This is a genomic window from Photorhabdus sp. S10-54, from assembly GCF_963878145.1.
Classification (GTDB): domain Bacteria; phylum Pseudomonadota; class Gammaproteobacteria; order Enterobacterales; family Enterobacteriaceae; genus Photorhabdus; species Photorhabdus kayaii.
This window is the reverse complement of the sequence record NZ_CAWNXG010000001.1, coordinates 1-57671: the sequence shown is the minus strand read 5'-3', so window position 1 is coordinate 57671 and position 57671 is coordinate 1. Positions and strand designations below refer to the sequence as shown.

General features: G+C 41.5%; 60 protein-coding genes, 3 pseudogenes and 1 other annotated feature (1 of these 64 running past the window's edge). Of the genes and pseudogenes, 22 read left to right on the top strand and 41 right to left on the bottom strand.

All coding sequences use genetic code 11. The features are described 5' to 3' along the window. A protein-coding gene (locus AACQ83_RS00305) for a formyltransferase family protein (protein WP_158537743.1) crosses the window boundary here: on the top strand, positions 1–1394 show its 3' portion. The gene continues 406 nt to the left of window position 1, outside the view; the window shows 1394 of its 1800 coding nt (coding positions 407–1800); its start codon lies off the left edge, out of view; its stop codon occupies positions 1392–1394. Positions 1395–1478: 84 nt separating this feature from the next. Here AACQ83_RS00305 and AACQ83_RS00300 read toward each other — a convergent pair whose 3' ends face one another. Genes AACQ83_RS00300 through AACQ83_RS00285 form a run of 4 tightly spaced genes read right to left on the bottom strand, consistent with a single transcriptional unit; the run spans position 1479 to position 6170 of the window. After that, positions 1479–2765 (bottom strand): efflux RND transporter periplasmic adaptor subunit, encoded by a 1287-nt coding sequence (locus tag AACQ83_RS00300; RefSeq protein ID WP_112875740.1) that lies wholly within the window; start codon positions 2763–2765, stop codon positions 1479–1481. Beyond that, a complete protein-coding gene (locus AACQ83_RS00295; RefSeq protein ID WP_112875739.1) occupies positions 2749–4227 on the bottom strand; it encodes a TolC family protein in 1479 nt (492 codons plus the stop codon). The genes AACQ83_RS00300 and AACQ83_RS00295 overlap by 17 nt, the downstream gene beginning before the upstream one ends. Further along, a complete protein-coding gene (locus AACQ83_RS00290) occupies positions 4220–5434 on the bottom strand; it encodes an ABC transporter permease (protein ID WP_112875738.1) in 1215 nt (404 codons plus the stop codon). The genes AACQ83_RS00295 and AACQ83_RS00290 overlap by 8 nt, the downstream gene beginning before the upstream one ends. Further along, entirely contained in the window at positions 5427–6170 is a 744-nt protein-coding gene (locus AACQ83_RS00285) for an ABC transporter ATP-binding protein (protein ID WP_240000663.1), read from the bottom strand. Before AACQ83_RS00285 ends, AACQ83_RS00290 begins: the two co-directional genes overlap by 8 nt. Before the next feature lie 315 nt (positions 6171–6485). Between AACQ83_RS00285 and AACQ83_RS00280 the strand changes: the two genes are divergently transcribed. Further along, complete coding sequence (locus AACQ83_RS00280; RefSeq protein ID WP_240000662.1) at positions 6486–6902, top strand: flagellar protein FlhE; 417 nt, start codon at positions 6486–6488, stop codon at positions 6900–6902. A 349-nt stretch (positions 6903–7251) separates the two neighbouring features. Here the strand turns inward: AACQ83_RS00280 and AACQ83_RS00275 are convergent, their stop codons facing one another. The 20 genes from AACQ83_RS00275 to AACQ83_RS00185 form a co-directional block, all read right to left on the bottom strand. Then, a complete protein-coding gene (locus AACQ83_RS00275) occupies positions 7252–7464 on the bottom strand; it encodes a hypothetical protein (RefSeq protein WP_240000661.1) in 213 nt (70 codons plus the stop codon). A 601-nt stretch (positions 7465–8065) separates the two neighbouring features. After that, positions 8066–8551, bottom strand: coding sequence for a C40 family peptidase (locus AACQ83_RS00270; RefSeq protein ID WP_112875736.1), 486 nt, complete (start codon positions 8549–8551; stop codon positions 8066–8068). Between the two features lie 105 nt (positions 8552–8656). Further along, positions 8657–9037, bottom strand: a complete 381-nt coding sequence (gene arnF, locus AACQ83_RS00265) for a 4-amino-4-deoxy-L-arabinose-phosphoundecaprenol flippase subunit ArnF (RefSeq protein ID WP_112875735.1) — start codon at positions 9035–9037, stop codon at positions 8657–8659. Continuing rightward, positions 9034–9375, bottom strand: coding sequence for a 4-amino-4-deoxy-L-arabinose-phosphoundecaprenol flippase subunit ArnE (arnE, locus tag AACQ83_RS00260; RefSeq protein ID WP_112875734.1), 342 nt, complete (start codon positions 9373–9375; stop codon positions 9034–9036). The genes arnF and arnE overlap by 4 nt, the downstream gene beginning before the upstream one ends. Further along, positions 9372–11033: a lipid IV(A) 4-amino-4-deoxy-L-arabinosyltransferase gene (gene arnT, locus AACQ83_RS00255; protein WP_112875733.1), complete on the bottom strand. Its 1662-nt coding sequence runs from the start codon at positions 11031–11033 to the stop codon at positions 9372–9374. The genes arnE and arnT overlap by 4 nt, the downstream gene beginning before the upstream one ends. Positions 11034–11040: 7 nt before the next feature. Continuing rightward, positions 11041–11934, bottom strand: coding sequence for a 4-deoxy-4-formamido-L-arabinose-phosphoundecaprenol deformylase (gene arnD / locus AACQ83_RS00250; RefSeq protein WP_112875732.1), 894 nt, complete (start codon positions 11932–11934; stop codon positions 11041–11043). Further along, positions 11934–13916 (bottom strand): bifunctional UDP-4-amino-4-deoxy-L-arabinose formyltransferase/UDP-glucuronic acid oxidase ArnA, encoded by a 1983-nt coding sequence (gene arnA / locus AACQ83_RS00245; protein WP_112875731.1) that lies wholly within the window; start codon positions 13914–13916, stop codon positions 11934–11936. The genes arnD and arnA overlap by 1 nt, the downstream gene beginning before the upstream one ends. Next, entirely contained in the window at positions 13917–14894 is a 978-nt protein-coding gene (arnC, locus tag AACQ83_RS00240) for an undecaprenyl-phosphate 4-deoxy-4-formamido-L-arabinose transferase (protein WP_112875730.1), read from the bottom strand. Then, on the bottom strand, positions 14895–16040 hold the full coding sequence (arnB, locus tag AACQ83_RS00235; RefSeq protein WP_112875729.1) for a UDP-4-amino-4-deoxy-L-arabinose aminotransferase: 1146 nt from the start codon (positions 16038–16040) through the stop codon (positions 14895–14897). 137 nt (positions 16041–16177) lie between these two features. Further along, positions 16178–16930 (bottom strand): vitamin B12 ABC transporter ATP-binding protein BtuD, encoded by a 753-nt coding sequence (gene btuD, locus AACQ83_RS00230; RefSeq protein WP_112875901.1) that lies wholly within the window; start codon positions 16928–16930, stop codon positions 16178–16180. Positions 16931–16964: 34 nt separating this feature from the next. Continuing rightward, positions 16965–17972: a vitamin B12 ABC transporter permease BtuC gene (gene btuC, locus AACQ83_RS00225; RefSeq protein WP_112875728.1), complete on the bottom strand. Its 1008-nt coding sequence runs from the start codon at positions 17970–17972 to the stop codon at positions 16965–16967. 65 nt (positions 17973–18037) lie between these two features. Then, positions 18038–18334, bottom strand: coding sequence for an integration host factor subunit alpha (ihfA, locus tag AACQ83_RS00220; RefSeq protein WP_011146885.1), 297 nt, complete (start codon positions 18332–18334; stop codon positions 18038–18040). Positions 18335–18338: 4 nt separating this feature from the next. Then, entirely contained in the window at positions 18339–20726 is a 2388-nt protein-coding gene (gene pheT, locus AACQ83_RS00215) for a phenylalanine--tRNA ligase subunit beta (RefSeq protein WP_112875727.1), read from the bottom strand. Positions 20727–20741: 15 nt separating this feature from the next. Continuing rightward, a complete protein-coding gene (gene pheS / locus AACQ83_RS00210; RefSeq protein WP_112875726.1) occupies positions 20742–21725 on the bottom strand; it encodes a phenylalanine--tRNA ligase subunit alpha in 984 nt (327 codons plus the stop codon). A gap of 212 nt (positions 21726–21937) precedes the next feature. Next, positions 21938–22062: a sequence feature (Phe leader region), on the bottom strand. A 104-nt stretch (positions 22063–22166) separates the two neighbouring features. After that, positions 22167–22523, bottom strand: a complete 357-nt coding sequence (rplT, locus tag AACQ83_RS00205; RefSeq protein ID WP_011146888.1) for a 50S ribosomal protein L20 — start codon at positions 22521–22523, stop codon at positions 22167–22169. A 41-nt stretch (positions 22524–22564) separates the two neighbouring features. Next, complete coding sequence (gene rpmI / locus AACQ83_RS00200) at positions 22565–22762, bottom strand: 50S ribosomal protein L35 (RefSeq protein WP_011146889.1); 198 nt, start codon at positions 22760–22762, stop codon at positions 22565–22567. A gap of 97 nt (positions 22763–22859) precedes the next feature. Then, positions 22860–23399 (bottom strand): translation initiation factor IF-3, encoded by a 540-nt coding sequence (infC, locus tag AACQ83_RS00195; RefSeq protein ID WP_112875725.1) that lies wholly within the window; start codon positions 23397–23399, stop codon positions 22860–22862. A 3-nt stretch (positions 23400–23402) separates the two neighbouring features. Beyond that, positions 23403–25331, bottom strand: coding sequence for a threonine--tRNA ligase (thrS, locus tag AACQ83_RS00190; protein WP_112875724.1), 1929 nt, complete (start codon positions 25329–25331; stop codon positions 23403–23405). A gap of 444 nt (positions 25332–25775) precedes the next feature. Beyond that, positions 25776–25889, bottom strand: a complete 114-nt coding sequence (locus AACQ83_RS24490) for an AMP-binding protein (RefSeq protein WP_112875723.1) — start codon at positions 25887–25889, stop codon at positions 25776–25778. 21 nt (positions 25890–25910) lie between these two features. Then, on the bottom strand, positions 25911–26543 hold the full coding sequence (locus AACQ83_RS00185) for a transglycosylase SLT domain-containing protein (RefSeq protein WP_112875900.1): 633 nt from the start codon (positions 26541–26543) through the stop codon (positions 25911–25913). A gap of 238 nt (positions 26544–26781) precedes the next feature. Between AACQ83_RS00185 and AACQ83_RS00180 the strand changes: the two genes are divergently transcribed. The 5 genes from AACQ83_RS00180 to AACQ83_RS00160 all read left to right on the top strand — a co-directional run bounded on the left by AACQ83_RS00180 (position 26782) and on the right by AACQ83_RS00160 (position 31342). Then, positions 26782–27702: a metal ABC transporter substrate-binding protein gene (locus AACQ83_RS00180; RefSeq protein WP_112875722.1), complete on the top strand. Its 921-nt coding sequence runs from the start codon at positions 26782–26784 to the stop codon at positions 27700–27702. Continuing rightward, positions 27699–28595 (top strand): manganese/iron ABC transporter ATP-binding protein, encoded by an 897-nt coding sequence (locus AACQ83_RS00175; RefSeq protein WP_112875721.1) that lies wholly within the window; start codon positions 27699–27701, stop codon positions 28593–28595. Before AACQ83_RS00180 ends, AACQ83_RS00175 begins: the two co-directional genes overlap by 4 nt. Beyond that, positions 28592–29470, top strand: coding sequence for a metal ABC transporter permease (locus AACQ83_RS00170; protein ID WP_112875720.1), 879 nt, complete (start codon positions 28592–28594; stop codon positions 29468–29470). Before AACQ83_RS00175 ends, AACQ83_RS00170 begins: the two co-directional genes overlap by 4 nt. After that, positions 29467–30354, top strand: a complete 888-nt coding sequence (locus AACQ83_RS00165) for a metal ABC transporter permease (RefSeq protein ID WP_112875719.1) — start codon at positions 29467–29469, stop codon at positions 30352–30354. The genes AACQ83_RS00170 and AACQ83_RS00165 overlap by 4 nt, the downstream gene beginning before the upstream one ends. 118 nt (positions 30355–30472) lie before the next feature. After that, positions 30473–31342: a fructosamine kinase family protein gene (locus AACQ83_RS00160; protein WP_112875718.1), complete on the top strand. Its 870-nt coding sequence runs from the start codon at positions 30473–30475 to the stop codon at positions 31340–31342. 55 nt (positions 31343–31397) lie between these two features. Here AACQ83_RS00160 and AACQ83_RS00155 read toward each other — a convergent pair whose 3' ends face one another. Next, positions 31398–31940, bottom strand: a complete 543-nt coding sequence (locus tag AACQ83_RS00155) for a YniB family protein (RefSeq protein ID WP_112875717.1) — start codon at positions 31938–31940, stop codon at positions 31398–31400. 186 nt (positions 31941–32126) lie between these two features. Between AACQ83_RS00155 and hxpB the strand changes: the two genes are divergently transcribed. The 3 genes from hxpB to AACQ83_RS00140 all read left to right on the top strand — a co-directional run bounded on the left by hxpB (position 32127) and on the right by AACQ83_RS00140 (position 35143). Beyond that, entirely contained in the window at positions 32127–32792 is a 666-nt protein-coding gene (hxpB, locus tag AACQ83_RS00150; protein ID WP_112875716.1) for a hexitol phosphatase HxpB, read from the top strand. Positions 32793–33015: 223 nt separating this feature from the next. Next, positions 33016–33564 carry a metal-dependent hydrolase gene (locus AACQ83_RS00145; protein WP_112875715.1) on the top strand — a complete coding sequence of 183 codons (549 nt, stop codon included), beginning with the start codon at positions 33016–33018 and terminating at the stop codon, positions 33562–33564. A 187-nt stretch (positions 33565–33751) separates the two neighbouring features. Further along, entirely contained in the window at positions 33752–35143 is a 1392-nt protein-coding gene (locus tag AACQ83_RS00140) for an L-cystine transporter (RefSeq protein WP_192880953.1), read from the top strand. 65 nt (positions 35144–35208) lie between these two features. On the opposite strand, the gene htpX is transcribed toward AACQ83_RS00140, so the two are convergent. The 4 genes from htpX to AACQ83_RS00120 all read right to left on the bottom strand — a co-directional run bounded on the left by htpX (position 35209) and on the right by AACQ83_RS00120 (position 39807). Beyond that, on the bottom strand, positions 35209–36096 hold the full coding sequence (gene htpX, locus AACQ83_RS00135; protein ID WP_112875713.1) for a protease HtpX: 888 nt from the start codon (positions 36094–36096) through the stop codon (positions 35209–35211). 342 nt (positions 36097–36438) lie between these two features. Beyond that, positions 36439–38490: a carboxy terminal-processing peptidase gene (gene prc / locus AACQ83_RS00130; RefSeq protein WP_112875712.1), complete on the bottom strand. Its 2052-nt coding sequence runs from the start codon at positions 38488–38490 to the stop codon at positions 36439–36441. A 19-nt stretch (positions 38491–38509) separates the two neighbouring features. Further along, on the bottom strand, positions 38510–39214 hold the full coding sequence (proQ, locus tag AACQ83_RS00125; RefSeq protein ID WP_112875711.1) for an RNA chaperone ProQ: 705 nt from the start codon (positions 39212–39214) through the stop codon (positions 38510–38512). 95 nt (positions 39215–39309) lie between these two features. Further along, the gene (locus AACQ83_RS00120; protein WP_112875710.1) at positions 39310–39807 is read right to left on the bottom strand and encodes a GAF domain-containing protein; all 498 of its coding nucleotides are present in this window, start codon (positions 39805–39807) and stop codon (positions 39310–39312) included. Between the two features lie 667 nt (positions 39808–40474). On the opposite strand from AACQ83_RS00120, the gene AACQ83_RS00115 reads away from it, so the two are divergent. Further along, positions 40475–40717, top strand: a complete 243-nt coding sequence (locus AACQ83_RS00115) for a DUF1480 family protein (protein WP_112875709.1) — start codon at positions 40475–40477, stop codon at positions 40715–40717. A 226-nt stretch (positions 40718–40943) separates the two neighbouring features. Here the strand turns inward: AACQ83_RS00115 and AACQ83_RS00110 are convergent, their stop codons facing one another. From AACQ83_RS00110 to ftnA, 4 genes are all read right to left on the bottom strand, one after another. Further along, a complete protein-coding gene (locus AACQ83_RS00110) occupies positions 40944–41285 on the bottom strand; it encodes a YebY family protein (protein ID WP_112875708.1) in 342 nt (113 codons plus the stop codon). A 276-nt stretch (positions 41286–41561) separates the two neighbouring features. Beyond that, positions 41562–42455, bottom strand: coding sequence for a copper homeostasis membrane protein CopD (gene copD, locus AACQ83_RS00105; RefSeq protein ID WP_112875707.1), 894 nt, complete (start codon positions 42453–42455; stop codon positions 41562–41564). A 2-nt stretch (positions 42456–42457) separates the two neighbouring features. Continuing rightward, positions 42458–42844 (bottom strand): CopC domain-containing protein YobA, encoded by a 387-nt coding sequence (gene yobA / locus AACQ83_RS00100; protein WP_112875706.1) that lies wholly within the window; start codon positions 42842–42844, stop codon positions 42458–42460. A gap of 319 nt (positions 42845–43163) precedes the next feature. After that, positions 43164–43667 carry a non-heme ferritin gene (gene ftnA, locus AACQ83_RS00095; RefSeq protein ID WP_112875705.1) on the bottom strand — a complete coding sequence of 168 codons (504 nt, stop codon included), beginning with the start codon at positions 43665–43667 and terminating at the stop codon, positions 43164–43166. 313 nt (positions 43668–43980) lie between these two features. On the opposite strand from ftnA, the gene AACQ83_RS00090 reads away from it, so the two are divergent. Next, positions 43981–44211, top strand: coding sequence for a DNA polymerase III subunit theta (locus tag AACQ83_RS00090; RefSeq protein WP_112875704.1), 231 nt, complete (start codon positions 43981–43983; stop codon positions 44209–44211). 174 nt (positions 44212–44385) lie between these two features. Here AACQ83_RS00090 and pip read toward each other — a convergent pair whose 3' ends face one another. From pip to AACQ83_RS00075, 3 genes are all read right to left on the bottom strand, one after another. Then, positions 44386–45339, bottom strand: coding sequence for a prolyl aminopeptidase (gene pip / locus AACQ83_RS00085; RefSeq protein ID WP_112875703.1), 954 nt, complete (start codon positions 45337–45339; stop codon positions 44386–44388). 73 nt (positions 45340–45412) lie between these two features. Beyond that, entirely contained in the window at positions 45413–45787 is a 375-nt protein-coding gene (gene yebF / locus AACQ83_RS00080; protein ID WP_112875702.1) for a protein YebF, read from the bottom strand. 101 nt (positions 45788–45888) lie between these two features. Next, complete coding sequence (locus AACQ83_RS00075) at positions 45889–46074, bottom strand: YoaH family protein (RefSeq protein ID WP_112875701.1); 186 nt, start codon at positions 46072–46074, stop codon at positions 45889–45891. Positions 46075–46338: 264 nt separating this feature from the next. Here AACQ83_RS00075 and pabB point away from each other — a divergent pair. From pabB to mntP, 8 genes and pseudogenes are all read left to right on the top strand, one after another. Beyond that, positions 46339–47711: pseudogene (pabB, locus tag AACQ83_RS00070) on the top strand (aminodeoxychorismate synthase component 1). Continuing rightward, positions 47708–48271, top strand: a complete 564-nt coding sequence (locus AACQ83_RS00065) for a CoA pyrophosphatase (RefSeq protein WP_112875700.1) — start codon at positions 47708–47710, stop codon at positions 48269–48271. The pseudogene pabB and the gene AACQ83_RS00065 overlap by 4 nt, the downstream one beginning before the upstream one ends. 171 nt (positions 48272–48442) lie before the next feature. After that, positions 48443–49807 (top strand): L-serine ammonia-lyase, encoded by a 1365-nt coding sequence (locus tag AACQ83_RS00060; protein ID WP_112875699.1) that lies wholly within the window; start codon positions 48443–48445, stop codon positions 49805–49807. A gap of 497 nt (positions 49808–50304) precedes the next feature. Next, positions 50305–51288 carry a PTS mannose transporter subunit IIAB gene (manX, locus tag AACQ83_RS00055; RefSeq protein ID WP_112875698.1) on the top strand — a complete coding sequence of 328 codons (984 nt, stop codon included), beginning with the start codon at positions 50305–50307 and terminating at the stop codon, positions 51286–51288. Positions 51289–51363: 75 nt separating this feature from the next. Then, positions 51364–52164, top strand: coding sequence for a PTS mannose/fructose/sorbose transporter subunit IIC (locus AACQ83_RS00050; protein ID WP_112875697.1), 801 nt, complete (start codon positions 51364–51366; stop codon positions 52162–52164). Between the two features lie 13 nt (positions 52165–52177). Then, complete coding sequence (locus AACQ83_RS00045) at positions 52178–53044, top strand: PTS mannose transporter subunit IID (RefSeq protein ID WP_192880952.1); 867 nt, start codon at positions 52178–52180, stop codon at positions 53042–53044. 66 nt (positions 53045–53110) lie between these two features. Then, positions 53111–53569 (top strand): DUF986 family protein, encoded by a 459-nt coding sequence (locus AACQ83_RS00040; RefSeq protein ID WP_112875695.1) that lies wholly within the window; start codon positions 53111–53113, stop codon positions 53567–53569. 424 nt (positions 53570–53993) lie between these two features. Then, positions 53994–54575: a manganese efflux pump MntP gene (gene mntP, locus AACQ83_RS00035; protein WP_146747879.1), complete on the top strand. Its 582-nt coding sequence runs from the start codon at positions 53994–53996 to the stop codon at positions 54573–54575. 57 nt (positions 54576–54632) lie between these two features. Here the strand turns inward: mntP and rlmA are convergent, their stop codons facing one another. Continuing rightward, positions 54633–55451 (bottom strand): 23S rRNA (guanine(745)-N(1))-methyltransferase, encoded by an 819-nt coding sequence (gene rlmA, locus AACQ83_RS00030; RefSeq protein ID WP_112875693.1) that lies wholly within the window; start codon positions 55449–55451, stop codon positions 54633–54635. A 279-nt stretch (positions 55452–55730) separates the two neighbouring features. Here rlmA and AACQ83_RS00025 point away from each other — a divergent pair, with 279 nt between their 5' ends. Together AACQ83_RS00025 and AACQ83_RS00020 are read left to right on the top strand one after the other, a co-directional pair. Then, positions 55731–55982, top strand: a complete 252-nt coding sequence (locus tag AACQ83_RS00025; protein ID WP_240000658.1) for a hypothetical protein — start codon at positions 55731–55733, stop codon at positions 55980–55982. A gap of 92 nt (positions 55983–56074) precedes the next feature. Then, positions 56075–56239: a hypothetical protein gene (locus AACQ83_RS00020; protein ID WP_158537742.1), complete on the top strand. Its 165-nt coding sequence runs from the start codon at positions 56075–56077 to the stop codon at positions 56237–56239. Between the two features lie 6 nt (positions 56240–56245). On the opposite strand, the pseudogene AACQ83_RS00015 reads toward AACQ83_RS00020, so the two are convergent. The 4 genes and pseudogenes from AACQ83_RS00015 to AACQ83_RS24485 form a co-directional block, all read right to left on the bottom strand. Beyond that, positions 56246–56395, bottom strand: a pseudogene (locus AACQ83_RS00015) (phage tail protein); the annotation flags it as partial. 166 nt (positions 56396–56561) lie between these two features. Continuing rightward, a complete protein-coding gene (locus AACQ83_RS00010; protein ID WP_112875692.1) occupies positions 56562–56852 on the bottom strand; it encodes a helix-turn-helix domain-containing protein in 291 nt (96 codons plus the stop codon). Positions 56853–56854: 2 nt separating this feature from the next. Next, positions 56855–57166 (bottom strand): type II toxin-antitoxin system RelE/ParE family toxin, encoded by a 312-nt coding sequence (locus AACQ83_RS00005; protein ID WP_112875898.1) that lies wholly within the window; start codon positions 57164–57166, stop codon positions 56855–56857. A 383-nt stretch (positions 57167–57549) separates the two neighbouring features. After that, positions 57550–57671: pseudogene (locus AACQ83_RS24485) on the bottom strand (IS982 family transposase); the annotation flags it as partial.

Sequence of the window (57671 nt, the reverse complement as noted above, 5' to 3'; positions counted from 1 at the left end):
CACGCTATGCCGGCACCCATGCCACTTCTTGGGCTATCCTTGCCGGTGAGTCTCGGTATGCTATTACCTGGCATTTAATCGGATCTATGGTCGATAGTGGCGATATTATTGTGCAGCGTCATGTTGATATTAAAAATACCGACACCGCACTTTCACTGAATCTTAAATGTTATCAGGCCGCAGCCGAAGGATTTACCGAACTATTAAACAACCTAGAGAACGGTGACATACCCCGCCGACAGCAAGATCCCGATAACCGCAGTTTTTTCTCAAGACGTCGCCGCCCAGACGCTGCGGGTTGTCTATTGTGGAATAAAAAAGCTCAGGAATTGTCATCTTTGGTCAGATCTTTAACTTTCGGAGTTTACTATCCTAATCCACTAACATTACCTAAAGTTCTGCTGAGAGATCGCCTGGTATCGATAGGTACATTACAGGTGATGTATACACGTTCCGATCATAAACCAGGTACATTGTTGGGTATTAGCGAGGACCATTGGCTAATGACCACAAGTAGTGAAGATATACGTATTTCGTTTGTTAATAGCCGTGGCAACCCAATAAATGCTCTCACCTTAGCCAATCAATGCAAACTTGAAATTGGTGATCAACTCCCCACAATTGAAAGATCAGATATTAAGACGTTAACAGATATACATGAACAACTTACCGAACAAGAGCTATTTTGGCAAAAAAGACTAGAGCGTTTTTCAACACCAATGCTGCCTTTTAAATTGCGGGCAACGATAGATAAAATACCGGATTGGCATGTGTCTGAATGGAAAACAGTACTCAATCATAGCTCTCTTATTTCAACTGAGCTCGTTCAACATATTATATGCGCTTGGTTTATCTATTTGGCTCACACATCAAATGATACTCAATTTCAAGTCGGATGGGCGCAAGCAGGAGATGTTGTTCATTCTTCAAAATGGACCTCCTTTTTCGCCATGATCGTCCCAATGGAGGTCCATATCAATTTACAACAACGTCTTACAGAGATTTTAAATTCAATATCGTCTGAACAACAATTGCTTGAACAACATAGGGTTTATCCCCGCGATATGGTCACCAGACAACCTGTATTGCGTGCAATCAATCTGTTACATACCAATCGCCCGTGGCCGATTGGTATTTCCATCATCTCCGGTTACAGTGAAGATCTAACGAACAAAGATGCTATGCAGGAGTACGCAATTGTCGGAGAAATAATGACATTACAGATTGATCAAAATAAAGGAAATTTCCGCTTCATATATAACAGCAAATTGGTTGCAGTAAATGATATTGAACATGTGGCATCTGATTTGGCGCTATTTTCGAATGTAATCGCAAACTCGAAAAATTTAAATATTGTGGCAAATGAACTTCCAATATATGAATTTTCACGGTGAGATATTGCCCCAAAATTAGAAAAAACTGCTGTAAACCCTCGCCCAATGCGAGGGTGTCGCAAAAGATCAATGAAGTTAAGTCAGTTACTTCCGCGCAGGAACTTCAACATAGCCTGCCTCCAACCCGATCACCTCCACACCTTGAGGAACGGCCTGCCCCGGTGTCACGACAATCTGCTGGGTTTGTGCGTTTAATTCACGGCGATAAGTGACGAAAGTTCGTCCATCTGGGCCGGTATGTAATGCCTCGGCTGGCAAGGCCAATCCACGTTCATTGCGATAGGTGACAATAGCCAGTTTCGCACTCATACTCAGCCGGATACGCTGCCGCTGTTCGGGAGTGAGAGGATCAATAGCCACTAATAGATCATAGGTTACACCCGCTCCCTGCATCTCCTTTGAACTTCCTTGTACACCAATTGTCTTAATTTGCCCTCGTAGAGATAGCCCAGCAAAACCATCACCGGTGATCTCAACCGGCATTCCTTCATACACCTGATAAAGGTCAGCCTCTTCAATACGCGCTACCGCCTGAATTTGCTCCAAATTGATTACCCCTAACAGAGGCGTTCCCTGAGTGACACGCGTCCCCTTTTGAATAAATACCCCTTTATCTGATTCCGGTATCTGGGGACGAATAACAATGCCATCAAAAGGAGAAATCAATTCACGTTGGGCTTGCTGGGCCTGAAGCGCCTGATAACGCGATTGGGCATTAGCTAATTCCATATCAGCAATCTGGCGATTCTCCCCTGTGCCTTTATCGAGGGCAACACTCAGTTCCACTTTAGCGGCGGCAAGATCGAGCTGTTGAACTCTGACCTGCTGTTCCAGTGTATCAACCTCCATACGGGGAACAATGCCACGCTCGAACAAAGCCCGGGTATCAATTAGCTTACGTTCGGTATCGCTCAAACTTAACTGGGCATTCGTTAAAGTTCTACGTACCCTAGCGACATCCGGACTGTTTTCCCACCCTATCAAATCTTGTACGGTTTTCTGGGCTTTCAACAGTTCTGTGAGCGCTTGCCGCAGTTGAATATCCAACTGCGTCGTATCAAGGCTCAACAGCGGTTGCCCACGCTTAACGCGCTGGCCTTCAGTAACCATCACTTCAGCAATAACACCATCAAATGGCGCTGCGATCGTCAAACTGGTTGCAGCCTGAATACGGCCAACTAATCCAAGACGATTTTCCAGTCGTTGAGGTTCAACATGTACCCACTGTTGTGGTGATGATGTATCAGTTGAAGAAGAAAGGAAAACATAAGCAATGGTAGCCCCAATGACTAATGCAACAGCAAGTGTCACGAGCCAACGAGTCTTATATTTGGAACGGGCAAGTTCTCTGATCTTAGTCGTTAAGTGCAATATCCCAACTCCCTAACGTAGTACCCAATGTTTCGTCCAACTCCGCTTGTGCATTTAAGTAGGTGATCAACGCATTGAGACGAACATTCTCTGCATTACGCAAATCGGTTTCAAAGCTCAAGACTTGAAAGTTACTGGAGCGGCCCACCGTCAATTTTTCACGTTCAATTTCTAACTTGCGCAGGGATAGATCCCTGGCACGCTGTGCGATCTCATATTGACGCCAACGCGTACCAATATCGCGTACCGCATTACCCACATTACGTTCCAGTGACTGTTTTGCCTCAGCAAGACGAATATCCTGGTTCTGAACATCAACCCGCGCCCGTACTTCCGCCTGACGCTGACTCAAATCACCAATGGGTATCTCTACCTGAACACCGGCGTAATTTTCCCAATTACGGGAACGGTTTGACCCTGTTCGATCACGTACTTGACTGGCACTACCCACTAAAGAGACATCCCATAAGCGTTCGTTACGGGCAACGGTCAGGTTAATTGCAGCCTGCTCCGCGGTAATCAATTGCGTGAGATACGATGGCTGTTGCTCTTGTGCCAAATGTTGGGCTTGGAGCAAGTTAATGTCTACGCGTTTAGCTTCCAATCTATCAGTCGCCTTCACCTGAGTTTGTAAGTCTAAGGCGAGCAATCGCAGCAATTCTAAACGACTGGTATCCAATTGATTAGCTGCTTCCTCCGCAGACAGTTCCTGCATTGCAACATCAGCCTCTGTCTGGACAATCTCAAAAGCAGCCATTCTGCCTGCGGAGATCATGGCTTTGTTAACTTCCAGCAATTGACGCGAACGTTCAAGAGCATCACGTGCGATTTGTAATTGTTCTTGAGCACGCAACAATTCACGATAAGCCATAATAACTTGCGTGATAGTCTGGGATACCGTCGCTTTTAGGTTCAAACGATTTGTCTGTTCCATTAATTGAGCAAGACGCACAGGTGCTGTAGCCACATCTTTACCGGCACCACGCAACAAAGGCTGAATAACTGAGAATGAAACACCATCATTACGGCTACGGCCTGCATTGTCTGCCCATGTCGTCCGATTCGTCCAAGACAGACTGAAACGAGTACCATATTCTCCAAGCAGCGTAGATGTGGGTGTAATCTCGCTTTGGCGATAGCGATCGCTTTGATTACGAGCGGCAATATAACGGCTATTAATCAGTAACTTGGGCGTAAAACGATCTTCAGCAACGCGTAAATCGAATTTCTGTGCAATTCGATCCAGATAAGCACTGCGAATCGAACGATTGTTTCGTAACCCTAAATAGATTGCATCGCTGAGTGTCAGACCAATAGTTTGCTGATTAAGCGAAATTGTATCCGTTGCAGGCATGGTTGCCTGTGATGGATTCAACGGCTCCGCTAACGCTGGTTTGACGGATGCATCTATTATCAGGGCAATGATAATGCCAATAGCACGTTGAAAAACTCGGCTAATCATCACGAAGTGCCTCTACAGGTTGTAATCTGGCAGCCGCTAATGCCGGATTGATACCGAAAAACAGACCAATCACTAATGAACTAGCGATACCCAGAGGCAAAGAGAATAGGGATAACGTAAATACCCAGCCCGAAAATTTTACAAATAGGTACCCTGCCGCAACCCCCAGCAATGAACCAACCATTGCACCGGCAATGGACAGAATGGCAGCCTCCAACATAAACAGCATACCAATATCAACAGGCCGAGCTCCCAAAGCCATACGAACACCAATTTCACGCCTGCGTTCCGAAACATTCATCAGCATGACATTCATCACGCCCACTCCTCCCACCAGCAACGAAATTCCCCCTAAGCCCGCGAGCAAATAGGAAAATGTTCTTGCCTGACGCGTCAATCCATCAAGCAATTGTTTCGGGATTTCAACTTCGACACGACGACCTTTTGATAATGAGACAAGGTAGTCACGTAACGACACCGCGTCACTGCTTAACGTTGTTGTGTCACGTACTCTGGCAATGACGCTCCCAATTTCTGGCGCAGGCCGCAACCGTCGCATTGCTTCAATGGGCAATATGATGGAATGATCAATAGAGCCGGGGAGTAAAGGGTTCGGCCCCTGAGCAGCGAGAATTCCTATCACTTCAAACAGATATTCCCCAATTTGCAATTGACTGCCTATTCGAATAGGTTGATTGGCTACTTTTAATTGTTTGGCAATATCCGCTCCAAGCACAGCATAGGTCGTTTGGCGATCATAGTCCGATAGAAAACGTCCTTGCTCGATTTGTAAATCCAACACCGCAGCCAGATCAGAGGATGTACCGGTAATATTCGTATCGATTCCTTTCCCGTGAAAGCGTACACGAGTCGAATGTAACGTGATGGGCGCAGCATGTGTGATAGTCGGTATTGTACGAGTCAGCGCCTGAGTATCCAGCGTAGATGGCGCGGGTTTGACATCAACGCCGGGAATGAAAGCAAAATGAGCAACCAAAATATTGCTTCCCATACTTTTAAAAGTGCTGATAGCTTCATTAACAGCGTTATGACCGATGTTTAAAAGTGCAATAACCGAAGCACATCCGACTGCAATACCAAGTAAAGCAAGCAAGGAGCGCCTTCCTAGCAGACGCAGGCTACCCAGTGATTCTCGCAGTGCTTGCGTGAAGGAAAAACCGTAGCGACCAGAATTTACATTAAGCATCGAGGCTATCCAACCACAGATCGGTTTCGGAAAGCCGCCCGTTGTTAACATATAGACAGCGCTGCATATTTTTGGCTATGGCTTCATCATGCGTAACCATGACAAGCGTAACGCCTTGCTCGCGGTTCAACGACAGAAGAAGTGCCATGATATCTCGTGCCGTCGCACTATCGAGATTGCCTGTCGGCTCATCTGCCAGAATCAGAGAAGGCTTACCAACCAAGGCTCTGGCAATGGCAACACGTTGCCGCTGTCCCCCGGAAAGATCAGCCGGACGATGGTAAATACGCCCAGCCAGACCAACCAACTCAAGCTGGTATTTCGCTTCCTGCCGAGCTAGAGAACGAGAATATCCACGATATAATAATGGTAGCGCCACATTATCCAACGCCTGCATTCTGGGAAGTAAATTAAAACTCTGAAACACGAAACCAATTTCCTGATTTCTTATTTTCGCCCGCTCATTAGGAGTAACATTTGTTATATTAACGTCCCTAAACTGAAAATATCCAGAAGAGGGTTGATCCAGTAAACCAAGAATATTGAGTAGAGTACTTTTACCCGAGCCGGAAGCGCCGACAATCGCACAACTTTGTCCGCACATGATGGTGAATGATATCTCATCAAGTACTGGGTAATATTTTTCCCCCATACGATAAGATCGACAAACATTTTCCATGTAAATCAGGGCTTCCTGACATGGAGAAGTTGTGATTGTCATGTCTAATTTATTCATCGTTTTTGACATCCATTAAACGTATCACTGACTCCACTTGATTGTTTAGCCGATTTTATATCATGGGAAAATCCTGTTGTAAAAGATTACGGTCTAAGTGACTGGCAAAAGCATCGAACAGCAAAATATATTAGATTAACTTAACATAAATTCAAATTCCCCATTGCTTTTTGGTGTTAATCCACCCAAATTACTCCTGCCTACTTTGGCATTGCGTACATGCTTTTATAAAAATTCAGGAAATACAGGGCGCGAGATCAAAATGTATATCTAAGTTCTCGCAATAGAAAATTATTAGATATTGGGGTAATGGCTATGAAATTAAAAAAAATCTTTGGCATTGGTAGTGCTCTATTGTTAGCCATGTTTTCACAAACAGTACCTGCGGCAAGTGGCAGCTATCACTCTTCAGTTGTTTTGCCCACACTATATTCTAAAAATTTCTTAGAAACTGTTAACGTTCCTATTGTCGGTTCTCCTCCTGCAACAGGAAAAATTACCAATGTATCTTGGACTTGGAATGTTGTTGGATGGCCTCAAAATTTATCGGTTCATCTTTGTCAGGGAAACACCAACAATTGCATAGACATATCACGCACACGAAGAATGTCGACAGACAAATTTAATCAGAGAAGCCCGGCACAACAGTTCCTTTTCGCCTTAAAGGTTGGAAACGGTAACGTTATGCCGATAGCAGGTCAAACCGGAGAAATTACTGTCAGTTGGCAATAACACTTCAATAACTCGCTAAAGATTGCCGCCAGCATTATGGGCGGCAATTCTGATTTGCTTTGAATATTGGTAGGATTTAAGAAAATTGCTGGATGATTTCCTGAATCTCTGTGGAGGTTCTTGTAACTAAATGGGTCTCTTTGCATTCTGTTGTATTAATAGTCACGATCTCATCTGCATTTTTAGTCCATATAAACAGGATGCCATTATGGCATATAAAATAGACGCTTATAATATGTATGCCTTTATGCCGAAAAGGCATACAAGAATACTCAGCACTGTATTATTCTTGCCAAATATCAAAATAGCGGCCTCAGCCGCCATCTTAATATCTCTCGGATGGTTAATCCTATGGTAGTTCAACCCCTTTATAACCAGATAAAATCAATTTCCACTCCTGTTGGGCAAACCATGTCTGGGTTTTGCCATCATAATGAATACTATCAGGCAGAAAAACACCAAATTCAGTCACCTTTCCGGTATAGTCGGGCGAATTCCGGGCATCAATCAACGTTCGGTATTGGGGATCATCAGCGATAACATTATTGATTGCATCAAGCACATAGCTAGCATTGATGGTATTTTATTTTTGAACATAAAACTTATTGAAAATATGAAAATATGAAAATATGAAAATATGAAAATATGAAAATAATACATTTAAAGATATAACCATAAGACAATAAATATTTTAATCCAACAATTCATACAAAAAAATATTACTAAAAGTTCTAATAGTGCCACAATAGAAATAACGAAACAATACTATACCCTATAGATTTCAAAATGCATCGCGACGGCAAGGGAGTGAATCCCCGGGAGCATAGCAAACTATGTGACCGGAGTGAGCGAGTGCAGCCAACAAAGAGGCAACTTGAAAGATAACGGGTATATAATAGATATCCTAACCAGCTCCTTGTATATTAAGGGACTGGTTGTTTATTTTTAACCTTTTTAAATAAATATACCTTAAATTAAAATCAAGTATTCCCTGATCAAGTTAAATACAATAATGATTTTATTTACTATCATAAAATCATTATTATTATCGATGGTTAAAATTCAATTAATAAAATTAAAATTACTGATATTAATTGCTGAGATTTAAATAAAACTGCTATCTTAATAAGAATAATTTTTACAATTCGCGGATAAAAGCGGACTTAAATTCTCCGAGCTTGCCAAAAAGCTTTTTTCCAGTAAACATTATTCATAGATGAACGAGTAACACCTTTATGGGTTGATGCATGAATAAACTGGTTATTGGCATCATAAATGCCAACATGTAACCCATGTTCGCCACTAGCTGTTTTGAAAAAGACCAAATCACCCGGCATTAAATCGCTTTTATCAATGCGAGTCCCTAATTTTATTTGCCCACCGGTAGTACGAGGTAATTGAATATCAAACCGATCACTGAAAGTACGGTAAACAAAACCAGAACAATCTACCCCCCGACGATCCATTCCACCATAATGATATGGTGTACCACGCCATTGATTAAGCTGCTCCTTAAGCTGAGCAATCACCATGATTGGATCAGAAAGCGCCGTCTTTAACACCGGAGCCGGAGTCCTGGGGGCATGACTGGAACAGCCAATAAGTAACAGACTGAACAATAAGAGTAACTCTTTTATTCTTATTATCATTAACCCCTCCTCATAAAATCAGCAAAACAAGGTGACTCTATCCGGAACTCAATAAAAAAACAAGTCTGTACTTTAAGTAAAACAGTTAAATAGTTTTTCCCTTCTTCATTCTGGACGGCTAATCAACCAGACACCATATAAAATAAAAATCACGCCCGCAGTTTTCAATAATGTGATGGTTTCATTAAACCAAGGCAATAAAGCCACCATTAAATAGACAAAGACATAACTTAAGCTTATTAACGGATAGGCTTTATTTAATGGTAAATATTTTAGCGTAAATAACCAACACAACATAGATAATAGATATCCAGCCAGACCAGCCATTACCGCCACCAGAGAATGGTGATGACTCCATAGCCACTCAATATCAAACCAATGCAAACCAAGATTCAACGCGGGCAAATTGACAACACCCCATTTCAGTAATAACTGGGCTATTGTCACCAGTAATACACTAACCAATCCCCAAATATAACCTTTCATTCATTCAAACTCATCAGCAAAATTCCCAACATGATAAACACAACCCCACTCCAATGTTTTATGCCCGCTTTTTCCTGATAGAAAAATTTCCCCGCCAAAGTGACCAGAATAAAATTTATACTCAACATTGGATAAGCAATTCCTAACGGCAATATCTGCAATAGACGAAGCCAAAATAACATGCCAACAGCCAATAGAATCACAGCCCCTATTAACCATTTCAGCGCAGATGCCCGCTGATAAACATCACTGCGCCAACACATCACAGCCTGTTTCTGACATAACTGACCAGCACATGTCAGTAAGCTAATCAGCAACAATAAAGTGAAACTTATCATGGTCGCTTCTCATAAACCAAAATAGCAAAGCGATAATTGCGACTAATTTGATCTGCCTTTGGCAAATCAGGTAATTTTTCATTTTTATATAAATGAAAGAGTACTGATACCCGCCCTTCTTTACGCGCTTTCGCTAACCATTGCGGAAAATCTTTATAGCTGATATATCGATATTGGCTATCTGGATAATTCAACCCATATTCCAGCTCTCCCCAACGTTCAAACATATAAATATCACTACGCTTCATCTCCCAAGCGACACTGGTCGCAAGACCAACACTTTCCGACAGGATATAGCGACTGTCTGCAAGTTCCTGATGGTGTAACTTAATAAAGTTCTGCGGTAATTTGGAATTAACGGTATTTTCAGGCAAAGCATTACCTATCACTAAACTGACAACAATGGAGCAAAATGCCGCCCATAACCAGTATTTCCCATTCAACGCAAAACACAGATAACCGATAATTCCCCAAATACCAAAAGCAACAATCGCTAAAACCCATTTAAGCCATTCTGATGGCTGATATAAAGAGTGTTTTGTCACTACTTCCATAGCAAACAGAACTATTACCGCCAGCAGACCAAGAAATACGTTAACCATTCCATTGATCTTAAGTAACTCCATCTTGCCATTTTTAACGCAATCGACACCAAATTTAGCCATCATCATTGCCAATGGCGCCATACAGGGCAGGATATAAGTTGGCAATTTTCCCTTCGCAATACTGAAAAATAACAATGGCACGACAAACCAGCAAAGTAGAAAAAACATTTCAGGATTGGATTTTCTTTCTTTCCAACTTTTCATCACCGCCCCAGGTAATAATCCCAACCACGGGATCACACCAAGAATAAGAATGGGTATGTAATACCAGAACGGTGCAATATGCTGTGCATCATCGGAAGAAAAACGCTTAATATGTTCAACCCAGAAGAAATAGTGCCAGTAATCAGGCTCACGTAGGGCAATTGCAATCACCCACGGTAAACTGATTGCTATCGCCGAAATAATGGCAAGTGGGCCAAAGCAGACTATTTGCAGGACCCGCTTCTGATAAATGACAATGGGCAACATCACAATGACCGGAACAGCCAATGCCAGAAACCCTTTAGTCATAAAACCCATACCACAGCACAAACCGAGCACCAAATATGCCATTATTCGCCGTCTGGTACAGTCTGTTTTTACCCCCCAGAAGCTACACATCATGGCAGCCGTTACCCACAAAGAAAACATCGGATCGAGTACGCTATAAGTGCCAATGGCAAATACCAGAAACATTGAGATGTAGATAAGGCTAGTAGCAAAAGCAATATGCCGGTTATGCCACATCATCATAGCAAGTCGATATAATAAAATTGCGCTGATAAAAATACAGAAAACCGATCCAAAACGGACAGCAAAATTATTATCACCAAAAATCCATTGGCTAATATTATTAATCCAATAACCCGCTACAGGCTTTTCAAAATAACGAATATCCAGCAAATACGGAACAATCCAGTCTCCTCGTTGCAGCATTTCACGACTGATTTCTGCATAACGGGTTTCATCAGGCTGCCATAATAGGCGGCCATTCAGGGGTAATAAATAGGTAAGGATAAAAAAAAGAGCCATCAAAAAGGCCCCAACCTTACACGCCCGGTTATTTAACATAGATAAGTTAAGCCTCTTGTTGGCATCCTAACCACCCTTCTCTACCGGGAAATTCAGAACGAACAATTCTCCCAACAGGAAGTCGCTGTATATTTTCAGGCAGCAGATGACTCAATGCACAAAATTGTATGTTTTCCTGATGAACCATTTCCAACAGCGTTGCAAATTCTGTGGACTTGGACATCCCTTCAACTTCCGTATGGATGGTATATACCGGAACTCCCTGGCTGTTTTTCATTTTATCAAAGATAAACTGGTTAAAATCTTCATCTTTAACCTGAATTCCTATCACTTCGTCATAAGTTGGCAACGTCACCGGAATTTGTACGGTACCAAGAGTACCATCAGGCAAGATGGGTCTGAATGGATGAGTTCCCCGACAATCGCTGTTGTAGTCAAAACCAAACTGTTGCTTTACCGCGAGTACGCGTTCATCAGCCCGCCAACCCGCAACAGCAGAACACGTTACCCGTTGGCCGATTGCCTGAACCAATGCATCCACTCCCAATTTAACCTGCTCTGTTAACTGAGCTTCAGACCAACGGCCAACTTTCGCCTGCCAACGCTGATGATCCCAGGCATGCAGACCCACTTCATGGCCTGCATTCAGCGTTTGTTTCATCAAGTAGCCTAAATCTTTAGCAATCTTCTTACCCGGCCATGCAGTCCCCGCCAGTAAAATATCAAGACCATACAGAGATGCTGCATTTGACCTCAACATTTTCCATAAGAATTTTGGCCGTAAAAGACGCCACAAATGGCGCCCCATATTATCCGGCCCAACACTAAAGAAAAAACTGGCCTGAATCTGATGTTTTGCCAAAATTTTGAGCAGTTTCGGTACTCCTTCAACGGTTCCTCGATAAGTATCCACATCAACTCTCAAGCCAATTTGTTTCATTAATTTTTCCCTAATTCTTCCACTTCACCACGCAAGAAGAAATCCAGTGTTTCATTTATCGTCTGTTTCATGTCAATGGTTGGTTTCCAACCTAGTAACCGCTCCGCATTTTTAATACTTGGCTTACGGTGTTCAACATCCTGATAACCTTTACCGTAGTAACTGCCACTTTCAATCTTTTTAAATCCAGCAAACGGAGGAAAATGATCTCTCAATTCATGGTTTTCAAAGCTATCAAGTAATATTTCTGCCAATTGGCGAATACTGGCTTCATTAGTTGGATTACCAATATTGATAATTTGACCGTCACATAGCCCATCTCGGTTTTCAATAATACGGAACAGCGCCTCAATACCATCATTAATATCAGTAAAACAGCGTTTCTGTTCGCCACCATCTACTAGTTTGATCGGTGAGCCTTCAACTAAGTTCAATATTAATTGTGTGATCGCTCTGGAACTGCCAATACGTGCGGAGTTCAAATTATCCAAACGTGGCCCCATCCAGTTAAATGGACGAAATAGTGTGAATTTGAACCCCTCTTTCTCACCATATGCCCAGATAACACGATCCAGCAATTGTTTTGATACAGAATAGATCCAACGTTGTTTATTGATTGGACCAACAATCAGACGAGAGTCATCTTCATCAAATTCTTTATCATCACACATTCCATAAACTTCTGATGTGGACGGGAATATAATTCGTTTATTGTATTTAACGCAATAACGGACAATCTTTAGATTCTCTTCAAAATCCAATTCAAATACACGCAACGGATTACGGGTATATTCAATTGGAGTCGCAATGGCTACCAATGGCAAAACGACATCACACTTTTTAATGTGATATTCAATCCATTCAGTATGGATATTGATATCACCTTCAATGAAGTGAAAACGCGGATTACCAATAAAACGCTCAATGGCGGAAGAACCGATATCCATACCATAAATATCATAGTTGCCATCACGTAATAGACGTTCTGTTAGATGATTACCGATGAAGCCATTCACACCGAGAATTAATACACATTTCCGGTGGTTAATTTGAGTGGTTGCCTTTGGGCCAACACGGATATCAGTCACCATGCTCATATCTACTGCCAAGCGATAGCCCTGAACATACAAACCCGATTCACTTTGCCCATTGATAATTTCTAACGTACCTTTTCCACAGGCAATAATTAACGGATCTACCGATAATACTGTTCCCGGCTGTTTGTCATGCGCCTCATTCAACGGGCAGGCACGCCAGATAGTAATCTTACGCTCACCTAAGAAAGTAAATGCCCCAGGATATGGCTCAGTTACTGCCCTGACAAGATTGTTAATTTCAGTGGCTGATTTGCGCCAGTCAATCTCACCATCCGCGGCAGTACGACGCCCAAAGTAAGTTGCCTGACTTTCATCTTGAGGTATGGCAGGATAAATTCCCGCTTTGATCTGCGGTAATACTTGATTAAGCAGTTTTTCCGCTGCTTCACGAATTTTACCGTGCAAAGTCAACGCGGTATCTGTCTCTGCAATAGCAACCTTATGCTGAGCAATAATATCCCCTGCATCAGGTTTCAACACCATTTTATGCAGGGTTACACCTGTTTCCACTTCACCATTCAAAATCGCCCAGTTAATCGGGGCACGGCCACGGTATTTTGGCAACAGTGAACCGTGCAGATTGAATGCACCTGTGCTCGCCAGCGATAAAATATCTTCACTCAACATATCTCGGTAATAAAAAGAGAAAATCACATCAGGTTTCAGTTCCCGGATACGTTCAATCCAAAGAGGATGGTTAACATTCTCTGGCGCAAAAACCGGCAGGGCCAAATCTGCACTTAAACGGGCAACAGAAGAGAAAAAATGGTTTTCATTAGGATCATCTGTATGGGTAAATACCGCCTGAATATCAAAACCCGCTTTAGTTAAAGCATTGATCCCGACACAGCCGATATCATGATAGGCAAATACAATTGCTTTCATTTAGTACTCTTCCTGGTTGTCGTTGGTCTTTTTATCTCCGACCACTTTTTGAATAAAATAACGTGGGCGTGCACGAACATCGTTATAGATACGGCCTATGTATTCACCTAATAAGCCCATCGCGACGAACTGCGCGCCAATAAATATGAAAAGGAGAGCAAACAGAGTAAATACCCCTTCTGCTGCCCATATGGCACCGAAAATCAGACGTAAAACCATCAATAATACAGCCAGCAAAAAACCAGAAACTGCAATCACACTTCCTACCACACTCAGTAAACGCAAAGGTGCTGTTGTCAGGCAGGTTAGCAAGTCATACATCAGATTAATCAGCTTCATGAAACTATATTTGGAATCACCAAATTCACGCTCTGCATGAGCGACATCAATCTCAATGGTTTTACGGGCAAAAGTGTTTGCCAGAATAGGAATAAAGGTGCTGCGCTCATGGCACTGCAACATGGCTTCAACAATATGGCGACGATAGGCACGGAGCATACAGCCATAATCACCCATAGAACGGCCTGTTGCCTTAGTAATCATCGCATTGATGATTTTTGAAGCTGTTTTACGGAACAGAGAATCCTGCCGATTAGCTCGGCGAGTACCCACAACGTCATAACCTTGTTCAGCTGTTTTAACAAGACGGGGGATCTCTTCTGGCGGATTCTGTAAATCAGCATCAAGCGTAATAACTAAATCGCCATTGACCTGATTAAACCCCGCCATAATTGCTGAATGCTGACCATAATTACGATTAAGTAAAATTGCGATAATATGATTTTCAGGTTGTTCCGCGGCCTGAATCAGAATTTCCGCAGATTTATCACTACTACCATCATCAACCAGAATAAGCTCATATTCCTGAGTCAATTGTTTACAGGTTGCTAAGGTTCTTTCCAATAAAAGAGGCAAACTTTCTTCTTCGTTATAAATTGGAATAACAACAGAAACTTTTTTAATTTGTTCAAATGACACTTATCTGTGCTCCGAAATAATTTCTTGTAAAGCATCAATGACACGCTCTACATCATCATCACTCATATCAGGAAAGAGTGGCAATGAACAGAGTGTTACTGAATTCCATTCTGATTCAGGTAATGACAACTGCGGATACCGATCCCGATAATATTTTTGTGTATGTGCAGCTCTGAAATGCAAACCTGTGCCAATATTCTTATTTTTCAAACGTTCCATTAATGTGTCGCGATCAATGCCACAAACATCCTTATTAACCCGCACCATAAATAGATGATGTGCATGAATATGCTCATAATCGGGCACACTTAACATCTGCAAAGGCGAATCTTTTAATGCCGCTGAATAACGAGCGACAATTTGCCGGCGGCGAATATTCATTGATTCCAATTTACTTAATTGCACGACAGCAATCGCAGCGTGAATATCAGATAAATTATATTTGTAACCCGGTTCTACAACTTCCGCCTGTGGTCTCCTGCCTTGAATCTGACGATCAAAAGCATCAATACCCAATCCATGAAACTTTAGACATCGAATTCGTTCAACAAGTTCATTGTTATCAGTAGCAATTAACCCCCCTTCTGCACAAGTGGCATTTTTTATGGCATGAAAAGAGAAAATCGCGGTGCCATGCTCACCAATCCATTCATTCTTATAACGGGTTCCTAATGCATGAGCAGCGTCTTCAATCAATGGAATACCCGCCTCCTGAGCAATTCCACGCAATATATCTAAATCACAAGGCGCACCGGCATAGTGAACCGGAATAATCGCTTTGGTTCTGGAAGTAATCGCCTTTTTCACTGTCTGCGCGTCAACCATTAAAGTATGACGATCAACATCAATCATGATTGGTTCAGCACCAAGCAAACAGATCATATTTATTGTGGAAACCCAAGTTTGAGACGGTGTAATCACTTCATCACCAGGGCCAATTCCCAGTGCCATTAGTGTCAGATGCATACCCGCCGTCGCCGAGGCCAAAGCAACCGCATGTTTGCAACCAAACATGCGGCAAAAGTCCTGTTCCAATTGATGATTTTGCGGGCCTGTTGTAATCCACCCCGAACGAAGAACTTTCTCTACTGCCTGAATTTCTTCATCACCCATCGCAGGACGAGAAAATGGAAGAAAACTATCCATAAAACACAGTCCAATTCATTCATAATATAACGATATATTAGATGACTATATTTGAACGAATCGTAAACACAGGTATGATTTAGCAAATTAAGTGGAAATTACAATAGATTCACGGCAGGTACGTACATAAGGCTGGACTATAATTCAGGCAAAAAAACCCGCCAATATTTATCTGTCTTTTCTGGCACACATTTGATATCAGCGGCAAAAACTCTGGAGAGCGTATTTTCTTTCATTACCTCATCCGGCTTTCCATTCGCAACCAGTGATCCATTAGCAAGCAACCAGATCCGATCAGCTTTATCATAGCTATGATTGAGATCATGACCACTCATGACTACGGTTCCTCCGAGTTCACAGAATTTCTTTATCAACAGATCAAGTGCCGCGACCTGAGTGATATCAAGATTATTCGTAGGCTCATCCAAGAGCAATAATTTGCCTTCCGAATTGATTGATGGCCAGACTTGTAAAAAAACTCCGGTTAATCGCACCCTTTGCCATTCACCACCAGATAGATTGCCTACAGGTGTCTCTAGAAACTTTCCCAACTTAAAAAAGGAACAGAGTTCTGACAACACACCGTCACAATTAACAAGATGGGCTGCTAAATGCAGTCGCAAATATTGAAAAACCGGCATTATTGGCACAGAAGAAATTTGCTGGCTAAGCCATGCTCTGTAGCGTGCTAATTGGCAGTGACTATATTGACTAAGGCACTTTTGTTGCAAATCAATTGCACCACTATAGGGTAAAATACCGGCCATACAGGCCAATAGTGTACTTTTTCCTGAACCATTCGGCCCAATGATATGTATCTGTTCACCTTGTTGTACCAACGCTGTCAGCGGCATTAATCGGTTTCGTACTGATACCTGATTGAGAGCCATCAACTGATTAGTCACTTGCACATTATTCACTTTTTTAACTCCAGTCTCTGACCCTCAATAATAACCAAATGAAGACTGGCGCACCCAATGTTGCAGTCACAACGCCAATCGGTACTTCTGCATTATTCAAGCTAAGACGAGATAGCAGATCAGCCAGCAATAATCCATAACCGCCGGATAGAACACAGGCAGGCAGTAGAGTTTTATAATCTGTTAGGCCGCATAAACGCAAAATATGTGGAATAACCAAACCAATAAAGCTAATTGTTCCAGCAAGTGCAACACTTAACCCTACCAACAACCCAACAGCAAAGACAAATAAATTACGCCAATAATAAAGTGAGATACCTAGCTGTTGGGCCTGTGTTTCTCCCAGTGAAAGAAAATTAAGTACTTTTCCTTGTCTGCTCAACCAAATAATCAAAGGAAACAAAGCGACTACCAACCATTGCTGCCGCCAGTCTATTCCACTGAAACTCCCCATCATCCAATACATTAGCTGACGCAAGTCCAGGCTAGTACTAAAATAAACCATCCAGGTCATTAACGCACCAGAGACAACACCAAAAGCAACCCCTACCAACAACAAACGGGCATTATTCAGATAACGATTTCTTGAAAAGGTCAGCAATATCATTGTGACGGTCAGCGCACCGAGCACAGCGCCAATACTTAATAACCAGAACGGCGCAATGCCATGAAACATCAACACCAAAAACACCACCACCACGCCAGCACCATTACTGACCCCCAATAGCCCAGGTTCCGCCAACGGATTTTCAAACAGTGCCTGCATTACTGCACCCGCCACAGTCAGGCTCGCACCTACAGCAACGACAGCTAATACACGAGGAAAACGTAACTGCCACACAAACAATTGACCTGTTTCAGAAAACCATTTATTAGGCCAGATCCAATTTTCCCCAGCACAAAGCGAGAGAAAAAAAACGAGTAAAAATAAACACGTGAGAATTGCCAGAAAACGATAATCATGTCTTTTCTGACGAGTCACTAATTCAGTGATGGAATGAGTGGATTGCATGGTAAATCAAGCTCATGAGGGAGGATCATTTAAGAAAAAGGCCGCTATTGATGCGGCCTTTTTGATTATTCTTTAGGTGTGGCTTTCTCAACCCTGCTTTTTAACTTCTGACCAGGACGGAATGTCACTACTCGGCGAGCTGTAATCGGAATGTCCTCACCAGTCTTAGGGTTACGTCCCGGACGTTGGTTTTTATCCCGTAAATCAAAGTTGCCAAATCCAGACAATTTTACCTGCTCACCATTCTCCAAAGAACGACGCACTTCTTCAAAGAATAATTCAACCAGATCTTTAGCATCACGCTTGCTAATTCCCAGTTTCTCAAACAGATTTTCTGACATTTCAGCTTTAGTAAGCGCCATAAGTTCAGTCCCTCAAGGATGCTTGGAATCGCTGTTTCAGCACTGCAACACATTTATTAATCGTCGCAGCAATCTCTTCTTCTTCCAGTGTACGCGCGGTATCCTGCAAGATAAAACTTATAGCAAGGCTCTTATGACCCTCTGCTACACCTTTACCACAATACACGTCAAACAAGTTTATGCCAACTATATGATTTACGCCAACTTTCTTGCATTCAGCCAAAACATCTTCTACAGCAACATTTTCAGGCACCACGATCGCAATATCACGACGGTTTGACGGGAAACGTGAAATCTCTTTCGCATCAGGAACCACGCGGCTTGCCAGCTTGTTCCAGAGTACTTCGAATACCACGGTGCAGCCATTTAAGTCAAGTTTGCGTTCCAATTCTGGGTGAACCACACCAATATATCCGATGTATTCATTTTCCAAATAAATCCCGGCGCTTTGACCTGGGTGCAACGCCGGATTTACATCTGCTCTAAAAGAAATCTTAGATAATTTTCCAGTTAACTCTAGAACGGCTTCCAAATCGCCTTTCATATCGAAGAAATCAACGGACTGTTTTTCCAGTGACCAATGCTCTTCAACGCGATTTCCTGTAATAACCCCCCCTAGCATCAGCTCCTGACGAATATCCTGATCAGCATTTTCATCAGGAACAAAACACAAGCCAGTTTCAAACAAGCGCACACGGTTTTGCTGGCGGTTCTGGTTATATACCACCGTTGTTAACAAACCAGTCAGCAGAGATAAACGCATTGCTGACATATCCGCTGAAATTGGGTTAGGCAGCATCAACGCTTGTTGCTGTGGATGTAACAGTGCCTGAGTTTTGGGATCAACAAAGCTATAAGTAATTGCTTCTTGATAACCTCTATCAACGAGCATCGTTTTAACACGTTGCAGGGAAAGATCCGCTTCACGATGTTTTTTCATGATAAGATCTGCGTGCATCGGTACATCTGGAATATTGTTGTAACCGTAGATACGGGCAACCTCTTCCACCAGATCTTCTTCAATCTCCACATCAAAACGCCAGCTTGGTGCAACCGCTTGCCAACAATTTTCCTGAATAGTGACTTTGCAACCTAAGTGGGTCAGGATGTCACCAACCTGTTCATCAGGTATATAGTGACCAATCAAACGATCCAGTTTTTCACGACGCAATGTGATTGTCGCAGATTGAGGCAATTGAGATTCATCAGTAACATCAATAATCGGGCCGGCTTCACCACCACAAATATCAATCAACAATTGAGTTGTTCTCTCTATTGCTTTGTGTTGTAACTGAGGATCAACTCCACGTTCATAACGGTGAGAAGCATCAGTGTGTAAACCATAACGACGAGCACGGCCAGCAATCGCTAAAGGAGCAAAAAATGCGCACTCAAGTAAAATATTTTGCGTTTCTTCATTCACACCTGAATGTTCACCGCCAAAAATACCAGCCATTGCAACAGCTTGTTTTTCATCAGAAATAACTAGGGTATCAGTAGAAAGATTGGCTTCTGTACCATCCAGCAGCACCAATTTTTCATCCTGCTTCGCCATGCGCACAGTGATTGAGCCATTCAAGCGCTCCAAATCAAACGCATGCAATGGTTGGCCTAATTCAAGCAATACATAGTTAGTCACATCGACAATCGGGTCGATGGAACGGATACCACCACGACGTAATTTTTCACGCATCCATTGTGGTGTTGCCGCTTTCACATTAATGTTTTTAATTACCCGTCCCAGGTAACGTGGACAAGCTTCTGTTGCTTCAACACGAATAGGGAAAATAGCATCTGTTGTCGGTTTTACTGCCTCAATTTGTGGCTCAGATAGTGGCATTTTATTAGCAACCGCCACATCACGCGCAACCCCTATAATACTTAGGCAGTCAGCGCGATTAGGCGTAACACTAATTTCAATGACCTTATCATCCAGCTTCAGATATTCACGCAGATCAACACCTAAAGGAGCATCAATTGGCAATTCAATAATACCGTCGTGATCCTCAGAAATACCCAGTTCAGAAAAAGAACATAGCATCCCTTCAGAAGGCTCACCTCGCAGTTTTGCCGCCTTGATTTTGAAATCACCCGGTAATACAGCACCCACGGTTGCTACTGCAACTTTCAACCCCAAGCGGCAATTTGGCGCACCACAAACAATGTCCAGCAGTCGTCCACCGCCTACATTCACTTTTGTTACCCGTAGCTTATCTGCATTTGGATGCTGAGCACATTGAACAACTTCACCGACAACCACACCATGAAATTGACCGGCAACGGCTTCAACTCCATCAACTTCCAGACCTATCATGGTAATTTGATCAGATAATGTTTCACTGCTAATGGCTGGATTTACCCATTCGCGTAACCAGAGTTCACTGAATTTCATGAGATATTCCCGCCCTTATTTAAACTGTTTGAGAAAACGCAGATCATTTTCGAAGAACGCGCGCAAATCAGTTACACCGTAACGTAACATTGTCAGACGCTCCACTCCCATGCCGAAAGCAAAACCAGAATAAATTTCAGGATCAAGGCCAACATTATGCAATACATTAGGATGAACCATACCGCAACCCAACACTTCCAGCCATTTGCCGTTTTTACCCATTATATCAACTTCCGCCGAAGGTTCTGTAAATGGAAAGTAAGAAGGTCGGAAACGAACCTGCAAATCTTCTTCAAAAAAGTTAGTCAGGAAATCGTGCAACGTTCCTTTCAGGTTGGTAAAACTGATATCACGATCAATAATCAAACCTTCCACCTGATGGAACATGGGCGTGTGTGTCTGATCGTAGTCATTACGATACACGCGCCCCGGTGCAATGACGCGAATTGGCGGCTGTTGACTGTGCATAGTTCTAACCTGAACACCTGAAGTCTGAGTACGCAACAAACGCTTGGCATCAAACCAGAAAGTATCATGATCAGCACGTGCAGGATGGTGAGCAGGAATATTCAGCGCATCGAAATTATGATAATCATCTTCAATCTCAGGGCCTGATTCTACAGAAAACCCTAATTCACCAAAGAAAGTCTCAATACGCTCTATTGTGCGGTTAACCGGATGTAGTCCACCATTTTCCATACGGCGACCCGGCAATGATACATCAATCTTTTCCGCTGCTAAACGGAAGTTCAGAAGGTCAGTCTCCAGTTTTTCTTTACGGATATTTAGAGCTTCCTGGACTTCTTGCTTAGCCTGATTAATAACCGCCCCTGCTGCTGGGCGCTCTTCGACCGGCAGATCACGCAGCGATGACATTTGGAGAGTTAAATGGCCTTTTTTGCCTAAATATTCAACACGCACCAAATCCAACGCAGCAACATCCTGGGCATCTTCTATGGCTGCTCTTGCGTTTGCAACCAGTTCAGCGAGATGTGGCATCGTTTTCCTCTTCCTTCGGCCTAACGGCCTGCTAGTAATGATCGTTAATGACCTTCATATATACCCGTTATCTTTCAAGTTGCCTCTTTGTTGGCTGCACTCGCTCACCCCGGTCACATAGTTACCTATGCTCCCGGGGATTCGCTCCCTTGCCGTCGCGAAGCACCTTGAAATCCATAGGGTATACCTATTTCTGTTTTTACTGTCATAAAAACAAAAAAGCCTCCACAACGGAGGCTCAGGCGCTACTTTTCGTTTCTTTTCTTACGCGCAAAGCCCCCTGAATTCAGGTGCTAAAGTAAAAAAAGATGCGAAAAAAAGCTAAAGACATAATGTTAGTTCTCTCAGAGTAAAACTCTTTTTTGGCAACGACTCTCTCTCGTAAGCTACATCTGACAACAAAGTAAAAGAGGGAGCATGCCCCCCTCTTACTACTCTAACTTATGCCAGAGCGCTCTTCGCTTTTTCAACTAAAGCAGCAAATGCCACTTTGTCAAACACAGCGATGTCAGCCAGGATCTTACGGTCGATTTCAATAGAGGCTTTTTTCAGACCATCGATGAAACGGCTGTAAGACAAACCATTCTGACGTGCAGCAGCGTTGATACGTGCAATCCACAGTTGACGGAACTGACGTTTACGCTGACGACGGTCACGGTAAGCGTACTGCCCTGCTTTAATTACTGCCTGAAAGGCAACACGGTAAACGCGCGAACGGGCACCGTAGTAACCTTTCGCTTGCTTTAAAATTTTCTTGTGACGTGCACGGGCGACAACACCACGTTTTACGCGAGCCATATACTTCTCCTATCGTCTCTGAGTTCTAATCTAAAAATTGCTTATGCGTACGGCAAGCAAGCAACAACCAGGCCCAGATCACCTTTGGAGACCATGCCCTTTGGACGTAAATGACGTTTACGCTTGGTTGATTTCTTAGTCAGAATGTGACGAAGGTTAGCGCGCTTACGCTTAAAACCGCCACTTGCAGTTTTTTTAAAACGTTTAGCGGCGCCGCGTACTGTTTTAATCTTTGGCATTTTAATTTCCACTTCGCATTGTGAATTACAATGAATTAATCAGGCGAACAAGCCCCAACCAGATGAACCGACTGGAGCTTATTACTTGATTGCCTAACTATTTCTTCTTAGGAGCGAGCACCATTATCATCTGACGGCCTTCAATCTTCGAAGGGAAGGATTCGACTACCGCCAATTCATCCAGATCGTCGCGAATGCGGTTAAGCATTTCGATACCAATCTGTTGGTGTGCCATTTCACGCCCACGGAAACGCAGGGTGATTTTGGCTTTATCGCCATCTTCCAGAAAACGAACCAGGTTGCGTAGTTTGACCTGATAGTCGCCTTCATCTGTACCAGGACGGAATTTAATTTCCTTAACCTGAATAACTTTTTGTTTTTTCTTCTGCTCTTTGATCGACTTACTCTTCTCATAGAGGAACTTGCCGTAATCCATAATACGGCAAACCGGCGGCTCGGCATTCGGGCTGATTTCAACTAAATCAACACCCGCTTCCTCAGCTTTTTCAAGAGCTTCCCTCAGACTGACAATGCCAATCTGTTCGCCATCTAAACCTGTTAAACGAACTTCAGAAGCGCGAATTTCTCCATTAATGCGATTAGGACGCGCTGTTTGAATTCTTTTTCCGCCTTTAATACCTTATTCCTCCAATTGATGAAGATTACGACTGCGTATTTCTATAAGCAGTTTTTCGATGAACTCGTTAACATCAATGCTACCCAAATCTTTACCACGGCGGGTACGAACGGAAACTTTCCCTGATTCGACCTCTTTTTCACCACAGACAAGCATGTAGGGAACACGACGTAGAGTGTGTTCACGGATTTTAAAGCCAATCTTCTCGTTTCTCAAGTCTGCTTTTGCACGAATGCCAGCATCTTGAAACTTTTTTACTAATTCCTGTACATAATCAGCCTGGCTATCGGTGATATTCATCACCACTACCTGCTGCGGGGCAATCCATGTTGGGAAGAAACCCGCATACTCCTCAGTTAGGATGCCGATAAACCGTTCCAGTGAACCCAGAACCGCACGGTGAATCATTACAGGAACTTTACGTTCATTATTTTCACCTACGTAGGATGCATTCAAACGACCTGGTAGTGAAAAATCGAGTTGCACAGTACCACATTGCCACGCACGATCCAAACAATCATGCAAAGTAAATTCAATTTTCGGTCCGTAGAAGGCACCTTCACCTGGCTGATATTCAAATTGCACGCCATTTTCTTGTAGTGCTGCCGCCAAAGCGTCTTCCGCTTGATTCCATTGTTCTTCAGTACCAATGCGCTTTTCCGGGCGGGTTGACAGCTTAACTATGATCTTTTCAAAACCAAAAGTGCTGTAAACGTCATACACCATCTTAATGCAATTGCTGACTTCCCGGTGAATTTGCTCTTCTGTACAGAAGATATGAGCATCATCCTGAGTAAAACCACGAACCCGCATCAAACCATGTAATGCCCCTGATGGTTCATTACGGTGACAACTACCGAACTCAGCCATACGTAACGGTAAATCACGGTAAGATTTTAAGCCTTGGTTAAAAATCTGAATATGCCCTGGGCAGTTCATCGGCTTAACGCAATATTCACGGTTCTCTGAAGAAGTGGTAAACATATGCTCACCGTAGTTTTCCCAGTGACCCGTTCTCTCCCACATGACACGGTCCATCATAAACGGACCTTTAACTTCCTGATATTGATATTCTTTCAGTTTGGTCCGGACAAAAGTTTCCAGCTCACGGAAAATAGTCCAACCATCATTATGCCAGAATGCCATACCTGGAGCTTCTTCCTGCATGTGGTAAAGATCTAATTGTTTACCAATTTTACGATGGTCACGTTTGGCCGCTTCTTCCAAACGTTGCAGATAAGTATTGAGCTGTTTCTTATCAGCCCACGCAGTACCGTATATCCGCTGCAACATTTTATTGTTGCTATCACCACGCCAATATGCCCCTGCGACTTTCTGCAATTTAAAATGATGGCAGAAACGCATATTTGGCACATGTGGGCCACGGCACATATCAATATATTCTTCATGATTATAGAGACCAGGACGATCATCTCGACTGATGTTTTCATCCAAAATTTGTACTTTATAATCCTCACCACGAGCAACGAAGGTATCACGAGCTTCTTGCCAGTTCACTTTTTTCTTGATGACGTCATAGTCTTTTTTGGCAAGTTCCAACATCCGCTTTTCAAGCAGTTCAATATCTTCCTGCGTCAGAGCACGACCAAGATCAACATCATAGTAAAAACCATTATCAATAATTGGACCGATAGCCATTTTAGTATCTGGCCATAATTGTTTAATTGCATGGCCTAACAGATGAGCGCATGAATGGCGGATAATTTCCAGCCCTGCATCATCTTTACTGGTGATGATGGCAAGATTGGCATCTGAATCGATTAATTCACAAGCATCCACTAGCTCACCATTTACGCGGCCAGCAATACATGCTTTCGCTAAACCCGGACCAATATCACAGGCAACATCCATTACAGAAACGGCATGGTCAAACTGGCGTTGGCTACCGTCAGGAAGAGTAACAACAGGCATTTAAAATCCTTATCTACAGTGGTGACCCACACGAAAGGTCACTTGAAGGAGTTTGATATTCAACTAAAATAACGATTTAAATTATTATCTCGTCAATCCATTAAAGTTTGGTACTAAAATTGGTACACAATGTAAAAAGTGACTACCTTCAATACCGAAACATCGCGAAAATATACCACCAACAACCAGTCAGGTCACGGCGATGTTTAGTATGGGTAAAATCATTTGCATTTATTAGTCGAATCCATCTAATCAAGACATATATAGAAAAACCCGGCATAAGTTATATATGCCAGATTATCATACGGATACAGGATCGTTTTAGTCTATTTAAGCCATTACTGAACCTCTTCGTTACAACCCTCTGCCAACACCATATTTAAAGCCTGAACCAAAACGACTTTATCCTCATTATTCTCTAACAGACTAAAATATGTTCGACCATCACCCCTTTGGTATGCTGGTCGAGCCGGAGGTATAAATCACATACGCCAGATGGCGTGGGGTTAATGCCGGTACTTGCGGGTTGCTATCCGCTCTGGCGAACTCGCGACGCAAATTGCCACGGGCGGCTTGTTGTTAACGATAAGCCTTTTTCACCTTCCACAAATAGCGTGGAGCCTGAGGTGCTGGATGATTATCCTGAACATACCGATAAAACTCATCCGGTGTCATGCTGTTTATTTTATTGACAGCTAATTGACGATCTGCATTAAAAGTACGCAAAAGAGCACCCGCACCATTTACGTAGGCAACAATAGTGGCGTAGTGGAGAGTCTCAGGGTTATCAATACCTGCCAGATGTTGCTCCTTCAAGATACTGATATAAGCAGTGCCAAGATCAATATTAGTTTTAGGATCTTTCAACTCACGAGTTGTTGGCTGACCAGAACGCCCTTTCTGTCGATACACATCCCGCCCTGCTGTCGATGCTTTAATTTGCATAAGACCAATTGCATTCGATTTACTGACTGCATTAGGACGAAAACCGGATTCAACTTGAATAATCGCTCTGATCAGAGTTTCATCAACGCCGTACCGATTGGATGCCTGTTGAATAAAGGTATCAAAAGGCGTCGGCGGGAAAGAAGAAATTCTAGCTGCGTTGGCAGTATTGCTAAGCATACGTTGCTGACCGGACTGTTTACCAACATTTGTTTGCTGAACATTTCTCTCAGCACAACCGACGACTAACAGCACGACCAGTGCCATAAAGCTCAGTCTTAATTTCACCCTATAATCCTCTGGATCAAATTTTGCTACAGCGCAGCATATACAATTTCGTTTACGATCTAAAAATATTTTTACTTAACTTTTCACTGTATTCGTGTTCATATCATATGGAATGACTATTGCGACAATCGCTGTTTCCAAATTTTATCATCTTGACTTTACTTAAATGATATTGATAATCGTTATCATATACTTATAACAAGTAAGGTTTGAATTTATGAAGAAAAAACTTTCTCTGCTTTTACTTTCTCCTCCTGTTCTGGGAATTATGTTGATTCTCTTATCTGTAATTCTATTTAGTCATCAGGTATCCGCCGCCAAACAATTTAAAGTTGTCACGACCTTTACTATTATCCAAGATATTGCACAAAACGTAGCAGGTGATGCGGCGATTGTTGAATCAATTACTAAACCTGGTGCCGAAATCCATGATTACCAACCCACCCCCAAAGATATTATAAAATCTCAACATGCTGATTTGATCCTTTGGAATGGGCTAAATCTAGAACGCTGGTTTGAACGCTTCTTTGAAAACCTTAAAGATGTACCTGCCGTTGTCATTACTGACGGCATTGAACCACTACCTATCCGTGAAGGGCCTTACAACGGGAACCCTAATCCTCACGCTTGGATGTCACCCACAAATGCTTTAATCTATATTGAGAATATTCGCCAAGCATTTGTGAAATACGATCCTGAAAATACAGAAATTTATAATAAGAATGCCAAAGCCTATGCTGAAAAAATCGCCCAACTGGATTCTCCACTGAGAGAACGTCTTTCTCGTATTCCACAGGATCAACGTTGGTTAGTCACCAGTGAAGGGGCTTTTAGTTATTTAGCTAAAGATTACCAATTCAAGGAAGTTTATCTATGGCCAATTAATGCGGAAGAACAAGGTTCACCACAACAAGTTCGTCATGTCATTGATACTGTAAGAGCAAACAAAATCCCAGTTGTATTTAGCGAAAGTACAATTTCAGATAAACCCGCAAAACAAGTCAGTAAAGAAACAGACGCCCGTTATGGTGGCGTTCTTTATGTAGATTCACTCTCCGGCAGTACTGGCCCGGTACCAACTTACATTGATTTACTGAACAAAACTGTAGATACAATCGCAAAAGGATTTAATCAATGAATAGCAATATACTGTTTGAACGTCCTCATTTAGTCGTTGATGACGCCACTGTGACTTATAACAACGGTCACACAGCTATTTATGATGCAAGTTTTTCTATCACCGGTGGAACTATTTGTGCGTTGGTGGGCATTAACGGTAGTGGTAAATCCACATTGTTTAAGACTATCATGGGACTGGTAAGCCCATCTCAGGGAAAAGTAACTCTGAGTGATATGCCAGTCAAAAATGCGTTGAAGAAAAATATTATTGCATATGTCCCTCAAACAGAAGAAGTCGACTGGAACTTTCCAGTATTGGTTTCTGATGTCGTTATGATGGGCCGCTATGGGAAAATGGGATTCCTGAGAATCCCAAGTAAAATAGATCACCAAGCTGTTGATAAAGCACTTGAACGTGTCGGCTTAACGGCCCTACGCAACCGACAGATTGGCGAACTCTCAGGCGGACAAAAAAAACGGGTTTTTCTTGCAAGGGCTCTGGCTCAGGAAGGTAAAGTTCTATTACTAGATGAACCTTTTACTGGTGTTGATGTAAAAACAGAGAATGCCATCATTGACCTGTTGTGTGATTTACGTGATGAGGGCCATCTGGTTCTGGTTTCTACACATAACCTCGGTAGCGTGCCTGAATTCTGCGATCATGTTATCCTAATCAACCGAACGGTTCTAGCAAGTGGCCCAACAGAAACAACGTTCACCCAAAAAAATTTAGAGATGACTTTTGGTGGAGTACTTCGTCATATTAATCTATCCGGTCCGGAATTACATGATGATGATGATCCACGCTCCTTGACTGTTATTACTGATGATGAACGCGCAGCCGTATTTTATGGTCATGATCATCATGTTCCGCCAAGGCAAGGTCAGCATAAGGAGAAGCGTCAATCATGACAGAGCTTTTGCTGCAACCTTTTCACTACAATTACATGGTAAAAGCCATCTGGGTTAGTGCCATCGTCGGTGCCGTCTGTGCCTTCCTTTCTTCCTACCTGATGTTAAAAGGCTGGTCATTGATGGGAGACGCGCTCTCTCACTCAGTTGTGCCTGGCGTCGCTGGTGCTTATGCGCTAGGTCTTCCTTATGCAGGTGGTGCTTTTTTTACCGGAATGCTGGCAGCTCTGTCTATGACTTTAGTTCGTCATATCACTCGCTTACGTGAAGATGCAGTAATCGGGTTCATTTTTTCCACTTTCTTTGCGGTCGGCTTATTAATCGTTTCCCTCAATCCTACATCGGTTAACGTACAAACCATTATTTTCGGCAATATCCTTGGCATCGCTGATGAAGATGTTCTCCAAGTTGAAATCATTATTGCGATTTCATTTATCGTGCTCATGTTTATCTGGAAAGATTTGCTAATTGTATTTTTTGATGAAACGCATGCTCGCTCTATCGGCTTATCCCCCTTGCGGATGAAAATCATTTTTTTTACTTTGTTGAGTGCTTGTACTGTCGCAGCTTTACAAACTGTCGGCGCTATTCTGGTGATTGCAATGGTTGTCACTCCAGGCGCAACAGCTTACTTATTAACAGATCGTTTTAAGCACCTGCTGATCATTGCCGTTACTATTGGTTCCCTGACCAGTGCATTTGGCGCTTACCTAAGCTTTTTCCTTAACGGCGCTACTGGTGGTGTCATTGTCACGCTGCAAACCGTTATTTTCCTACTCGCATTCTTCTTTGCACCAAAGCATGGGCTATTCGCTTCACGTATACGTGCCAGAAAAGAATCCTCAGCCTTGGCTCAGGAGACAACACAATTATGAATGAGTTGACACAGTTAATCACTGAGCCGTTTATGTTTCCATTTATGCAACGGGCGGTATTTGCTGCTATTGTAACAGGCGCGGTATGTGCAATACTCTCTTGTTATCTGGTTCTTAAGGGCTGGTCGTTAATGGGTGATGCCATCTCTCACGCTGTATTACCAGGCATTGTACTAGCTTTCGCTGCTGGTATACCGCTGGCTATTGGCGCATTCTTTTCCGGTATCTTTTGTGCTGTTGCAACAGGATATTTGAAAGAACATAGCCGGATAAAAGAAGATACTGTCATGGGAATTGTCTTTTCAGGCATGTTTGCCTTTGGTTTAGTTCTTTTTGCCCGAATAGACACTGACCAACATCTCACTCATATTCTGTTCGGAAATATTCTAGGGATCACTAAAGATGAATTGAATCAAACATTATGGATTACCTGTATCACTATGGCGGTAGTACTGCTAAAGCGCAAAGACTTCATGCTTTACTGCTTCGATCCAAACCAAGCACGCGTAGTGGGATTACCTGTTAAGCTTTTGCATTACGGTTTACTTTGTCTATTGTCAATGACCATTGTCGCTTCCCTGCAAGCCGTGGGAATGATTTTGGTTATCGCAATGTTGATATCACCGGGAATCATCGCTTTCATGTTATGCCGCAGTTTTGACCGAATGTTAATTGTCGCTATCATTGCATCAGTCAGTTCCTGTGTCCTGGGTACTCTGGTCAGTTTCCACATTGATGGTGCAACGGGGCCATGCATTGTTATTGTTCAGGCTATCTTCTTTACACTGGCACTGGCTTACAGTCAGATAAAACTTGTAAGAACAAAATCCAAACGTAAAACGTATCAAGCAGCCCTACAAATCTCTAACGAACCCAATCAATAACAAAAAGGGTTATATCTGTTTTGAGATATAACCCTGTTAATCATCTTTTTTACCTGATCATATGTTTTCTCTGACTATAATTGTTCATAAAGTAATTGACGACATAGAGAGGTGAACCATGTGGCAGACAGTAAATCGTTTGTTAAACGAACATTTCGGTGTTGCTGAAATTCACGATAAAACTGAGTTAGCCGGAGGGGACATCCACCAAGCTTGGCGAGTCACACATGGAAAACGACAAGTTTTTGTCAAATCAAATCTGCGCGAGATGCTCCCTGTCTTCAAAGCAGAATCAGAACAGCTTGAACTCCTGGCACGCAGCCAAACTATCCGTGTTCCAACTGTTTATGGTATTGGCAACACCCGTGACCATAGCTTTCTATTGCTTGAATTTCTGCCTTTAAAATCTTTCGACCCTCACAGTGCCTATTGCTTCGGTCAACAACTGGCAAAACTTCATCAATGGAGTGAGCAACCTCAATTCGGCTTTGACTTTGACAATATGCTGGCAACAACTCCACAACCTAATGGCTGGCAACGACGTTGGCACCAATTTTATGCGGAAAAGCGGGTTGGTTGGCAATTACAAATCGCAGCAGAAAAAAACATGATATTTGGTGATATTGATAATATCGTTCAAGCTATAAGTAACAAACTTCAACACCATCAGCCACAACCCTCTCTGTTACATGGCGATCTCTGGCCAGCTAATTGTGCTTCACTAGATGACCAAGCCGTTGCCTTCGACCCAGCCTGTTATTGGGGAGATCGTGAATGTGATTTCGCTATGTTACCGTTATACCCTGACTTACCAATGCAAATTTTTGATGGCTATCAGAGCATATGGCCACTCCCTGCCAACTTTATTGAACGGCAACCTGTGTATCAGCTCTATTATTTGCTTAACCGGAGTAATCTATTTGGTGGTGATAATCTTATTGCGGTTCAAAATATTCTCGATAATATTTTGACTGAAAATAGCCAATAGATGGGTAATCAGGCTGCGAAAATACTTATTCCGCAGCTATAGCCAACCGGAGAATCTACCAGCCTAAGATTTTCAATAGAAAATAAAAAATTCCACCGATAATTACCGGTGAAATATATAAGATATAAATCTGACTGAACAGTGTATGACGAGGAAGTTTAATTTTTAATTCAATCTGTTCTCTCGTCAGGCCATCATTGCCTTTAGCTTTTTCAATAATAAGCTGATCTTCAATGTTTTCTCGTATAAACTTCACTTGTCTGTATATCCGTTGACCTGACGCACTCATAGCAAGGCCGAAAAAAATAAGAAAATAGATAATCAGGAAACCAAGCGTTGATCCGGTAAAACCAGCCAGACGATCAGGTGTTGGTGAGTTTTTCCAGAAGAAATCCAGAAATGGGGTATTAAAACGCACCATTTCAGCCATCATTTTCAGGAAATCATTCAAAACAGCATTGATACCATCACCTTTAATACCGTGCAGCCAGGCAAGATTAATCACAGAAACAATGGTCGATAAAAGTGCCGGAACAAAAATCACCCAACCTAAAACTCGCTTAATAATAGCGATGTATCCGGCTTTTTGGTAAGTCATCGATACCCCTCATAACAATAAGCAGATTTTATTTTTGGCTAATCATAGCCCATCAATCACCAAATTTAACTTTATATTTAATTAACTAAGCATTTCTTACCATGTTCCCGATCAGGAAAAGATTTCACCTACTGAGATTGTTACAATCAGCTTTCGCTAACTGTCTGACCAAAGAGAGATACTTAAATGTCTTTTCATTTACCAATAAAAGCAGCCATTTTCGATATGGACGGCTTACTGATTGACTCTGAACCCTATTGGACCCAAGGAGAAAAAGAAGTATTTAGTGAATTAGGTCTGGATTTCTCTTTAGCAGAAAAACTACCAGATACTCTTGGATTGCGAATTGACCAAGTTGTGGAACTTTGGTATCAGGCTTCTCCCTGGCAAGGGGCATCAAAATCAGACGTGGAACAGCGAATTACCGACCATGTTATCGATTTGGTAAAAGAAAACCGTCCTTTACTCCCAGGTGTTGAATATGCTTTAAACCTTTGCCGCAAACAAGGACTAAAAATCGGCCTAGCCTCAGCTTCTCCACAATATATGTTGGAACAAGTACTCGAAATGTTCAGCCTTAATCACTATTTTGATACTGTCGTTTCTGCTGCCAACTTACCTCATAGTAAACCCAATCCCGAAGTTTATTTGCGCGCTGCTGAGCAATTGGATGTCGCTCCGATAAATTGTGTGGCCCTGGAAGATTCATTCAATGGAATGATAGCAACAAAAGCTGCAAGAATGCGTTCAATCGTTGTGCCATCCGCTCATCACTTTGATGACCCAAGTTGGGTTCTCGCAGATATTAAACTACATTCTCTCGAGCAACTCACTGTCATGAACATCACCTGATTATAACTTTAGCTGCCATCATTTATGCCGATGGCAGCTTCTTATTGTTCACATAGTAGTCGTGGCGCTTATGTCTTATTCTGCCAAACAAAAATCTAATTAAATATTAACGTCATATATTAATAAATAAGATATTTTTGCTTTTCACCCTCTATCTTACCCACATAAAACCCTCTATACTTCGCCGACTGTATGGATAGACAGTTATTAGTCAGAGGAATTTATGACCGCAGAAGGGCATCTTTTATTTTCAGTTGCCAGCATTATCTTGGCACATAAGCTAGAGATAACACCAGAGATAGCTTATGGAGACTGGTTGCATATGCTACCAGGGGTACTGCTTACTGCCTTGTTACCCGACATCGATCACCCTAATTCAACCCTGGGTAGATTATTCAGATTTATCTCCATTCCTATTGCCAAACTCTGCGGTCATAGAGGCTTTACTCACAGTTTACTTGCTCTCATATTAGGGATTACTTTATTTTGGCTAAAAATACCCGAAGAGTGGCTAATTCCAACTGATTTTTTCCATGCCATGATTGTTGGCTATTTGAGCCATCTGGTTGCAGATATGCTAACACCTGCTGGTGTGCCGTTATTATGGCCAATCAAAATACGTTTCTGTCTACCTGTGCTTGGCAAGCAAGGAAATAAGAAAGCAGAAAGGTTTATTTCTGCCTTATTAATTGTCATTGCCATTTTTCTACCAGAAGATATTGAATATTCTATACTTTTTTATATAAATCGCATCAAAGATCTCTATTTCTAATGCTCTAATTGACTAAAAATAAATCTTAAAAGTCACATTAATTATATTAAATTCTATATAGTTATAAATGAGAATAGTTTAAGCTGGTACTATATTCCCCAACTGCTTGTTGTAATGTGTTCGTTTGCAAACCTACACGATTCGATACAGCTTATGACTTAACTAAATTGAATTCTGGAGTTTGGGGATGAATTTACCACTCATTTCGAATGTGCTCGTCTTCGTAGCACTGCTTTTGCTATTGTCAAAAGCCAGTTCACGGCAATGGAATCTGTCGAAAAAGGTTTTTGCGGGCCTTGCCATTGGCATTACTTTTGGCTTAGCACTGCAACTGATTTATGGTTCTGATAATACCATAGTGAAGGAATCCATATCATGGTTCAACATTGTAGGTAATGGCTACGTACAACTTCTACAAATGGTCATTATGCCTCTGATATTTGCCTCTATTTTGAGTGCAGTCGCCAAACTACACAAAGCATCTTCTCTGGGAAAAATCAGCTTTCTGACTATCGGAACGTTGTTATTCACTACAATGATTGCAGCACTTATCGGTATCATGATTATCAACCTGTTCGGCCTGACTGCTGAAGGTCTGATTCAAGGTCCCCAAGAAACAACACGTCTGTCTGCTATCGAAAACAACTATGTCAGCAAAGTCTCTGATTTATCTGTACCACAATTGATTTTATCTTTTATTCCTAAAAATCCGTTCGCAGATTTAACCGGCGCTAACCCAACTTCTGTTATCAGCGTTGTTATTTTCGCAACCTTCTTAGGTATCGCGGCCCTGCAAATGTTGAAAGATGATCATGAGAGGGGTGAACGCATATTAGTCGCTATCGACACTATACAGGCATGGGTAATGAAACTGGTTCGTCTGGTTATGCGCTTAACGCCGTATGGTGTTATGGCCCTGATGACCAAAGTTGTCGCCAACTCTAATATCCATGAAATTGCAAAACTGGGAACCTTTGTTATCGCATCCTACATTGCACTAGCACTAGTATTTGTTGCTCATGGGTTTCTACTTTCTCTCTTCGGCATCAATCCACTTAGATTTTTCAAAAAAACTTGGCCAGTGTTGACTTTTGCATTCACCAGCCGTTCCAGTGCTGCCAGTATTCCACTGAATGTCGAAACCCAGACACTCCGTATTGGCGTACCAGAATCAATCGCCAGCTTTTCAGCATCTTTTGGAGCAACAATTGGTCAGAATGGCTGTGCCGGAATTTATCCCGCCATGTTGGCCGCAATGGTTGCTCCAACAGTAGGCATAAACCCACTCGACCCAATGTGGATTGCAACACTCATTGGCATTGTCACTATCAGCTCTGCTGGCGTTGCTGGTGTGGGCGGCGGTGCTACGTTTGCAGCACTGATTGTCTTACCCGCAATGGGACTACCTGTAACGTTGATTGCTTTATTGATTTCTGTTGAGCCTCTCATTGATATGGGCCGTACGGCACTGAATGTAAGTGGTTCAATAACTGCTGGCACTATTACCAGCCAACTGATGGGACAAACTGATAAAACTATCTTCGATCAGGAAGAACACGTTGAATTAAGTCAACTATAATTTAAACTTCAAAAACTGTAAAAAAGCCGGAATTGATTCCCCGGCTTTTTATTTTATTCACAATATTATTTATTCAGGTACTGTCCACTACGCAGTGCTTCAATACGTTTGTCCAATGGTGGGTGAGACATGAACAGCTCACTGAATGTTTTTGACTTACCATTAATACAGAACGCCATCATACTGCCTTCTTCCTGCGGTTCATAACTGGTTTTCAGGCGCTGTAAAGCAGCGATCATTTTCTCACGACCGACCAACTTGGCAGAACCTGCATCTGCATGGAATTCGCGATAACGTGAGAACCACATTGTGATAATGCTCGCCAGAATACCAAATACTATTTCCAACACCATTGAAACAACCATGTAAACAATAGGATTGCCCGAGGAGTTACTCTCTTCCTCATCACTGTTGCCAGACAGGAAACTTGATACAGCTTGAGCCAGTAGACGGGAAATAAAGATAACGAAAGTATTTACTATCCCTTGCAACAAGGTCATCGTCACCATATCACCATTAGCAATATGACTAATCTCATGAGCAATAACAGCTTCTGCTTCTGCCCTACTCATGTTATCCAATAGACCGGTGCTGACAGCAACCAGAGAAGCATTACGACGCGCTCCGGTAGCGAATGCGTTAATATCAGGCGCGGCATAAATCGCAACCTGGGGCATGGCAATATTGACTTGTTCCGCTTGACGGCGAACAGTTTCAACTAACCAATGTTCAACTTCATTTGCTGGCTGTTCTATGACCTGGGCACCCACAGAACGCAGGGCCATCCATTTGGACATCAACAGGGAAACAAACGCCCCACCGAATCCGAACAGACCAGCCATAATCATCAAACCTTGTACACTACTCCCCTGAATTCCTGTCAAAGAAAGTATTATCCCGAACACCAACATAACAGCGAGGTTAGTGAGGAGGAACAAAACAATTCGCATCATAAAAACCGGCTTCCTTTATTAATAATCAATGCACTTTCAGAACTACTCTATAAATAAGGCTGTTCTTACTATATTCAAGGCTTTTAGCCTGTTAAGCGATAAAACCAACATAACTTTACAAAATCATGAAAAAAACCACATTAGCCTAACACCAATTGGTTAAACAAAATACGCCAATACCTGGTAATACTGAGAAAATGTGAAATAATTCATCCTTCCTGAAAAGAAAAAACACCTTCAAGAGACTGTTTATATTACTGGTAGCCCAATATACCATTCACTCAAAACATCCCAAGCGAACGATATTGGGCATTAATCATTAACAGGCTTTAACCCATTATTTTACTTAGACTTAGCCAACATTTTCTCAGCAGGTTGGTGCGCTAAATCAAGTGCAATCTTCACTGACTCATCAAGATAGGGATCCGGCCCCTGATAATCTTTAGGCAAATCATCCAGTGAAGTTAACGGTTTTTTACCCTCGCGTTTAAAGCGATCATTTATGCGATTCAACTTCAGAGCATCCGCTTCTTTATTCTCTTTCTCTCTTTGTACATAGTTCAGAGAAACAATATTTTTATGCTCTTTCAGCGCTTTATAGTGAGCAATATCCTCATTGATATACTTGAATTCTGGATCAGTTGTAATGCGGGCATTGTGAGCAACATTCAACTGAGGAACCAATGCAGCAATAATTTTAGACCCTGTATAATGGGCAGGAGGAATGCTATCCCAAGGCAAAGCATTATCTTCGAAACTTTCCCCGGTTTCTGCCGGATCAACCCCCGTAGGCATTACGATATCAGGAGTAACCCCTTTACGCTGAGTACTACCGCCATTGACACGATAAAACTTCTGAATCGTATATTGAACAGATCCCAGTGATGGCCAATCAGGACGCATCATTTGATCGTAAATACGACTCAAAGAACGATATTGCTGAACTGTACCTTTACCAAAAGTCGGTTCACCAACAATCAACGCTCGCCCATAATCCTGCATTGCTGCGGCAAAAATTTCAGAAGCAGAAGCACTAAAATGGTCTACCAGAACAACCAAAGGTCCTTTATAGTACACCACTTCATCAGTATCAGAATCCTGACGAATTTTCCCATTATTATCTCTAACCTGGACAATCGGGCCACTTGGGAGAAACAAGCCTGATAAAGAAACCGCTTCTGTCAGCGCACCACCACCATTGCTACGCAAATCAATGACAATAGCACTGACATGCTGTTTGGTCAGTTTTTGTAATTGAGTTTTAACATTATCAGTCAAACCAACATAAAAACCCGGGATATCAAGCACGCCCACTTTTTCCTGACCCATTGTCTTAACTGACATCTTCACAGCCCGATCTTCCAAACGGATCTGTTCGCGAGTTAAAATAACAGTACGCGGTTTTGCTCCTTTGGTATCAGAAATAACCTCAAGCCGCACTTTACTCCCTTTAGGACCTTTAATCAGCGCAACCACATCATCCAGACGCCAGCCAATAATATCCACCATAGCCTTTCCTGACTGGGCAACACCGATAATCTTATCACCCACGTTTAATGCTTTGCTTTTGGCGGCAGGTCCACCAGCAACCAAAGAATTTATGACCGTGTAGTCATCATCTATTTGCAAAACAGCACCAATCCCTTCCAGGGAAAGACTCATTTCTGAGTTAAACTGTTCAGTATTGCGTGGTGAAAGATAATTAGTATGAGGATCAATTTCACGGGCAAACGCAGTCATAATCAATTGGAAAACATCTTCACTCTGGCTTTGTGTCAGACGTTTTAACGCGGATTGATAGCGTTTGGTGAGCATCTCTTTGATTTTCTTGTCCTCTTTGCCGCTGAGCTTGAGGTTGAGCCAATCATATTTAACTTTAGCATCCCAAAGTTTATTTAGCTCTTCCACACTCTGTGGCCAAGGGGCTTTGGAACGATCAACATCAATTGTATCGTTACCATCAAAATTCATTGGTTGTTCAAGACGCGATAAAGCGTACTGATAACGCTCAAAGCGACGTTTCTGTAACAAATTAAACAAGTCATACGGAATTTCCAGATTCCCATTTTCCAACTCCTTGCCTAACAACTTTTTCTTATCGGCATACTGAGCAACATCTGACGCTAATAATATGTTATGGCTGTAATCCAGTATATTAAGATAGCGGTCAAATATTTTTGCCGAAAAATCACCATCTAAATCAAATTGGCGATAATGAGAACGAGTGAAGCGGGATGTTACCCGCTCGCTAACTGTTGAATGCTGAGGCTCTTGCTTCAATATAGGTAATTGTTCAATACCAACAGGAACAGCCACTGGACTGTTTGTATTTGCATAACAAGTACCAAAAATTGAAACACCTAAGACAAAAGCCAGTTTGACGAATTTGTTCATGCCCAGGTCGGCCTCCGTATCAGAACTGTAAATGTTCTGCGCGTACAATCATTGCCAAACCGGAAGGCAATTGTACCCGTACACCATCTTTGGCGACTTCAAGCACAGAAGCATCCACTGAACTTTTACCCACTCTTACTTTAATTTCCTGACCAATTTTCAGCGATGAAACATCGACAATCTGAATCGGTACAGGTTGAACAGGTTTAGCAACGGGTTTACGTGCTTGCTGAGGGCGCTTTTGCTGGCGTGGTGGCTGCCGTTTTTCCCCCTCAGTATTATTAGCGCGGCGACGAGGAGCTGGTTTCTTGGCTGTGGGCCGTTCATTTTTTTCACCAGCAGCCACATTTTCAGCTTCACGTTTTTTAGCTCTTTGCTCTGCACGCTGTGCCTGAACCCGTGCTTTAGCTTCAGTCAGTTGCTGAAGAGCGTGCTCAATGTGTTCCGCTTCCAATTCACCGCATGAATTACCATCAAGGTCAACACGCTGCGCACCTTCTTTCACACCATACAGGTAACGCCAACTTGATGTGTACAGACGCAAGGCGGAACGCAATTGTGTTTTACTTAAACACTCTTCGTCCTGAATACGTTCAACGATATCTTGAAAAATACCGATCTTTAAAGGACGAGCTTCACCTTCGGCTACGAAACAGAGCGGGAAACGCTCAGCTAAAAAAGCAATAATCTCTTTACTACTATTCAACTTAGGTTGATTTTCCATGAAATTTCCTGATTACAACGGTTTTGCCAACCAGCATAGGCATGAACTGGCGTCATTATAATAGCGTTGCTGATAAATGCCACGTTATCCATATGTTAAGTTACATTCAATTCAACATATTTCGGCACAACGCACTGTTCTAAATGAGCACAAAGCCCATCAATAAGGGCTTGTAAGCCAAATTCGTCTTTCTCGTCGAACCTATTAAAGACCGTACTATCAATATCCAATACACCAATAATTCTATCGCTTACGATCAACGGCAACACAATTTCAGCGTTACTAGCAACATCACAGGCGATATGACCAGGGAACGCATGAACATCATCAACACGCTGGATACGCTTTTTCAATACAGCCGTTCCGCATACCCCCTTGCCAACAGGTATTCTGACACAAGCAACTTTTCCCTGAAATGGCCCTAACACCAACGTATTACCATCAATCAGGTAAAAGCCAACCCAGTTAACGTCATGCAAACGTTCATACAACAATGCACTGGTATTAGCCAGCGTCGCTATTAAGTCATACTCACCAGACAACAGAGCTTTTAGGTCTCCCGTAAGCTCCCGATAGAACTCATTTTTATTCATAATTGACCTATCCGATGAAATTCACAAAACGCATCTCTATTTTTATATCAAAAAAACATCAAGTGCCCATAACAATAAGGTTAACAGTCTGTCACACTGACGTAAATTTTTTACTGTCTTTAATAAGATATTCTTTAATTATATTTATTGAATACTTGCAAAGGCTAGTGAGATATCACACTACTTCACCAAAACATTATCAGAGGTACAACCAGTATGAATATGATTCACTGTTAGTGCCTCTATGCCCTCATACAATAAAATCAAATTGAGTTTTTACACAATTATAAAGATCAATTATCTGATAACAGTATCGCTCATTAGCCCCTTTCATTTGAGAATTGACTAGTGGTGTAGTAAAAAAACCAAACATTCAAACAAGTTATCCATAGAATTATTGCATTTACCACACCATCACCAACACTTTGAGTCCTTATTACCACACCAAATAAATATTTCCTACTGAATGTATAAAAGGTCAAAGAATAACAGAGATAAAAAAAGCAATATGACAAGAGTAAGTTTTAGAACAGATCATTATAACAGCAATATCATCTACCGATTATCCAGCACAGAAAATATTATTACTGGAAATCTCAGCTATTTGATCTATTCTCAATGATGGCCCTACTGGTCTTACCTGTTATCTAAAAGTTAAGGAGCGATCATGAACCAGACAAAATTAAGAATTTCCAGCTACGAAATTGATGATGCTATTCTCTCTTCACCTTCCCAAGAGGACGATATCACCATTAGTATTCCTTGTAATTCCGACCACGAACTTTGTATGCAGTTGGATGGATGGGATGAACATACCAGTATTCCCGCCTTACTAAACGATAAACACATTCTTCTCTACCGAAAGCATTATGATAGACAAAAACATGCATGGGTTATGAGGGTGGTCTGATGTCCACAAAAATTGTGACAAAAAGAGGCCGAGTTGACTCCTCTACTCGGCCTAGGGAAAATGGCTCTTAAGAGCCGTGCGCTAAAAGTGTCATTGAGACGAAAAACAACTTACAATTTAAAGAGTAGCTGACATACTTGCATTTTACCAACTTTTTGGATAATAAATAATCAAAAACAACATCTTCCATTAAGCCAAAATAGACGCTATCGCTTACTCAATGACATTATCTTTTATCGCACAATGCTAAAGCTGCTTGTTGGAATGGCTCTATACTCATTTTTTGAGTCGGATTTTTGCTATCATCCAATAGAATAATATCCAAAGACTTAGCATTCACTTTCCCCACCTTCATCATATCCGTGGCTATATCATTCAATGGGTATTGCACTAACGTACTTGGATTAATCACAAACAGAGCCTTATTTGCTCGGCAATCCAACATCACCTCTTCCCGTGTAAATGCCCATTTATCACCAAATTGTAGCTTACTCACCGTTTCAATCGGTGCAGCAACATTTTGAAAAGAGAGACAAAACAAGGAAAATAATAAAAGTAAACGTTTCATAATAGTTACCAATGTAGATATAAAAGCGAGCGAAATGGATCTTTTCACACACTATCTATACACTCCCGTTTTTTCCATATTCACTATATTTTAGTGTCAAGAATAGACTATACCCTATGGATTTCAAGATGCATTGCGACGGCAAGGGAGCGAATCCCCGGGAGCATAGATAACTATGTGACCGGGGTGAGTGAGTGCAGCCAACAAAGAGGCAATTTGAAAGATAACGGGTATATACCAACAGCACCTATTGAGACAGATAATTAATTAAGAAAATCAAATCGGTTGATAAGTAGCAAAAACAGCAACACATAATAGAACTAATGCTCCAAGAATAATTTCAACCCAACTATTGATAATTAACAATTGATAGCGGCCAGGCTGCTTCAGTTTAGGAACCAAGATATAGCGGTTAATTAATGCAAGCATCACCATACCCACCACCAATGCTATCTTCAGCCATAGCATGGATTGATATTCACTACCGCTATATTTCGGCCAGTTCGGTAGCAAAATTAAGCCGCTTATAATACCAGTAATGATAATTAGGGTTACAGCAACGTGACCATATGTGGAAAAACGCATCATAGAGATCATAATCTGTTTATCCAACCCTATAGCCAATTCATTTTGTATCCGTAAAAATTGCAAACATAACAAAAACGGCCATAATCCACCAAACCAGTATCCAACACTCACTAAGTGAATTACCTGATTAATCTGAGAAAAAACACCTGTTATCCCATCATGCATTACCGAATGGCCTATAAAGGCATGGCAGGAGAGTAAAACAGCAGAACTGATTAACATCAAAATATTTCTGGCTTTTTGTTTACTGATAAACAAAAACCCTGTAGCAACTATTGAAACCAGTATTTGCCATTGCCAAACTTTACCAAAAGTTGTTTCCAATACTGCCAACCAGATTTCTAGATTACAAATATCCTGCCAACCATCACCCATTATTCCCGATTGAATTGCCAACCATCCCATTGTTGTTACTAATGTCACAACTGTACTGATAATTACCCCTACACGAAGGCGCACATCAATCAGAACAGATAAACGCTCAGGAACCAATATGGCAGTAAATATGCTAAAACCAAACACTAACATAACTGCCACGAAATGAGTGAAGCGACAAAGAATATACAGCGTCGCTAGAGACATAATTATTTCACTGTAAAGCTATAGACACCTTTAGTCTTATGCCCATCAACAGAGACCACGCTCCAGTTAACATCATATCTCCCTGTCGTCAGTTTATCTTCGATAGGAAGAATAAGTTTCGTATTAGTTACCGGATCAAGCTTCAATTTTCCCGTTTTAATGGGTTTATTTTCCGGGCCAATCACTTTTATTTTACTAAAACTCAGCTCAATACCTTCAGAAAAGCTTAGCGTGATCACCTGCGGTGTATTTTCTACTGTAGTATCTTCTGCCGGAATTTGTTCTGTTAAATGCGCATGAGCCAAAGCTTGCTGGCAAGATATGGCAACAAAAAGGACAATTAAAGCAGATAATTTTCGGCCAAAAGAGCGGATTGTGCTAATGGTCATCAATAACCTCTTAATTTTCAAATGAATCTCTATATACCCGTCATCTTTCAAGTTGCCTCTTTGTTGGCTACACTCACTCACCCCGGTCACATAGTTACCTATGCTCCCGGGGATTCGCTCCCTTGCCGTCGCGATGCATCTTGAAATCCATAGGATATAAATTGTCATCATTTTATATCAAAAGAGTTATTTTATCTGCGATAACTTACAATAAGAATTTCGTCTTGTGAACTATCGCGCAAAAATAAAGGAAAACTGCAGTATTGACTTTAAATACCTAAAGTTATTGCGACTACTGCGGCTAATTAATTCCATTTCATTAGACAGGATTTGCAGCAGCCAGACCTTTCAGATCCTTATCTAATAAGAAAAGTGCTTTACCATCCTCACCAACCATATCCAGTTTATCAAGGATAGATTTAAACAATTTCTCTTCTTCATGCTGTTCTGCTACATACCATTGCAGAAAGTTAAAAGTAGAATAATCCTGCGCGGTTATCGCCAAATGAGCCAGTTTATTAATTTCGGCAGTAATAAATTTCTCGTGTTCATAAGTTCTATTGAGTACATGAGATATAGATTCATAATCGGCCGAAGGTGCATCAATTTGCCCCAAACGTGGCATTGCGCCTGTATCACTCAGATACTCAAACAAGCGATGCATATGTTGCATCTCTTCCTGAGAGTGCGATTTAAAAAACGCAGCGGCACCTGGTAACCCTTGTTCACTACACCATGCACTCATTTGCAGATATAAATTCGCAGAATAGAACTCCAGATTCATCTGCTCATTTAATTTATTAACCATTTCTTGATTTAACATAATAGATACTCCAGTTATTAATTGAACTATATTATGCCAATTAAATTAAAATAATAAAACCCAATAATAAAAATAAATCAAAAATAAGTATCACATTGAAATATCAATATATTTTTTAATAAAAAAATGAAAATGAATCTCATTTAATATATTTAAATGAAAATGAATCACATTTACAAAATAATCTTCATCAAGGAATTTCGATATTTAATGATAATGAATATTATTTATATTTATAAAATAATCAATTCAGCCCTTGCCAGAAAAACCTGCTTGGATTAGTTTTATCACTTTGTGAATGAGAGAGACACTGATGAAACATAATCTGGCCGAACTTTCTACAGAGAATATGGACAAAGTGAATGTTGATTTGGCAGCTTCTGGTGTAGCCTTTAAGGAACGTTACAATATGCCGGTACTTCCTGATACAGTTGAACAAGAACAACCCGAACATCTGCGGCAATATTTTCAACAACGTTTAGTGCATTATCGCCAATTATCCAAACAATTTTCCAATTTACCCTACGAGCCAAAAGGCCGCTGATCATCCAGTAAGAATGGGTAACCACCGGATAACCGGTGGTTATATACCCTATGGATTTCAAGATGGATCGCGGCGGCAAGGGAACGAATCCCCGGGAGCATAGAGAACTATGTGACCGGGGTGAGTGAGTGCAGCCAACAAAGAGGCAACTTGAAAGATAACGGGTATATCCAATTACTGATCTGCAAACCTATCTGTTGCACTAATAAGCTGATGTAAAATACCCGGCTCATCAAATGAATGCCCTGCTCCTTCAATGATATGTAATTCCGCTTCCGGCCATGCCTGCGCCAGATCCCAAGCATTTTGCACCCGGCAAGCCATATCATATCGGCCATGAATGATAACTGCCGGAATATCCCGTATAACGTCAATATTATTCAACAGTTGCTGCTCCTCATTCATAAAACCCTCATTGATAAAATAGTGGTTCTCAATCCGAGCAAATGCCAAAGCAAACTCATCTTCCGTAAAACACTCTACATTATTTGAAGGAAGCAATGTTACCGTCTCTCCTTCCCATAAACTCCAGAGACGCGCGGCTTCTAATTGCACCCGAAGATCATTACTAGTCAGCCGCTTATTATATGCTCTGATCACATCCTTTCGTTCCCTTTCCGATAAAATAGATACCGTTCGTTGCCATTTGTCAGGGAAGAAATTAGAAGCACCATCCTGATAATACCAGTGCAACTCTTGTGGTCTCAGCAAGAAAATTCCCCGAAGAATTAATTCAGAAACGTGTTGGGGATGAGTCTGGGCGTAAACTAAAGATAAAGTTGAACCCCACGAACCACCAAATACCAGCCATTTTTCTACTCCCATCAATTGACGTAAGCGCTCAATATCTTCAACTAAATGCCAAGTGGTATTATTTTCCAAACTGGCATGAGGTCTTGAACGCCCACAACCACGCTGATCAAATAACATGACATGATATTTCTTCGGGTCGAATAACCGACGATGATAAGAGGCAATACCACCCCCCGGCCCACCATGAATAAATACAGCTGGCTTACCTACAGGATTACCACACAATTCCCAATAAATTTGATGACCGTCGCCTGTATCCAAATACCCCGAACGATAAGCTTCACAAGCCGGATATAATTTTCTCAATTCTGACATAACATTTCCTTTACTGGCTAACACCAAATCTAGTATCCGTCTAATGACGGGTAGAGATAACTATCAGAAAATGTCATTTCAATTCGCTATAGCTAATCGTATTTTGCTGACAATCAACGACAACTCGGTAATCTTTGTCACGCTTAGAACCACGAACAGTCAGCGGAATTTTTAATACATCTTTATCGCCAGTGATATTTTCCGCTTTTACCCATACCACTGGTTTAGACGTTCCCAATTGCTTTCTATCTTCTGACCAATGGTTAATGCGGTTTTGCAGAAAATCACGCTTTACTTGAGCGGCAATTTGCGATTTAGTTAAATTGTCACAAGAAATAAATTTATCAACACGTTTGTTCTCCGACACAGCAGATACTGTGAATGAAACCGTGAGCAAAAGTGCAGCACCTGATAGGCCAACTCTGTTAATGATATGACATGCTTTCATACTACCTCCCGTTAATATCTCAAAGTAAGAGATTAAATATGGAGCTAACCTAACATGTCAGGTAAAATAAATGTGTGATTATTGTTAAATAAATAATTTAATTATGTTGATTTTTCATCATCAAACACCACATTAACCTGCTCTTTTCCTCGATGCCGCTCACGAAGTTCTTGTGCAACCAACGCAATCGCTTCGCCACTGCTCATTCCTTCAACCATCAATTGCTGAATTTTTTCTACCGCTCGTTGCTGTTCCTCATGGGATAAAGTTGGCATCTCTGAAAACATGATAATAACCTCTATAAAGTGATCTATGCCGAAGAGTATAGCGATTTTTAACTCAAGTAAGGAATGGATTTCTATGTTAATCTGTAAGGATTAAAATCAAGACTAACTTTTGCATTACAATTGCTAAACCAACACTATACCCAATGGATTTCAAGATGCATCGCGACGGCAAGGGAGTGAATCCCCGGGAGCATAGGTAACTATGTGACCGGGGTGAGCGAGTGCAGCCAACAAAGAGGCAACTTGAAAGATAACGGGTATATAATGAGCATTTCACTACAAAAACGGCAATTACCCTATCAACCAGACGCTGCCATCAACTATTTCGCGCCGATTTCAAATCAGTCTTGGGCGATGCTGCTCCATTCTGGTGCTGCCAACCATCCCCATAACCGGTTCGATATTTTGGTTGCAGAACCACGGATAACACTGCTCAGTCATAATAAATCAACTGAAATAAATGAAGACGGCAATAGCTATATTACTGAGGAAGATCCCTTTTACCTGCTAAAAAAAGACAACTAGAGAAATTAAATATTACAGCAAAGCTTGATCCTGATTTGCCATTTCAGGGCGGTACGCTAGGTCTATGGGGATATGATCTTGGGCGTTATATTGAAGAGTTACCATCACAAGCCAAAAATGAGCTGTCATTTCCAGATATGGCAATAGGTATTTATGACTGGGCGCTAATTGTTGATCATCACAAAAAAGAGGTGATTTTATTCAGCTACAGTGATGTTGACACGCGTCTGAACTGGCTTACTTCTCACCCAGTTTCGCCAAAAATGGCTTTTACGTTGACCAGTGAGGGGCAATCAAATATGAGTGCCAAACAATATCATGAGAAAATTAACTGCATTCATCACTATCTGTTAAGTGGTGACTGTTATCAAGTTAACCTGGCACAACGATTTTGCGCTGATTACCAAGGAGATGAATGGCAAGCATTCATAAAACTTAATGAGAACAACCGCGCACCTTTTTCCGCCTTTATTCGTTTACCGGAAAACAGCGTTATCAGCGTCTCTCCTGAACGTTTTTTACTCCTGGAAAATAAACAAATTCAAACTCGCCCGATTAAGGGAACATTACCGCGCTTAAGTGATACAGAAAAGGACATATTGCAAGCTGTAAAACTGGCAGCCTCGAAAAAAGATCAGGCTGAAAATTTGATGATCGTCGATTTATTGCGTAATGATATTGACCGGGTAGCCACACCGGGGTCAGTTAAAGTTCCTGAATTATTTGTAGTTGAACAATTCCCTGCCGTTCATCATCTGGTTAGCACAATCACCGCAACACTGCCAAATGAACAACATGCTACGGATTTATTACGTGCCTGCTTTCCCGGTGGTTCTATTACCGGAGCGCCTAAAATCAGAGCAATGGAAATAATAGAAGAGCTTGAACCTCACCGCCGACATGGATATTGTGGTTCAATTGGCTATATTAGTTTCTGTGGCACAATGGACAGCAATATCAACATTCGTACCCTCTTAACTGAGAAAGAAAAAATATATTGCTGGGCCGGTGGCGGAATCGTTGCCGACAGCATTGCTGAAAAAGAGTATCAGGAAACATTTGATAAGTTGAATCGTATCTCGCCGCAACTAGGGAAAATAAAAGTAATATGATATCACTGTCTGATTTCGTTAACAGATTTCAGTTACAACTTCCACCACCACCTAAACGGCTTTCAGATAACAACCGCCATGCTGCGGTGTTATTACCAATCATCTGCAAACCGAAGCCAACGTTATTATTGACCCGACGCTCCGCCACTTTACGATCACATGCCGGTCAAGTCGCCTTTCCAGGGGGGGCTGCTGATCCTAAAGATAAATCAATAATCGCGACAGCACTACGAGAAGCGGAAGAAGAAGTTAACATACCTCATCAGAAAGTTCAGGTTCTGGGACAACTCGCTCCTTTAAATAGCATCAGTGGCTATCTGGTGACGCCTATTGTCGGATTATTGCCTCCCGGATTATCCCTCCACAGCAACCCGGCGGAAGTTGCCAAAATATTCGAAGTTCCTCTATCTGAAGCGCTTTCACTTTCGAGTTATCATTATCTTGACGTTAGTCGCCGTGGTCAGCGGCATCGTATCTATTTTTACTGGTATCAGCAGCATCTCATTTGGGGATTGACAGCGACAATAATTCATCAATTAGCTCAACAAATTCAGGTTTGATCCAAATCATTTAAGGATAACAAATTTGTATTTTTTTTACTCATCTTTATCGCTGTTGCTATCATAATTCAAAAAAACCTGTAAACTCCCTTATCAACACTACTAAATCACAGTAAAGTAGCGTACCTCAATATATATAACTATATCTCTATCTTTTTTAAGGAGTCTGGCGTGATTAGCGTTTTCGACATGTTTAAGGTCGGTATTGGCCCATCTAGCTCTCATACGGTTGGCCCGATGAAAGCCGGCAAACAGTTTGTCGACGATCTGGTAAACCAGGGATTAATGCCTTCTATCACGCGTGTAGCCGTCGATGTTTACGGCTCACTCTCATTAACCGGCAAGGGTCATCATACGGATATCGCCATTATCATGGGTCTGGCAGGTAATTTACCCGCCACCGTTGATATTGATTCGATCCCCGGTTTTATTCGTGATGTAGAGCAAACACAACGTATTAAACTAGCCAACGGTTTACATGAAGTCGATTTCCCACGTGATAGCGGCATGGTTTTCCGAAGTGATAATCTGTCATTACATGAAAACGGCATGCAAATTCACGCATTCTCGGGGGACAAAAAAGTTTATAGCAAAACCTACTACTCGATTGGTGGTGGTTTTATTGTTGATGAAGAACACTTTGGTAAACCCTCTCAGGATACCAAACCAGTTTCATATCCATTCAATTCAGCAAAAGAATTACTGATGAATTGTAATAAAACCGGGTTATCTATTTCCGGTTTAATGATGAAAAACGAACTGGATCTCCACAGCAAAGAAGAAATTAATGCCTATTTTGCCGATGTCTGGGATACCATGCAGGCTTGTATTGAACGTGGTTTGAACACCGAAGGGGTTTTACCTGGTCCACTGCGTGTACCACGCCGGGCAGCGGCATTACATCGTATGCTAACCTCATCAAATAATTTATCTAATGATCCAATGAATGTCGTGGATTTGGTGAATATGTTTGCCTTGGCTGTCAATGAAGAAAATGCTGCGGGTGGGCGTGTTGTTACCGCACCAACCAATGGCGCTTGTGGCATTGTTCCTGCCGTACTCGCTTATTACAACCATTGCATTGAACCTGTAACACCAGAGCTCTATATCCGCTATTTCCTGGCTTCTGGCGCTATTGGCATCCTATATAAAATGAATGCATCGATATCTGGAGCTGAAGTAGGTTGCCAAGGGGAAGTAGGCGTTGCCTGCTCGATGGCAGCAGCCGGCCTTGCTGAACTGCTCGGTGGCAGCGCTGAACAGGTCTGTGTTGCGGCTGAAATCGGTATGGAACATAACCTCGGCCTTACCTGTGACCCGGTAGCAGGCCAGGTACAAGTACCTTGTATTGAACGAAATGCCATTGCGTCAGTAAAAGCAATCAATGCTGCACGCATGGCTTTGCGCCGTACCAGTGAACCTCGCGTTTCTCTCGATAAAGTTATTGAAACCATGTACGAAACAGGTAAAGACATGAACGCTAAATATCGTGAAACATCCCGCGGTGGGTTAGCAATTAAGGTTCAGTGTGATTAATCAAATAAATAACTTGTTTTTTAATCAGTAAATGCTTCTGTAATGAAAATATCCCTACCCTATGGTTGGGATATTTTTTGACCAAAACGTGGAATGATCATCTTTTGATCTAAAAAGATGAATATGTTTTCCATTTTAAACTAATAAGATGTTATCGAAAACAGAATAAATATCTAACAATAAGCAAATTATAGATAATTATAAATTAATTTTGCGATTTTTAGCTTATTAAATTGTTTTGTGGTTAACATTTTTATCTATTTCATTTTTTCTGACTGACAGCAATTTTCCTCTGGTATTTCTAATGTTAATCTAACAGCCGATTTTTTCAGTCAATAAGAGATAAAGTCTAAATCAAGTCAAATATTTAGGTATCATATTGATAAAAGGTCACTATTCATACAAATAAGATTTTTATTGGAGGAATGATTCATCAAAATTATTGCAGTAACTTTGTAATAATCCTGCGTTTATATTGTTAACAGAGGGGAAAACAGGTGAGTATAGCCATTATGATTGGCACACACGGGGCTGCGGCTGAGCAACTGCTTCATACCGCAGAGATGTTAATTGGAGAGCAAGAAAATGTTTCTTACATTGACTTCGTTCCTGGTGAAAATGCCGATACCTTATTTGAAAAATACAACAGTAAACTGGAAACGCTTAATACAGCGCAAGGTGTACTGTTTCTTGTCGATACATGGGGAGGAAGTCCATTCAATGCGGCTAGCCGTATCGCCGTAGATAAAGAGAATTATGAGATCATCACCGGAGTTAACGTTCCAATGCTGGTTGAAACCTTTATGTGTCGAGATGATGACCCATCTCTGGCAGAACTGGTTTCTGTTGCTCTGGAAACCGGGAAAGAAGGCATCCGGGCCCTGAAAACAGAAGAACCTCAAAAAGCTGAACCAGCCAAGCCCGTGGCATCCGTTGCGGCACCTTCATTTGCACCATCAACCGGTAGTCATATGAAAATTGCACTGGCTCGAATTGATGACCGCCTCATTCATGGTCAGGTTGCTACACGTTGGACAAAAGAAACCAATGTCAAACGGATCATTGTCGTCAGCGATGAAGTTGCTGCTGATACTGTCCGTACCACCTTGCTAAAACAAGTTGCTCCACCGGGACTCAGTGCTCACGTTGTTGATGTTGCAAAATGTGTTCGCGTTTATAACAACCCGAAATATGCCAATGAACGTGTCATGTTGCTGTTTACAAACCCAACAGATGTTTTGCGTTTAATCGAAGATGGTGTCGATATCACTTCTGTCAACATTGGTGGAATGGCTTTCCGTCAGGGAAAAACGCAAGTTAACAACGCAATATCCGTTGATGAAACCGATATTGCAGCTTTCCAAAAACTAAATGAACGAGGCATTGAACTTGAAGCCCGTAAGGTTGCCAGTGACAGCCGCTTACAAATGATGGATCTACTCCAGAAGGTTAAAAACGAAAATCAGAACAGAGCAATTTAACTATTACTCAACGACAAAAATCACTCAATGACAAAAATTTCTCACCAAATTTAATTTGGTTACAGGAGACAAACAATGGAAATTACCGTTGTTCAAATTGCATTGATATTCATCGTAGCTTGTATAGCCGGAATGGATTCCATTCTTGATGAATTTCAATTCCACCGCCCACTCGTGGCCTGCACCTTAATCGGGATCATTCTTGGTGACATGACAACCGGTATCATTATCGGTGGTACGCTAGAGATGATCGCTCTTGGCTGGATGAATATCGGTGCTGCAATTGCCCCGGATGCGGCCTTAGCATCAATCATCTCAACGATTCTGGTCATCGCGGGTGGTCGTGATATCGGTGAAGGTATCGCTTTGGCCATTCCACTGGCAGCAGCAGGGCAAGTGCTGACTATCATTGTACGTACCATCACAGTCGCCTTTCAGCATGCTGCTGACAACGCGGCAGAACGTGGCAGCCTGCGTGCGATTAGCTTGATCCATCTATCCGCATTACTGCTCCAGGCTATGCGTATCGCCATCCCTGCCCTGATCGTTGCACTATCGGTTGGTACCAACGAAGTCCAGCAGTTACTTGCTTCTATTCCAAAAGTGGTAACAGATGGCTTGAACATTGCTGGGGGTATGATCGTCGTTGTGGGTTACGCAATGGTTATCAACATGATGCGTGCCGGTTACCTAATGCCCTTCTTCTATCTCGGTTTCGTCACAGCGGCATTCACTGATTTTAACCTGGTTGCATTAGGCATTATTGGTATTGTTATGGCTGTGCTGTACATCCAGCTAAGCCCTAAATATAACAAATCTCAGGTAGTGGCTACCTCTGGACACACCAATAACGACCTTGATAACGAATTAGATTAAAAGGATGAGCAACATGTTAGATACAACAAAAACGACTGCTCAGACAGCAGACCAGAAAAAACTGACACCCAGTGATATCCGTGGTGTATTTCTCCGTTCTAATGTATTTCAAGGTTCATGGAACTTTGAACGTATGCAGGCTTTGGGTTTCTGTTTCTCTATGGTGCCAGCTCTTCGTCGTTTGTATCCAGAAAATACCGATGAGCGTAAACAGGCACTCAAACGCCACCTTGAATTCTTTAACACTCACCCTTACGTCGTCGCACCTGTACTGGGTGTCACGCTGGCAATGGAGGAACAGCGTGCTAATGGCGCAACGATTGATGATGGTGCGATTAACGGTATCAAAGTCGGTCTGATGGGGCCATTGGCCGGTGTTGGTGACCCTATTTTCTGGGGGACAGTCCGCCCAGTATTTGCTGCTTTGGGTGCTGGCCTGGCAATGAGTGGTAGCTGGCTTGGGCCTGTCTTGTTCTTCTTCTTATTCAATCTAGTACGCCTATTAGTTCTCTATTCAGGTATCTCTTATGGTTATAAGAAAGGGATCAATATCGTTCAAGATATGGGTGGTGGCTTCTTGCAAAAAATGACGGAAGGAGCGTCAATCCTTGGTCTATTTGTTATGGGGGCATTAGTTAATAAATGGACGAAAGTCAATATCCCGCTGGTTGTATCAGAAATTCCTAACCAACAGACAGGTGAAAAGACAATAACCACGGTTCAAAATATCCTCGATCAATTGATGCCAGGCTTGGTACCACTTTTGCTGACATTTGCTTGTATGTGGTTATTACGACATAAAGTCAATGCCCTGTGGATCATTATTGGTTTCTTTATTCTGGGAATTATTGGCGCCAGATTTGGTTTCCTTGGTCTCTAGTACAATATCATTCGGGGAGGAACTCCTCCCCATATTTTCTTTTTCATAACAATGCAAGGATAAGGAATGAGCCTTAATGATATAGTATTAGCTGGTTTAATCGTACTAATGCTAGCTTTTGCTGTTTATGACGAATTCGTGGTTAATTTTCTAAAAGGGAAAACTTACTTACAAATAAAGCTAAAAAGAAAACATAAAATTGATGCACTCATCTTTATTATCCTGATACTTATTGTTGTTTATAATAATATTACTGCTTATGGTAGCCGTTTAACCACATATTTATTGCTGTTTACTATCTTGATGACTATTTATATTGCCTATATACGTTCGCCTAAATTATTTTTTAAAAATAACGGTTTCTTCTATGTAAATACCTTTATTTCCTATAACCGGATAAAAACTATGAATTTATCTGAAGATGGCATTCTGGTTATTGGTTTAGAAAACAAGAAATTATATATATCAGTAAGCCAAATTGATGATTTGGAAAGAATTTATAAATTTCTCATCGAAAACAGATAGATAAGAAAAAATAATAAATAAAAAAGCAAATAATAAACAGTCAGCCTTACGCTGACTTTTATTTTCCCTATAAAACAGATAATGATAATTATTATCAATATCGTGCCTTAACCCTAAAAATAATATTATTTTCCCTTTTTGAATTATTGTGCTATCTTTTAAATTGTCATGGGGAGTAGCCTGTTTCAGAGAAACGATTTAGTTAATTTCTCTGAAAAGCCCGTATCAACACGCTCGTTACAAAATAAACGTGGTGCGGGTAGCCTTATTGCTATCCTAACAGGCATTATTGTTGCTCAAAATAGCAAAAAAATAGCCTAATGGGATAGCTATTAATTCGGTTGGCAAGACCATTGCATATAACACCATCATTGGTTGGGGGTGGATTATATGTATATGGAAACACCCAACCGAGGCTATATTAATGAATATGTACGCAACCCTTATCCTGGCTTTAGCACTCTCAATGGATGCCTTTGCTGCTGCAATTTGTAAAGGGGCCGCACTACATAGACCACATTTTCGTGAAGCAATCCGTACAGGTTTGATATTTGGCTTAGTAGAAGCCTGTACCCCATTGATTGGCTGGTCGATAGGGCTTTACGCCAGCCAGTATATTATGGAGTGGGATCACTGGATTGCTTTCACTCTGTTATTTGTTCTAGGTTGTAGAATGATAACAGAGAGTTTTAAAGCAAATCAGGAAAAAAAGTGTGAATCACCCTGCCGCAATAACTCAATAGTGTTGATAACAACAGCCATTGCCACCAGCTTGGATGCAATGGCAATTGGTATTGGGCTCGCGTTTCTTGAAGTCAATATCGTACACACTGCGATGGCTATCGGAATGGTGACAATGATTATGGCAACATTGGGAATATTAATTGGCCGTTATATTGGCCCACTGCTAGGCAAATGCGCTGAGCTTATTGGTGGACTGATTCTGATTGCAATTGGCTTCAATATCTTATTTGAACATCTCGAATTATTTATGTACGCGAAATAACTCTACCAGCCCAAAATATCTATCTGTTAAACACTATATTTTGGGCTGAAATCTTGATCAATTAAGGCGTTGATAGACCCGCAGTATAAAATCAGTTTCACATTCAAACAGCGCTCTATCTGCCAATTCTTTTTTCACATCTTCTATTGCTCGCCAGGCAAATGGTGTCATCTGTAATAAATGATACGCTTGCACGCCATCTAATTTCATTGGGTAAGATAACGATTCATCGGTTATCAATTCAAATCCTTCCAATGGTTCTGCCTTCAATGGATGAAGATGAATATTTTGATAAATCAACTCCTTGAGCTGATAAAGATGGCGAGGACCGGGAGTAACTGTCAAAACAATTCCCTGTGGCTTAACCACCCTTGCCAATTCCTCCGCTTTACAAGGCGCATAAATTCTTAACACCCCGGCAAGCGATTTATCGGCAAATGGCAAACGATGACTCGACGCAACACAAAAGCTGACAGCAGGATAGCGCTTAGCGCCATAACGAACCGCGATCTTAGCAACATCTAACCCATAGATTTTAAGATTACGTCTCTTGCCTAACTGTGCTTCAACCGCAGCGGTGTAATAACCTTCACCGCATCCTATATCCAGCAAACTTCCTGCATTTTCTGGCAGATACTTTTCCAGTAATTCCGAAACCCGTTGTTGTAATGGTTGATAATGCCCTGAATCCAAAAATGCTCTTCTTGATTGCATCATCTCTGGGCTATCCCCCGGTTCCTTGGATTTTTTATGCTGAACGGGCATCAAATTAACATACCCTTCTTTAGCACAATCAAACTGATGATTATTCTCACAGCGCCATTGTTGTCGAGTGAGCAATAAAGATTGATGACATAAGGGGCATTGATAAGACATAAGATTCCAAAAATATAAGCAAAAACCAGCCAGCACTATAGCATATTCTGATACTTTTCGTCGTAAATCATGCTAATTAATCATTTTATATGAACAATTAATCATTATCTTGAATGAAATTGTATTCTATTATTTTCAGTCCTTTCTTTGAAGCGTCTCGCAATATTTCTATGGAATAAATCTATTTATCAGGTATGATTCTTCAATCAAAAGCCAATAAAATATTATTGCTAATGAATCATTTAACTAATAAAAACAACTAATAACGCAGGTAATATAATGAACATTTTCATACAATATTTTAATAAATTAAGATCAATTTCCCCGAAATTCGATATTATGCCCAATACAAACTATTTTTATTTCATCCCACAGAAAAGTGACGCTGACGCTTTAGCAGATGATCTGGATAAGGTTCGTGCGGACTTTGCTGCCGTATTAAAGCAATTCAATGATGAAATTATATTATCTACAGGGAAAGAGACGATATATGAGCCAAAGAGTCACCGGAAAACATCCCAAAATAGCTAAGCAATCTAATCAAGGATACCCTATTGATTTCAAGATGCATCGCGACGGCAAGGGAGTGAATCCCCGGGAGCATAGCAAACTATGTGACCGGGGTGAGCGAGCGCAGCCAACAAAGAGGCAACTTGAAAGATGACGGGTATATCTATAGGGAAAGAGACGATATATGGGCCAAAGAGTCACCGGTAACGGTATTATATGCAATGGTCTTGCCAACCGAATTAATAGCTATCCCATCAGGCTATTTTGAACAACAATAATGCCTGTTAAAAAACACTAGAAATTACTTTATTTTTATGCCCTGCATAAGTGAAAGGCCATTTCTGAGACACAGGATTAATACCATTCACGGCAACTTGGGAATATCCGTCACCAAATTGCACTTTTCTTACATTGTGAACAAACTCACCAGCAGGACTATTCTGTACCTGAGTTCACCACTTAAATTCTTTTATTGCCATGTTTCACTTATAAAAAAACCTGTCGGAGCAGATTGGTTAAAAATAAAAAAACCAAAGTTAAGTGGCTAGATATGAAAAAACCCCGCTTGAGACGAGGTTTGATACCTTACGAATAATTAATTTACATAGACAACGCTTTTAAAACATGAATAGGATCTTTTTCTATTGCTTTCAGCAATGCTTTTGCTGGCCCGGTTGGTTCACGTCTTCCTTGCTCCCAATTGCGTAAAGTCCCAACATTAACGGAAATCAACTTAGCAAAACCAGTTTGACTTAAGCCTGTCGCTTGGCGAATATTCTTTACTTTTATCGCCTCAACATTAATTTCACGAGAGGGCACACGTTCACCATTAATAATCTCATTCATCTGTGTCATACTTTCAGTCAGCCTGGCAAATAATTTACTATCCATCTTTACCACCTCTCATTTAAGTCTCTCAGGATATTCTTCTCTGATTCACTCAGATCGTCTTTTGCGCCTTTTTTATAAATCAACAACAATCGGATATGTGAAACATCCACTTTGTCGTAATAAATAATACGTACACCACCACGCTTTCCCTTACCACGAGAGACCCACCTGACTTTACGCAACCCGCCAGTACGCTGGATAACATCTCCAGCCGTGGGATTATCTGCAAGATATTGCTGAAACTCACGATATTCATCGCCACTTAATAACTCTTTACAGTCCTCAGTAAAAATATCAGTTTCAATGAATATCATATTTAAGTACGTCATAAGTGTATGTGAAATCATCATATGCCCCATCACACAGTAAGTCAATGACGCATAAATGTCTATTGATATAAACTGCTTTAATAGTAGGTGTTTTTTACCCTCCTTTGCTTAGGGTTAGAATGAGCAACTAAAAAAACAATGCTGATATATACCCTATGGATTTCAAGATACATCGCGACGGCAAGGGAGCGAATCCTCGGGAGCATAGCTAACTATGTGACTGAGGTGAGCGAGTGCAGCCAACAAAGAGGCAACTTGAAAGATAACGGGTATAGATGTCGTGGAATTTGTGCACATAGCCCATTTGTTGTCATTAAACCCAGTCCAGATTCTGGACAAAATAAAGCTGAAAAAACCTAGTCTTAACCTCAACTCTGCTTAAGCATTGCGATTTCCTGAGCACGTAAACCTAAGCTCGGCTTTTTCGGTTGGAACGTATAAGCAATTAAGCCTGATACCACCTCCAACAAAAAGCCGACAATGCTCCGAT

Coding starts and splice junctions, on each gene's coding strand:
- rplT (WP_011146888.1), bottom strand. CDS start 22,523: ATGGCTCGCGTAAAACGTGGTGTTGTCGCCCGTGCACGTCACAAGAAA.
- copD (WP_112875707.1), bottom strand. CDS start 42,455: ATGTCTCTAGCGACGCTGTATATTCTTTGTCGCTTCACTCATTTCGTG.
- yobA (WP_112875706.1), bottom strand. CDS start 42,844: ATGACCATTAGCACAATCCGCTCTTTTGGCCGAAAATTATCTGCTTTA.
- prc (WP_112875712.1), bottom strand. CDS start 38,490: ATGAACAAATTCGTCAAACTGGCTTTTGTCTTAGGTGTTTCAATTTTT.
- AACQ83_RS00005 (WP_112875898.1), bottom strand. CDS start 57,166: ATGATATTCATTGAAACTGATATTTTTACTGAGGACTGTAAAGAGTTA.
- arnB (WP_112875729.1), bottom strand. CDS start 16,040: ATGGATAGTTTTCTTCCATTTTCTCGTCCTGCGATGGGTGATGAAGAA.
- yebF (WP_112875702.1), bottom strand. CDS start 45,787: ATGAAAGCATGTCATATCATTAACAGAGTTGGCCTATCAGGTGCTGCA.
- AACQ83_RS00025 (WP_240000658.1), top strand. CDS start 55,731: ATGAACATTTTCATACAATATTTTAATAAATTAAGATCAATTTCCCCG.
- AACQ83_RS00110 (WP_112875708.1), bottom strand. CDS start 41,285: ATGAAACGTTTACTTTTATTATTTTCCTTGTTTTGTCTCTCTTTTCAA.
- AACQ83_RS00175 (WP_112875721.1), top strand. CDS start 27,699: ATGAATAGCAATATACTGTTTGAACGTCCTCATTTAGTCGTTGATGAC.
- proQ (WP_112875711.1), bottom strand. CDS start 39,214: ATGGAAAATCAACCTAAGTTGAATAGTAGTAAAGAGATTATTGCTTTT.
- AACQ83_RS00120 (WP_112875710.1), bottom strand. CDS start 39,807: ATGAATAAAAATGAGTTCTATCGGGAGCTTACGGGAGACCTAAAAGCT.
- mntP (WP_146747879.1), top strand. CDS start 53,994: ATGAATATGTACGCAACCCTTATCCTGGCTTTAGCACTCTCAATGGAT.
- AACQ83_RS00185 (WP_112875900.1), bottom strand. CDS start 26,543: ATGGCACTGGTCGTGCTGTTAGTCGTCGGTTGTGCTGAGAGAAATGTT.
- AACQ83_RS00115 (WP_112875709.1), top strand. CDS start 40,475: ATGAACCAGACAAAATTAAGAATTTCCAGCTACGAAATTGATGATGCT.
- arnD (WP_112875732.1), bottom strand. CDS start 11,934: ATGAAACAAATTGGCTTGAGAGTTGATGTGGATACTTATCGAGGAACC.
- arnE (WP_112875734.1), bottom strand. CDS start 9,375: ATGATAAGTTTCACTTTATTGTTGCTGATTAGCTTACTGACATGTGCT.
- rpmI (WP_011146889.1), bottom strand. CDS start 22,762: ATGCCAAAGATTAAAACAGTACGCGGCGCCGCTAAACGTTTTAAAAAA.
- AACQ83_RS00075 (WP_112875701.1), bottom strand. CDS start 46,074: ATGTTTTCAGAGATGCCAACTTTATCCCATGAGGAACAGCAACGAGCG.
- htpX (WP_112875713.1), bottom strand. CDS start 36,096: ATGATGCGAATTGTTTTGTTCCTCCTCACTAACCTCGCTGTTATGTTG.
- AACQ83_RS00040 (WP_112875695.1), top strand. CDS start 53,111: ATGAGCCTTAATGATATAGTATTAGCTGGTTTAATCGTACTAATGCTA.
- ihfA (WP_011146885.1), bottom strand. CDS start 18,334: ATGGCGCTTACTAAAGCTGAAATGTCAGAAAATCTGTTTGAGAAACTG.
- AACQ83_RS00010 (WP_112875692.1), bottom strand. CDS start 56,852: ATGGATAGTAAATTATTTGCCAGGCTGACTGAAAGTATGACACAGATG.
- ftnA (WP_112875705.1), bottom strand. CDS start 43,667: ATGTTAAATCAAGAAATGGTTAATAAATTAAATGAGCAGATGAATCTG.
- AACQ83_RS00090 (WP_112875704.1), top strand. CDS start 43,981: ATGAAACATAATCTGGCCGAACTTTCTACAGAGAATATGGACAAAGTG.
- AACQ83_RS00285 (WP_240000663.1), bottom strand. CDS start 6,170: ATGAATAAATTAGACATGACAATCACAACTTCTCCATGTCAGGAAGCC.
- btuC (WP_112875728.1), bottom strand. CDS start 17,972: ATGCAATCCACTCATTCCATCACTGAATTAGTGACTCGTCAGAAAAGA.
- btuD (WP_112875901.1), bottom strand. CDS start 16,930: ATGGCTCTCAATCAGGTATCAGTACGAAACCGATTAATGCCGCTGACA.
- AACQ83_RS00145 (WP_112875715.1), top strand. CDS start 33,016: ATGACCGCAGAAGGGCATCTTTTATTTTCAGTTGCCAGCATTATCTTG.
- AACQ83_RS00270 (WP_112875736.1), bottom strand. CDS start 8,551: ATGATAATAAGAATAAAAGAGTTACTCTTATTGTTCAGTCTGTTACTT.
- AACQ83_RS00290 (WP_112875738.1), bottom strand. CDS start 5,434: ATGCTTAATGTAAATTCTGGTCGCTACGGTTTTTCCTTCACGCAAGCA.
- AACQ83_RS00045 (WP_192880952.1), top strand. CDS start 52,178: ATGTTAGATACAACAAAAACGACTGCTCAGACAGCAGACCAGAAAAAA.
- AACQ83_RS00065 (WP_112875700.1), top strand. CDS start 47,708: ATGATATCACTGTCTGATTTCGTTAACAGATTTCAGTTACAACTTCCA.
- pheS (WP_112875726.1), bottom strand. CDS start 21,725: ATGCCACATCTCGCTGAACTGGTTGCAAACGCAAGAGCAGCCATAGAA.
- AACQ83_RS00050 (WP_112875697.1), top strand. CDS start 51,364: ATGGAAATTACCGTTGTTCAAATTGCATTGATATTCATCGTAGCTTGT.
- AACQ83_RS00280 (WP_240000662.1), top strand. CDS start 6,486: ATGAAATTAAAAAAAATCTTTGGCATTGGTAGTGCTCTATTGTTAGCC.
- AACQ83_RS00140 (WP_192880953.1), top strand. CDS start 33,752: ATGAATTTACCACTCATTTCGAATGTGCTCGTCTTCGTAGCACTGCTT.
- AACQ83_RS00170 (WP_112875720.1), top strand. CDS start 28,592: ATGACAGAGCTTTTGCTGCAACCTTTTCACTACAATTACATGGTAAAA.
- arnT (WP_112875733.1), bottom strand. CDS start 11,033: ATGTTAAATAACCGGGCGTGTAAGGTTGGGGCCTTTTTGATGGCTCTT.
- AACQ83_RS00295 (WP_112875739.1), bottom strand. CDS start 4,227: ATGATTAGCCGAGTTTTTCAACGTGCTATTGGCATTATCATTGCCCTG.
- AACQ83_RS00155 (WP_112875717.1), bottom strand. CDS start 31,940: ATGACTTACCAAAAAGCCGGATACATCGCTATTATTAAGCGAGTTTTA.
- arnA (WP_112875731.1), bottom strand. CDS start 13,916: ATGAAAGCAATTGTATTTGCCTATCATGATATCGGCTGTGTCGGGATC.
- thrS (WP_112875724.1), bottom strand. CDS start 25,331: ATGCCTGTTGTTACTCTTCCTGACGGTAGCCAACGCCAGTTTGACCAT.
- AACQ83_RS00165 (WP_112875719.1), top strand. CDS start 29,467: ATGAATGAGTTGACACAGTTAATCACTGAGCCGTTTATGTTTCCATTT.
- pheT (WP_112875727.1), bottom strand. CDS start 20,726: ATGAAATTCAGTGAACTCTGGTTACGCGAATGGGTAAATCCAGCCATT.
- AACQ83_RS00160 (WP_112875718.1), top strand. CDS start 30,473: ATGTGGCAGACAGTAAATCGTTTGTTAAACGAACATTTCGGTGTTGCT.
- AACQ83_RS00180 (WP_112875722.1), top strand. CDS start 26,782: ATGAAGAAAAAACTTTCTCTGCTTTTACTTTCTCCTCCTGTTCTGGGA.
- hxpB (WP_112875716.1), top strand. CDS start 32,127: ATGTCTTTTCATTTACCAATAAAAGCAGCCATTTTCGATATGGACGGC.
- arnF (WP_112875735.1), bottom strand. CDS start 9,037: ATGAAAGGTTATATTTGGGGATTGGTTAGTGTATTACTGGTGACAATA.
- rlmA (WP_112875693.1), bottom strand. CDS start 55,451: ATGTCTTATCAATGCCCCTTATGTCATCAATCTTTATTGCTCACTCGA.
- pip (WP_112875703.1), bottom strand. CDS start 45,339: ATGTCAGAATTGAGAAAATTATATCCGGCTTGTGAAGCTTATCGTTCG.